Origin of the sequence: Pantoea cypripedii (genome assembly GCF_011395035.1) — a bacterium.
Taxonomy (GTDB): Bacteria; Pseudomonadota; Gammaproteobacteria; order Enterobacterales; family Enterobacteriaceae; genus Pantoea; species Pantoea cypripedii_A.
Window position 1 is genome coordinate 861,074 of sequence record NZ_CP024770.1, and the last position, 56,790, is coordinate 917,863.

General features: G+C 52.6%; 57 protein-coding genes (2 of these 57 only partly in view). 36 read left to right on the forward strand and 21 right to left on the reverse strand.

The features are described from left to right. From CUN67_RS27400 to CUN67_RS27420, 5 genes are all read left to right on the forward strand, one after another. Positions 1-201, forward strand: partial view of an efflux RND transporter periplasmic adaptor subunit gene (locus CUN67_RS27400; protein WP_208718606.1) — the 3' end only. It extends 873 nt beyond the left edge of the window; the window shows 201 of its 1,074 coding nt (coding positions 874-1,074); its start codon lies beyond the left edge, outside the window; it ends in the stop codon at positions 199-201. Continuing rightward, positions 194-3,343, forward strand: coding sequence for an efflux RND transporter permease subunit (locus tag CUN67_RS27405; RefSeq protein WP_208718607.1), 3,150 nt, complete (start codon positions 194-196; stop codon positions 3,341-3,343). The genes CUN67_RS27400 and CUN67_RS27405 overlap by 8 nt, the downstream gene beginning before the upstream one ends. Before the next feature lie 3 nt (positions 3,344-3,346). Continuing rightward, positions 3,347-4,078 carry a response regulator gene (locus CUN67_RS27410; protein WP_208718608.1) on the forward strand — a complete coding sequence of 244 codons (732 nt, stop codon included), beginning with the start codon at positions 3,347-3,349 and terminating at the stop codon, positions 4,076-4,078. Then, positions 4,075-5,400, forward strand: a complete 1,326-nt coding sequence (locus CUN67_RS27415; RefSeq protein ID WP_208718609.1) for an ATP-binding protein — start codon at positions 4,075-4,077, stop codon at positions 5,398-5,400. The genes CUN67_RS27410 and CUN67_RS27415 overlap by 4 nt, the downstream gene beginning before the upstream one ends. A 214-nt stretch (positions 5,401-5,614) precedes the next feature. Then, complete coding sequence (locus CUN67_RS27420) at positions 5,615-6,376, forward strand: hypothetical protein (RefSeq protein WP_208718610.1); 762 nt, start codon at positions 5,615-5,617, stop codon at positions 6,374-6,376. Between the two features lie 133 nt (positions 6,377-6,509). Here CUN67_RS27420 and CUN67_RS27425 read toward each other — a convergent pair whose 3' ends face one another. Together CUN67_RS27425 and fic are read right to left on the reverse strand one after the other, a co-directional pair. Beyond that, complete coding sequence (locus CUN67_RS27425) at positions 6,510-6,722, reverse strand: hypothetical protein (protein WP_208718611.1); 213 nt, start codon at positions 6,720-6,722, stop codon at positions 6,510-6,512. Between the two features lie 231 nt (positions 6,723-6,953). Then, positions 6,954-8,030 (reverse strand): protein adenylyltransferase Fic, encoded by a 1,077-nt coding sequence (fic, locus tag CUN67_RS27430; RefSeq protein WP_208718612.1) that lies wholly within the window; start codon positions 8,028-8,030, stop codon positions 6,954-6,956. Positions 8,031-8,326: 296 nt separating this feature from the next. Here fic and CUN67_RS27435 point away from each other — a divergent pair, with 296 nt between their 5' ends. Further along, positions 8,327-9,631 (forward strand): MFS transporter, encoded by a 1,305-nt coding sequence (locus tag CUN67_RS27435; protein WP_208718613.1) that lies wholly within the window; start codon positions 8,327-8,329, stop codon positions 9,629-9,631. Positions 9,632-9,664: 33 nt separating this feature from the next. Here the strand turns inward: CUN67_RS27435 and CUN67_RS27440 are convergent, their stop codons facing one another. The 4 genes from CUN67_RS27440 to CUN67_RS27455 all read right to left on the reverse strand — a co-directional run bounded on the left by CUN67_RS27440 (position 9,665) and on the right by CUN67_RS27455 (position 15,020). Then, on the reverse strand, positions 9,665-10,516 hold the full coding sequence (locus tag CUN67_RS27440; RefSeq protein WP_208718614.1) for a PRD domain-containing protein: 852 nt from the start codon (positions 10,514-10,516) through the stop codon (positions 9,665-9,667). Between the two features lie 3 nt (positions 10,517-10,519). Further along, positions 10,520-11,944, reverse strand: coding sequence for a glycoside hydrolase family 1 protein (locus CUN67_RS27445; RefSeq protein ID WP_208718615.1), 1,425 nt, complete (start codon positions 11,942-11,944; stop codon positions 10,520-10,522). After that, positions 11,941-13,809 (reverse strand): beta-glucoside-specific PTS transporter subunit IIABC, encoded by a 1,869-nt coding sequence (locus CUN67_RS27450; protein WP_208718616.1) that lies wholly within the window; start codon positions 13,807-13,809, stop codon positions 11,941-11,943. The genes CUN67_RS27445 and CUN67_RS27450 overlap by 4 nt, the downstream gene beginning before the upstream one ends. 392 nt (positions 13,810-14,201) lie before the next feature. Then, on the reverse strand, positions 14,202-15,020 hold the full coding sequence (locus CUN67_RS27455; RefSeq protein ID WP_208718617.1) for a shikimate 5-dehydrogenase: 819 nt from the start codon (positions 15,018-15,020) through the stop codon (positions 14,202-14,204). Positions 15,021-15,118: 98 nt separating this feature from the next. On the opposite strand from CUN67_RS27455, the gene sgrR reads away from it, so the two are divergent. From sgrR to CUN67_RS27525, 14 genes are all read left to right on the forward strand, one after another. Beyond that, positions 15,119-16,864 (forward strand): HTH-type transcriptional regulator SgrR, encoded by a 1,746-nt coding sequence (gene sgrR, locus CUN67_RS27460; protein WP_208718618.1) that lies wholly within the window; start codon positions 15,119-15,121, stop codon positions 16,862-16,864. Positions 16,865-16,934: 70 nt separating this feature from the next. Then, the gene (locus tag CUN67_RS27465) at positions 16,935-17,243 is read left to right on the forward strand and encodes a hypothetical protein (protein WP_208718619.1); all 309 of its coding nucleotides are present in this window, start codon (positions 16,935-16,937) and stop codon (positions 17,241-17,243) included. Positions 17,244-17,468: 225 nt separating this feature from the next. After that, positions 17,469-18,455: an ABC transporter substrate-binding protein gene (locus tag CUN67_RS27470; RefSeq protein WP_208718620.1), complete on the forward strand. Its 987-nt coding sequence runs from the start codon at positions 17,469-17,471 to the stop codon at positions 18,453-18,455. Positions 18,456-18,516: 61 nt separating this feature from the next. Then, complete coding sequence (locus CUN67_RS27475) at positions 18,517-19,362, forward strand: ABC transporter permease (protein WP_208718621.1); 846 nt, start codon at positions 18,517-18,519, stop codon at positions 19,360-19,362. Next, positions 19,362-20,123 (forward strand): ABC transporter ATP-binding protein, encoded by a 762-nt coding sequence (locus tag CUN67_RS27480; protein ID WP_208718622.1) that lies wholly within the window; start codon positions 19,362-19,364, stop codon positions 20,121-20,123. Before CUN67_RS27475 ends, CUN67_RS27480 begins: the two co-directional genes overlap by 1 nt. A 14-nt stretch (positions 20,124-20,137) precedes the next feature. Beyond that, on the forward strand, positions 20,138-21,466 hold the full coding sequence (hisD, locus tag CUN67_RS27485; RefSeq protein ID WP_208718623.1) for a histidinol dehydrogenase: 1,329 nt from the start codon (positions 20,138-20,140) through the stop codon (positions 21,464-21,466). Then, the gene (locus tag CUN67_RS27490) at positions 21,459-22,748 is read left to right on the forward strand and encodes a hypothetical protein (RefSeq protein ID WP_254711435.1); all 1,290 of its coding nucleotides are present in this window, start codon (positions 21,459-21,461) and stop codon (positions 22,746-22,748) included. Before hisD ends, CUN67_RS27490 begins: the two co-directional genes overlap by 8 nt. Positions 22,749-22,763: 15 nt before the next feature. Then, positions 22,764-23,525 carry an SDR family NAD(P)-dependent oxidoreductase gene (locus CUN67_RS27495; RefSeq protein ID WP_208718624.1) on the forward strand — a complete coding sequence of 254 codons (762 nt, stop codon included), beginning with the start codon at positions 22,764-22,766 and terminating at the stop codon, positions 23,523-23,525. 100 nt (positions 23,526-23,625) lie between these two features. Next, positions 23,626-23,871, forward strand: a complete 246-nt coding sequence (locus CUN67_RS27500; protein ID WP_208718625.1) for a YmjA family protein — start codon at positions 23,626-23,628, stop codon at positions 23,869-23,871. Positions 23,872-24,058: 187 nt separating this feature from the next. After that, positions 24,059-25,000: a hypothetical protein gene (locus CUN67_RS27505; protein WP_208718626.1), complete on the forward strand. Its 942-nt coding sequence runs from the start codon at positions 24,059-24,061 to the stop codon at positions 24,998-25,000. 91 nt (positions 25,001-25,091) lie between these two features. Then, a complete protein-coding gene (locus tag CUN67_RS27510) occupies positions 25,092-25,541 on the forward strand; it encodes an NUDIX hydrolase (protein ID WP_208718627.1) in 450 nt (149 codons plus the stop codon). A gap of 177 nt (positions 25,542-25,718) precedes the next feature. Continuing rightward, complete coding sequence (locus CUN67_RS27515; RefSeq protein WP_208718628.1) at positions 25,719-26,204, forward strand: cold-shock protein; 486 nt, start codon at positions 25,719-25,721, stop codon at positions 26,202-26,204. 590 nt (positions 26,205-26,794) lie between these two features. After that, a complete protein-coding gene (locus CUN67_RS27520) occupies positions 26,795-28,015 on the forward strand; it encodes an oligosaccharide flippase family protein (protein ID WP_254711436.1) in 1,221 nt (406 codons plus the stop codon). After that, positions 28,012-28,896 (forward strand): ATP-grasp fold amidoligase family protein, encoded by an 885-nt coding sequence (locus tag CUN67_RS27525; protein ID WP_208718630.1) that lies wholly within the window; start codon positions 28,012-28,014, stop codon positions 28,894-28,896. The genes CUN67_RS27520 and CUN67_RS27525 overlap by 4 nt, the downstream gene beginning before the upstream one ends. A 251-nt stretch (positions 28,897-29,147) precedes the next feature. Here CUN67_RS27525 and CUN67_RS27530 read toward each other — a convergent pair whose 3' ends face one another. Genes CUN67_RS27530 through CUN67_RS27540 form a run of 3 tightly spaced genes read right to left on the reverse strand, consistent with a single transcriptional unit; the run spans position 29,148 to position 30,345 of the window. After that, the gene (locus tag CUN67_RS27530; protein ID WP_208718631.1) at positions 29,148-29,651 is read right to left on the reverse strand and encodes a DUF4865 family protein; all 504 of its coding nucleotides are present in this window, start codon (positions 29,649-29,651) and stop codon (positions 29,148-29,150) included. After that, positions 29,648-30,037: a tautomerase family protein gene (locus CUN67_RS27535; RefSeq protein WP_208718632.1), complete on the reverse strand. Its 390-nt coding sequence runs from the start codon at positions 30,035-30,037 to the stop codon at positions 29,648-29,650. The genes CUN67_RS27530 and CUN67_RS27535 overlap by 4 nt, the downstream gene beginning before the upstream one ends. After that, complete coding sequence (locus CUN67_RS27540) at positions 30,037-30,345, reverse strand: carboxymuconolactone decarboxylase family protein (RefSeq protein ID WP_208718633.1); 309 nt, start codon at positions 30,343-30,345, stop codon at positions 30,037-30,039. The genes CUN67_RS27535 and CUN67_RS27540 overlap by 1 nt, the downstream gene beginning before the upstream one ends. Before the next feature lie 100 nt (positions 30,346-30,445). On the opposite strand from CUN67_RS27540, the gene CUN67_RS27545 reads away from it, so the two are divergent. Next, positions 30,446-31,330: a LysR substrate-binding domain-containing protein gene (locus CUN67_RS27545; RefSeq protein ID WP_208718634.1), complete on the forward strand. Its 885-nt coding sequence runs from the start codon at positions 30,446-30,448 to the stop codon at positions 31,328-31,330. 85 nt (positions 31,331-31,415) lie between these two features. Continuing rightward, positions 31,416-32,090 (forward strand): NAD(P)H-binding protein, encoded by a 675-nt coding sequence (locus CUN67_RS27550; protein ID WP_254711437.1) that lies wholly within the window; start codon positions 31,416-31,418, stop codon positions 32,088-32,090. Positions 32,091-32,114: 24 nt separating this feature from the next. On the opposite strand, the gene CUN67_RS27555 is transcribed toward CUN67_RS27550, so the two are convergent. The 5 genes from CUN67_RS27555 to CUN67_RS27575 all read right to left on the reverse strand — a co-directional run bounded on the left by CUN67_RS27555 (position 32,115) and on the right by CUN67_RS27575 (position 36,778). Further along, on the reverse strand, positions 32,115-33,143 hold the full coding sequence (locus CUN67_RS27555; protein ID WP_208718635.1) for a methionine synthase: 1,029 nt from the start codon (positions 33,141-33,143) through the stop codon (positions 32,115-32,117). A 27-nt stretch (positions 33,144-33,170) separates the two neighbouring features. Then, on the reverse strand, positions 33,171-34,154 hold the full coding sequence (locus CUN67_RS27560) for a DUF1852 domain-containing protein (RefSeq protein WP_208718636.1): 984 nt from the start codon (positions 34,152-34,154) through the stop codon (positions 33,171-33,173). Positions 34,155-34,505: 351 nt separating this feature from the next. After that, a complete protein-coding gene (locus tag CUN67_RS27565) occupies positions 34,506-34,817 on the reverse strand; it encodes a cupin (RefSeq protein ID WP_208718637.1) in 312 nt (103 codons plus the stop codon). 306 nt (positions 34,818-35,123) lie between these two features. After that, the gene (locus CUN67_RS27570) at positions 35,124-36,554 is read right to left on the reverse strand and encodes a sugar porter family MFS transporter (protein WP_208718638.1); all 1,431 of its coding nucleotides are present in this window, start codon (positions 36,552-36,554) and stop codon (positions 35,124-35,126) included. A 50-nt stretch (positions 36,555-36,604) separates the two neighbouring features. Then, the gene (locus tag CUN67_RS27575) at positions 36,605-36,778 is read right to left on the reverse strand and encodes a hypothetical protein (RefSeq protein ID WP_208718639.1); all 174 of its coding nucleotides are present in this window, start codon (positions 36,776-36,778) and stop codon (positions 36,605-36,607) included. A gap of 28 nt (positions 36,779-36,806) precedes the next feature. Between CUN67_RS27575 and CUN67_RS27580 the strand changes: the two genes are divergently transcribed. Both CUN67_RS27580 and iolE read left to right on the forward strand, forming a co-directional pair. Further along, the gene (locus CUN67_RS27580; protein ID WP_208718640.1) at positions 36,807-37,631 is read left to right on the forward strand and encodes a sugar phosphate isomerase/epimerase family protein; all 825 of its coding nucleotides are present in this window, start codon (positions 36,807-36,809) and stop codon (positions 37,629-37,631) included. A 68-nt stretch (positions 37,632-37,699) separates the two neighbouring features. Next, positions 37,700-38,602 (forward strand): myo-inosose-2 dehydratase, encoded by a 903-nt coding sequence (iolE, locus tag CUN67_RS27585; protein WP_208718641.1) that lies wholly within the window; start codon positions 37,700-37,702, stop codon positions 38,600-38,602. A 34-nt stretch (positions 38,603-38,636) separates the two neighbouring features. On the opposite strand, the gene CUN67_RS27590 is transcribed toward iolE, so the two are convergent. After that, on the reverse strand, positions 38,637-41,030 hold the full coding sequence (locus CUN67_RS27590; protein ID WP_208718642.1) for a membrane-bound PQQ-dependent dehydrogenase, glucose/quinate/shikimate family: 2,394 nt from the start codon (positions 41,028-41,030) through the stop codon (positions 38,637-38,639). Between the two features lie 261 nt (positions 41,031-41,291). Here CUN67_RS27590 and CUN67_RS27595 point away from each other — a divergent pair, with 261 nt between their 5' ends. Continuing rightward, complete coding sequence (locus CUN67_RS27595; protein WP_208718643.1) at positions 41,292-42,323, forward strand: LacI family DNA-binding transcriptional regulator; 1,032 nt, start codon at positions 41,292-41,294, stop codon at positions 42,321-42,323. 131 nt (positions 42,324-42,454) lie between these two features. After that, complete coding sequence (locus CUN67_RS27600) at positions 42,455-43,048, forward strand: hypothetical protein (RefSeq protein ID WP_254711438.1); 594 nt, start codon at positions 42,455-42,457, stop codon at positions 43,046-43,048. 9 nt (positions 43,049-43,057) lie between these two features. Here CUN67_RS27600 and CUN67_RS27605 read toward each other — a convergent pair whose 3' ends face one another. The 3 genes from CUN67_RS27605 to CUN67_RS27615 form a co-directional block, all read right to left on the reverse strand. After that, positions 43,058-43,624 carry a class I SAM-dependent methyltransferase gene (locus tag CUN67_RS27605; protein WP_208719556.1) on the reverse strand — a complete coding sequence of 189 codons (567 nt, stop codon included), beginning with the start codon at positions 43,622-43,624 and terminating at the stop codon, positions 43,058-43,060. A gap of 233 nt (positions 43,625-43,857) precedes the next feature. Next, positions 43,858-45,237: a diguanylate cyclase gene (locus CUN67_RS27610; protein WP_208719557.1), complete on the reverse strand. Its 1,380-nt coding sequence runs from the start codon at positions 45,235-45,237 to the stop codon at positions 43,858-43,860. Positions 45,238-45,391: 154 nt separating this feature from the next. Continuing rightward, positions 45,392-46,375 (reverse strand): helix-turn-helix domain-containing protein, encoded by a 984-nt coding sequence (locus CUN67_RS27615; RefSeq protein WP_208718644.1) that lies wholly within the window; start codon positions 46,373-46,375, stop codon positions 45,392-45,394. A 311-nt stretch (positions 46,376-46,686) separates the two neighbouring features. On the opposite strand from CUN67_RS27615, the gene oxdA reads away from it, so the two are divergent. From oxdA to CUN67_RS27655, 8 genes are all read left to right on the forward strand, one after another. Further along, entirely contained in the window at positions 46,687-47,733 is a 1,047-nt protein-coding gene (gene oxdA, locus CUN67_RS27620; RefSeq protein WP_208718645.1) for an aliphatic aldoxime dehydratase, read from the forward strand. 47 nt (positions 47,734-47,780) lie between these two features. Further along, positions 47,781-48,647: a transporter gene (locus CUN67_RS27625; protein WP_208718646.1), complete on the forward strand. Its 867-nt coding sequence runs from the start codon at positions 47,781-47,783 to the stop codon at positions 48,645-48,647. 125 nt (positions 48,648-48,772) lie between these two features. Continuing rightward, a complete protein-coding gene (gene nthA / locus CUN67_RS27630) occupies positions 48,773-49,381 on the forward strand; it encodes a nitrile hydratase subunit alpha (protein WP_208718647.1) in 609 nt (202 codons plus the stop codon). A 22-nt stretch (positions 49,382-49,403) separates the two neighbouring features. After that, positions 49,404-50,063: a nitrile hydratase subunit beta gene (gene nthB / locus CUN67_RS27635; protein WP_208718648.1), complete on the forward strand. Its 660-nt coding sequence runs from the start codon at positions 49,404-49,406 to the stop codon at positions 50,061-50,063. Further along, positions 50,060-50,482, forward strand: a complete 423-nt coding sequence (locus tag CUN67_RS27640; RefSeq protein ID WP_208718649.1) for a nitrile hydratase accessory protein — start codon at positions 50,060-50,062, stop codon at positions 50,480-50,482. Before nthB ends, CUN67_RS27640 begins: the two co-directional genes overlap by 4 nt. Positions 50,483-50,516: 34 nt before the next feature. Next, positions 50,517-50,726 (forward strand): CbtB domain-containing protein, encoded by a 210-nt coding sequence (locus CUN67_RS27645; protein WP_208718650.1) that lies wholly within the window; start codon positions 50,517-50,519, stop codon positions 50,724-50,726. A gap of 10 nt (positions 50,727-50,736) precedes the next feature. Continuing rightward, positions 50,737-51,501: a CbtA family protein gene (locus CUN67_RS27650; protein ID WP_208718651.1), complete on the forward strand. Its 765-nt coding sequence runs from the start codon at positions 50,737-50,739 to the stop codon at positions 51,499-51,501. Next, on the forward strand, positions 51,501-52,085 hold the full coding sequence (locus tag CUN67_RS27655) for a histidine phosphatase family protein (protein ID WP_208718652.1): 585 nt from the start codon (positions 51,501-51,503) through the stop codon (positions 52,083-52,085). Before CUN67_RS27650 ends, CUN67_RS27655 begins: the two co-directional genes overlap by 1 nt. On the opposite strand, the gene CUN67_RS27660 is transcribed toward CUN67_RS27655, so the two are convergent. The 3 genes from CUN67_RS27660 to CUN67_RS27670 are packed head-to-tail and all read right to left on the reverse strand — an operon-like array spanning position 52,050 to position 54,639. Further along, positions 52,050-52,862: a PfkB family carbohydrate kinase gene (locus tag CUN67_RS27660; protein ID WP_208718653.1), complete on the reverse strand. Its 813-nt coding sequence runs from the start codon at positions 52,860-52,862 to the stop codon at positions 52,050-52,052. The two genes, CUN67_RS27655 and CUN67_RS27660, sit on opposite strands and share 36 nt — an antisense overlap. A gap of 12 nt (positions 52,863-52,874) precedes the next feature. Beyond that, complete coding sequence (locus CUN67_RS27665) at positions 52,875-53,849, reverse strand: SIS domain-containing protein (RefSeq protein ID WP_208718654.1); 975 nt, start codon at positions 53,847-53,849, stop codon at positions 52,875-52,877. A gap of 4 nt (positions 53,850-53,853) precedes the next feature. After that, complete coding sequence (locus CUN67_RS27670; RefSeq protein ID WP_208718655.1) at positions 53,854-54,639, reverse strand: ABC transporter substrate-binding protein; 786 nt, start codon at positions 54,637-54,639, stop codon at positions 53,854-53,856. Between the two features lie 226 nt (positions 54,640-54,865). Here CUN67_RS27670 and CUN67_RS27675 point away from each other — a divergent pair, with 226 nt between their 5' ends. Then, entirely contained in the window at positions 54,866-55,630 is a 765-nt protein-coding gene (locus CUN67_RS27675) for a GntR family transcriptional regulator (RefSeq protein ID WP_208718656.1), read from the forward strand. Positions 55,631-55,840: 210 nt separating this feature from the next. Then, positions 55,841-56,790, forward strand: partial view of an autotransporter strand-loop-strand O-heptosyltransferase gene (locus CUN67_RS27680; RefSeq protein ID WP_254711439.1) — the 5' portion only. It continues 286 nt past the right edge of the window; 950 of the gene's 1,236 nt are visible here — the first part of the coding sequence; it begins with the start codon at positions 55,841-55,843; the stop codon falls past the right edge of the window.

Below are 56,790 nucleotides of genomic sequence, written 5' to 3' on the forward strand. Positions count from 1 at the left end.
CTACAGGGCGGCAATATTTTCCCGGTTTCTGCGGATGGCACCGTCAGCCGTCTCAGGGTTAAAACCGCTCCCGGCAGTGGTGAGTCTGTCATCCTGTCAGGCGCTATTGATGTGACGCAACGCGTCCTGACCTTTGCCCGTCCGGATCTGGTGGGGAGAAAGGTGAACGTCAGCAACGAGGCACAAAGCCAGCATGATTAAGTTCTTTCTCGACCGGCCGGTTTTCGCCAATGTGTTGTCATTAATCATCCTGATTCTCGGTGCTGTTGCCTTGTGGGCGTTGCCGGTGTCGCAGTATCCCCCCATCGCTCCGCCAACGGTGCAGGTGGTGACGCACTATCCCGGCGCCAACGCACAGACATTGCAGGATCAGGTGGCCTTCCCCATCGAGCAGCAGGTGAATGGCGTCGAGAATATGCTGTATATGAAATCGACCACCGGCAATGATGGCACCTATACCCTGAATATCACCTTCGCTATCGGCACTGACAGCGACCAGGCACAGATTCTGGTGCAAAACCGCGTGCAGGCGGCGCTTTCCCAACTGCCGGATGCGGTGCAGCAGCAGGGCGTGACGGTGCGAAAAAGATCCACGGCCATTTTGCAGTTGTACAGCCTGCAATCTTCTGACCCGGCGCAGGACACGTTGTTTTTAAGCAACTACGCCACCAACCACCTGCGCGACTCACTGGCGCGCATACCCGGCGTGGGGGATGTCACGGTGTTTGGCACCGGCAATTACAGCATGCGCATCTGGCTGGATGCGGCGCGCATGCAGCAATATGGCCTGGTGCCGGATGATGTGATCAACGCCATTAAAGCGCAAAACCGCAGCGTCAGCGCCGGGCAGCTGGGCGCTCCGCCTGTCAATAGCGGTCAGCAGATGCAGCTGACACTCAACGTCAATGGCCTGCTGACCGATACCAGTCAATTCAATCAGATCGTGATTAAAAGCAGCACCCAGGACGGCGGCAGGCTGGTGCGTTTACAGGATGTCGGCCATGCGGAGCTGGGTTCATCGAGCTATTCGCAGTTTTTCACCATGGACGGTAAGCCCGCGGCAGGTATTGCCATTTCACAGTTACCGGATGCCAATGCGCTGGACGTTGGCGCTGCAGTCGCTGCGGAGATGCAAAAATTATCCGCGCAACTGCCAGCAGGTATGCACTATTCACTGCCGTTCGATACCACCACCTTTATTAAGAGTTCAGTCGATGACGTCTACAGCACTTTGCTGATTGCCGGGCTGCTGGTTTTACTGGTGATTGTGGCATTTTTGCAAAACTGGCGCGCAGTGCTGGTGCCCGCCACCACGGTGCCGGTCACCATTATTGGCACGTTCGGGGCGATTTACCTGATGGGGTTTTCCATCAATTTACTGACGCTATTTGCCATCGTGCTGGCAATCGGCATCGTTGTTGATGATGCGATCGTGGTGGTCGAAGGGGTGAGTCATCATATTGAACAGGGATATGCGCCGCGCGAGGCGACGCTGCGCGCCATGCGTCAGTTGCTGCCACCGATCATCTCAATCACCCTGGTGTTGGTGGCGGTGTATATTCCGGCCAGTTTCTTACCTGGCCTCAGCGGCCAGATGTATCGTCAGTTTGCGCTGGTGATTGCTGTGACCGCCTTACTCAGTGCCCTCAATGCGCTGACGCTGAAACCGGTGCAAAGCGCACAGTGGTTGCGACCGGTGAAGGCGGGGGCCAAACCGTGGATTTACCGGAAATTCAACCAGGCTTTCGCCCGGCTGGAGAACGCTTATCTCAATGGTGTGCGCCGCTTAATCCGCCACAGCACAGCGGCGTTTAGCGGGGGTATGGTGGTGATCGTGCTGGCGTTAGCGGCCTTTATCAACATTCCGACCGGATTTATTCCGCTGGAAGACCAGGGTTATCTGCTGGTGTCGCTGCAATTGCCGGATGCCGCTTCGCTGGAGAAAACAGCCGACACTACCCAGCAGGTGGAAAAGGTACTGAGCCAGCAACCCGGCGTGGATCATACCGTGGTCATCGGTGGGCTTTCACCGCTCGACAACAATGCGTCCTTGTCCAACGCTGCGCTGATTTATATCACCCTGAAACCCTGGAATCAGCGGGGCAGGAACCAGGATCTGCGTTCGATTTATCTCAATCTGAATAAACAGCTGGCGAACATTCCCGATACCAATGCGCTGGTGATTGTGCCGCCGCCGATTCAGGGAGTGGGTAATGGTGGCGGTATGCAGATGGTCCTGAGTGAGAATGATGGGCAACGTGATTACCGGCATCTGCAGCAGGTGAGTGACAATTTTGCCCGGCAGGCGATGGCACTGCCGCAGGTGTCGCGGATGTTCAGCACCCTGCGTGCCGATGTGCCGCAGATTAATGTCACGCTGGACAGAAAGCGCGCGGCCGCGATGGGCGTTGCTCCCGGTGATGCTTTTGACGCGATGCAACAATATCTCGGTGCCAGTTATGTCAATCAAATCACGCGTGAAAACCATAGCGTGAAAGTTTATGTGCAGGCGCAGTCAGATCAGCGTCAGCTGCAACAGCAAATCTCCGCACTGACGGTGAAAAATGCCAGCGGCGAGCCGGTTTCACTGGCGACGCTGGTCAGTTTCACCCCGACACAAGGGCCAGCGGTGGCTTCTTTATATAATCTCAACCCGGCTGCCACGCTCACCGGAATGCCCGCGCCGGGTTATAGCACTGGCGCGGCAATGCAGGCGGTGGAGGCTCTGGCTAAAGCCACCCTGCCGCCGGATATCAGCCTGTCATGGACCGATATGTCGTATCAGGAAAAAGTCGCCGGAAACCGTATCTATATTGCCTTCGCCATGTCACTGCTGCTGGTTTATCTGGTGCTGGCGGCACAATACGAAAGCTACTGGTTGCCCATCAGTGTGATCCTCGGTGTCCCACTTGCCTTATCAGGTACGGCGATCACATTGTTAATGCTGAATATCGCTAACAATCTTTATACGCAGATTGGTGTGTTGCTGCTGGCCGGGCTTGCCGCGAAGAATGCCATTCTGATTGTCGAGTATGCCCGCCAGCAGCGACTGGCGGGTAGCAGCATCATTGACGCGGCGCTGACAGCCGCCAGAACGCGTTTCCGTCCAATTATCATGACGTCGCTGGCGTTTACCCTTGGCGTCTTGCCGCTGATATTTGGCAGCGGTGCCAGCGCCAGTGCCAGAAAATCACTGGGGGTTACCGTTTTTTCGGGGATGTTGTCCGCAACTTTGCTTGCCATCCTGTTAGTCCCTTGTTTTTATGTCGTTTTGCAACGTGCACAAGAGGCCTGGCAGGCGCGGCGTCAGCCCGCTCATCAGTCCTCCTTATCGGGTGAATGACCTATGAGTGACGCGAAAACCGAGCATAAGGCGAAGAAAATCCTCGTTCTTGATGATGAAAATGAACTGCGCAGCATGCTGCAACGCTATTTGAGCGATCAGGGATTTGAAGTCAGAACGGCGGAAAACAGCGCCCGACTCGACCGGTATTTGCAACGTGAGCCTTTTGATCTGCTGGTGCTGGATCTGATGATGGAACCGGAAGATGGTCTGTCCGTGTGCCGCCGTCTGCGTGCGGCGAAATACACGCTGCCTATCCTGATGCTCACCGCACGTGGCGACCCGATAGATCGGGTGATTGGACTGGAAACCGGTGCTGATGACTATCTTGCCAAACCTTTCCTGCCGCAGGAATTGGTGGCACGCATTAAAGCGATCTTCCGGCGGCAGGAGTTGCAACGGGGTGAAACGCCCACCGGCTCGGGAGAAGTCTGTTTTGGCCCTTATCGTCTGGATATCACCCGTCAAACGCTTTACCGCGAAGATCAGTTGCTGACGCTGAATTCTGCCGAAATGAATTTGCTGATTGCGCTAGCCACCACGCCCAACCGGCCAATCAGCCGAGAAAATCTGCTGAACCGCGCCAGAGGGCGTGAGTATGCCGCGCTGGACCGAAGCGTCGATGTACAGATGTTACGTCTGCGCCAGCAACTTGAAGTGCAACCTTCTGAGCCTCGCTGGCTGAAGACCGTCTGGGGCATGGGTTACATGCTGATTGTAGATAGTGAAACGTGAAAAAATTCTGGCCTCGCTCCTTACTGGCACGCAACAGTATCCTGCTGATATTGCTGGTGACATTGACGCAATTCACCACGCTGACGGTCTTCCTGGTTTTTATCCAGAAGCCCAGAGTCAACGACGCGGCTTCGCTGATTGCCTCGCAGGTCATCATGCTCGATAAGCTGCTGGCGACGGTACCGGCAACGGATCGTGATCGCTATGTCCAGGCGGTACAGGGCGTCGCGCAGCCACCGGCGCACTCAATAGAAATACCCACGCTGGGCCTGGCGGGGTTCTATCGTCGTTATTATCTGAAAGTCTTTCTGGATAGTTTGCATCAGCAACTTCCGGCAGGGATACAGCTGCGCTGGCAGCAGGCACCAGAAAAAAAATTATGGGTGGAGGTAAAAATCGCCGGGCAGCCATACTGGGTTGCGCTGGCAGTGGAACCGTCGAACCATCTTGCCAGCCTGATCAGCGCCATCTTGCTGTCAGTTGTGTTGTCTCTGATGGCGTTGCTGACGGCTTATGGCCTGCAACGGCGCATCAACCGCCCACTGACGTCACTGGCGCGCGCCGCCGCCGATGTGGGTAAGGGCGGATGGCCGCACCCCTTATCGCCCGAAGGGCCGACTGAAATCAAGACGGTCAGCCTGACGTTTAACCGCATGCTGGCGGGTCTGGCTGAGATGGAGAATACCCGGGCGCAGATGCTGGCCGGTATTTCTCACGATCTGCGAACGCCGCTCACCAAGCTACGCCTGGCACTGGCCATGAGCGGGCAGGGCAAATCCACCCAGGATGATTTTGGGCGTTATTTCGATGATGTTGATAACATTCTTCAGCAATTTATTGATTATGCCCGCGGCAGTACCGCAGAGCTAACTCAGCCCGGTGATATCAATCAGATGATTACCGAGCTGGCGCATGATTTTACCGGGCTGGGACAGAACTTTAATCTGAACCTTGCCCCTCTGCCGGTGTTCCTTTTCCGTCCCGTCAGCGTGATGCGCCTGCTGACAAACCTGATGCAAAACGCCGCCAAATATGGCCGGACTGAATTAGAGGTTGCCAGCTGGCGGGAGCATAATGTCGCTAAAATTGCGGTGCGCGATCGCGGTCCCGGCGTGACAGAGGAAGAATTATTGCTGATTACCAAACCTTTCCATCGCGGAGCTGGCACGGCTGCCCGACATAACGGCTCCGGGTTGGGGCTCGCCATCGCGCGCCAGATCGCCCAGCAGCATGGCGGGGATCTCAGCATCAGCCTGCGGGCAGGCGGCGGGCTGGAGGTGAGGGTAACGCTGCCTTTGGTGTCGGCCACTGCTATGCCGTAATCGCTCTACCGGACATAATATTCTGGAGGATAAAAAAGCCTCTGAATATAATATTGACCTCTCCATTTTGATATATTGTGCCCGATCAAAAAAATCACCTTTTAAGCTATGATTTCGTCTGGAAATGAATTATCAAATGGATGTCAGTTACCTTATGCTGATAACAGATATTTTTTATGATTATTTAATTTTAACCAGGGAAGAGTAATCCTGTATGACAACAATATCTTCAAATTCTGCCGTTAACTTTATAGCTACACAAGTTACAAATGAATCATCATCTCAAAAACCGAAATACTACGATCAAAATGCAGCAAAATTGTTAGAAAGTAGTCTGCCAACCCCGAACGAAACAACAAATGAAATTGATAATTTATTGTTGGGGGAGAATAAAGACATTCAAGATTTCTATTGCGTGACCTATATAGGTTATTCCGGGCTGGGTTACGATGACCCTGAAGGCGTAAAGGAAACAATGAAATCACAGCTGGAAGGATTTCTGCGCGATCATCCGGATAAACAGATAGTTGTGGTCTGTGGAGGAACCAGCGTGGGTATCGGCGCCGTTTATGATGTCGTGGCTGAGAATCCTACACTGAGGAAGAACATAAAATGCATTGGTATTGTTTCTGAATGTGCCTCCAAACAGGATTTGGTACAGAGTACGGAAGAGTTTAAAGTGGGTATCGTGCATGTTCCTGATCCTAAAAAATCATGGCAGACAAAATTGAGTGATGGTGATCAGGAACATCAGGCCATGATTTATCCTGCACAAAAATTTGGCGGAGTAATAATAGCGTTTGGCGCAGGCGGGATCGGTTATGACGAAATTAATGAAGCAAAAGATAAAGGGCTTGAGATAAAACTATTTCCGTCTCAACCGGACAATTCTAAGCTACAGGAAAGGCTTAAGAAAGACAAAGATTATTCTAAGGCCTGCCCCCTGCTATATCATGAGTTTGGGCATCGTCCTTAGGCATTAAATTATCTGCCCTATTTTAACAGTTTAATTGACCGGGAAAAACGTCGAGTGCCGGTCCTGTTTGCCCATAATCAGATCCGTTATGGGCATTTTTTATCGGTGTTCAGCATTTTCTGGGATATTGCGGTTATTCGTCTTCGATTCTGACTTTATCACCCGCCGCATCTTCGATCGCTTTGCGCAGTTTTTCCGCTGTGATTTCATCCAGATGGGTAACCTCTCCGGGTTCAATAGCCAGCTGTGCATCCTGTAATTGCCAGCCTTCAGAAGACATCACCGCAAAGATGGCTTTCGCGATGCCCGGTGGATTAGGGCGGCCGTTAAATACGACTTTTTTCATTTTTCACCTTTCCGTAAAAGCGAGTTGATTAGCCATTACCGGGGAAAACCCGGTTGGCGTTGCCGGTGCTCCGGGAGAAACTTCGCTGAATTTAACGAAAGGAGGTGACTGGAGAATGTGAAGAAAACGACACGTCGCTGAGAATGATCCAAATACTTAGCCAGTCAGTGCCGGTATAAACCGGGGGTTATTTCCCGGACTCAACGGCAAAGCCCGGGCATCATGCAGACTTTACTGATTCAATTCCTGGAGTAACCGGGTGTTGATATACAACTTCTCGCGGCCGACGTTCATTTCTTCCAGCACGCCGATTTCCACCAGCTGCTTGAGATAGGATGATGCCGTCTGACGTTTGGCGATGCCGTGTTCAACCAGATTTTCAATGCGGCAATAGGGTTGTGCAAACAGAACCTGAAGCAATTCATGGGTATAGATTTTAGGCAATTTTTCCCGGACATAGTCGGTGGCGTCCGCCAATAGCCCACGAACAATGGCGATTTTTTTGGTTGTCCATTGCGCGGTATTTTCCACGGCTTCCAGCATAAAGAGGATCCAGGCTTCCCAGTTACCCTCTGCGGTCACGCTGCGCAGCAAGGTGTAGTAATCATCACGCCTTTCGAGGATGAAACGGGAAAGGTAGAGGATCGGCAGCGACAGGAGTTCAGTCTGGATCAGGTACAGGATATTCAGGATACGGCCAGTACGCCCGTTCCCGTCGGGAAAGGGGTGAATGCATTCGAACTGGTAGTGAGAAATCGCCATTTTCACCAGCGGATCGATGTCGTCTTCGGCATGTATAAAACGCTCCCAGTTTGCCAGTAAGTCACGAATGGCGGTTTCACCCACTGGCGGCGTGTAAACCACATCATGGTTCTGGTCACGCAACACCGTACCCGGTGTTCTGCGGATATCGGTTTGCACAGCGCGCAACCGGGTACAAATCGATACTGCGGTGTTGGTACAGAGCGGATGCGTTGCCAGTTGGCTAAAACCCTCAAACAATGCGCTGCGATAGCGCAGGGCTTCCTTAGTGGCGGGATCGGCATGTTCGGCGCGGTCCGCAAACTGGAACAGCTGGTCGCTGGTTGTCACAATGTTCTCGATGCGGGAAGAGTCCTTTGCTTCCATGATGGGCAGGATGTTGATCAGTAACCCCTGATCGGGAATCAACTCTCCGGCGGTTTTCAGTTCGGCAATGGCCGCGCGCGCACTGATACAAGCTTTGAGCACTGCGCGTGTTTCAATGCGATCGACATTGGGGGGAAGTAAAGGAAGTTCATTGTAGGGGGTTTCTGGTTGCCAGCGCATATGTTTAAAAAAACCTATTTTATCGACATATCGCCATAATATGTCGATGCCATAAACATGTCACGGCCATATGTTTAAAAAAATGGATTTTATCGACATATCGTCAAAACGTGTCGATGGCATAAACATGTCACGGCGATATGTTTAAAAAAATCGATTTTATCGACATGTTCCCCCAGGATTCTGAATCAGCTCCTCCATCTGCAGGGATCAGCTATTCTTACCGGCTACAGCATCAAACGGTGCTGATGATGGAGAATGATCCCTTAGACGGTATAAGCATTACAGAGAGTTACATGAGAAAAGTTATTAACGCCTTTTTGCCACTTTATGCCACCACCCTGTTAATGTTGCTCGGTTCCGGCCTGCTGACCACCTACGTATCACTGCGCCTGGCGCATGAGCAGGTCAACGGCGCGCTGATTGGGGCGATCACCGCGGCGAACTATGTCGGGCTGGTGATTGGCGGCAAAGTCGGACACAACCTGATTGCCCGCGTCGGTCATATCCGCAGCTATGTCACCTGCGCCGGTATTATCACCGCCTCGGTGATTGCACACGGCCTGACTGACCTGATTCCGCTTTGGGTGTTTCTGCGCCTGATAATTGGTTTGTGTATGATGTGCCAGTACATGGTGCTGGAAAGCTGGCTCAATGATCAGGCCGAGTCCTCGCAGCGCGGCATGATTTTTGGTCTGTATATGGTGGCGACCTACCTGGGACTGAGCGGCGGGCAGGTGATTCTTGCCATGCAAAGCGGTTTTGGCATCAGCACGCTGCTGATTGTCGCGCTGTGCTTTGCGTTGTGTCTGGTGCCGATTGCCCTGACGACGCGCACCAACGCCAGGGCGATGTCGCCTGCGCCAATGGAGTTGGGGTATTTTATTCGCACCATTCCGCGCCTGCTGGCCACCACGGTCGTCAGTGGGATGGCGATCGGTGCGTTTTACGGGCTGGCACCGGTATATGCCAGCCGCCAGGGATTCAGCACGGAGCAAACCGGCTTATTTATGAGCCTGAGTATTTTCGCCGGGCTGGTGGCGCAGTTTCCGCTCAGCTGGCTGTCAGACCGTGTTGATCGCCAGCGCTTACTGTTTTTTATCGCGCTGTTGTATGGCGTGTCGGCGCTGGTGCTGGGTCTGCCGCTCAATCTGCCGTTTCAGTTCCTGCTCGGCATGGCTTTTTTTATCAGCATGATGCAGTTCGGGCTGTATCCTTTGCAGGTGGCGCTGGCGAATGATCAGGTCATGTCGGAGCGGCGCGTGTCGCTCACCGCATGTTTGCTGATGGCGTTTGGTATTGGGGCCAGTATCGGGCCGCTGGCTGTCGGCGCGTTGATGCAGCCGTTTGGCAGCCATGTGCTGTATCTGTCCTTCACGTTCTGCGCGCTGTTGATCGCGGTGATGAACCGTCCGGTTAAAGTGCTGCCCGTACCCACAACTGAAGTGCCACTGCCGCATGTGGTGATGCCGGATAGTCTCGCCACCTCACCGATTGGTGCAGCGTTGAACCCGGTGCTGGAAGAGGAGGCGATTCAGGCGACGATGGTGAATAGCGATGATGCCTCAGAGGAACAAACTGAAGCCGAGGCCACCCGGTGAACCAGGCGCGATGTATCGCGCTGTTTGAAAAAATTACGGTGAAGATAAATCAGGGGCTTCAGCAATCCGCACCAGATGGACGATCAGCCATAGCTGCTCATCGTCCGTCATCTCCACCTCAAGCATCTTTTTCACATAATCATTGATCGCCAGCGCGCAGCGATGCATGCGTGGATGTTGCTGAATAATTTGCGGTAGTAACGTGTTGCCCTGGCTGTGATTGAGCTGCCCGGCAAACATACGCTGAATGAAAAACTGCATATGGATCAGAAAGCGCGAGTAGTTGAGAGAACCGGTATCGATGGTGATATAGGCGTGGTACTGAATAATATTGAAGATATCTTTCAGCATGCGCATCGCCAGCAGGGTCTGGCTGGTATCACTGTGTTCTGACTGACCATTGACCAGATGAAACGCGATATTGCCTGCTTCCTCGGGGGGTAATTCGAGCTGAAACTGGCTGTTAAGGCGGGTCACCACCTGCTGCGCCAGCGTGAACTCGGCAGGCCAGAAGCGCTGGACCTCAAACAACACGCGGTTTTGCAGCATGATGCCTTTACGGCTGCGCTCCACGGCAAACATCAGGTGATCGGTCAGAGTAAAGAAGATTTGCGGACGCAGCGGGTTGCTTAGCCCCTGCTGCGCCATCTGCATCACCAGCGCCGTCATCTGGAAAATTTCTTCCGGCATGGCGGCGAAAGCATTGAGATATTCCGCGCCTGGCAGGTTTTCCTGCACCATAAACAGCTTCTCGACTTTCTCCCTGGGGATCATGTCGCCGACGCGGCTGCTGAAACCAATACCTTTGCCCATCACGATGGCTTCCTTGCCATCGCGATCTTCGGTCAGCACCAGGCTGTTGTTCAGGACTTTAACGACCTTCATTTGCTAACGGGTGTCCTGTAATTGTTGTCCGTTACTGGCGATAACCTGTTGATACCAGCCAAAACTGCGTTTAGGGATACGCCGCAGATCATGCAGCGACTGCTCATCGCGATTAACATAAATGAAACCATAGCGTTTCGCATAGCCCTGATGGGTGCTGACCACATCAATCGCAGACCAGGGGAAGTAACCGATCACGTCGACGCCATCGGCCAGCGCCAGTTGGATTTGCTCAATATGCTGGCGCAGGAAATCGATACGGTAACCATCATCCACCGTACCATCCGCCGCCAGGGTGTCGGGCGCACCAATGCCATTCTCGGTGATCATCACCGGCAGGTTATAGCGTTCACAAACTTTGCGCAGGGTTAAACGCAGCCCAACGGGATCGATGACCCAGCCATAAGGCGTTTTCGCGGTATACGGATTCTCCTCGGGCCGGTACACGCCAGGCTCCCCCAGCATGATTTGCTGATCGCCCGCGCGGGGAGCCACGTCCGAGGCATCCCCCCGGCTGGCGGCAATGGTGGCGGTGGAGTAGTAGTTAATGGCGACGAAATCAGGACGCGCCGCGGCAAGCACAGCGTTATCTTGCGGCAGCATCTGCGGTGCCAGTCCGCGATCCTGCAAATAACGCAGGGCAAGGGCGTTGTAGCGACCCTGCACCGCGACATCGAGAAAGCTCCAGCAACGCAGGGTTTCCCAGTTATGTGCGGCAATGGCATCTTCCGGGCGGCAGGTGGCGGCGTACATCGACGTGGTGTTGATCGCCGGGCCAATTTTCGCACCGGGCAGCAGTGCGTGGCACCGCTGCATCACCTGTGCCTGGGCCACCAGCATATGGTGGCTTTGCTGGTAGAGCGATTTTTTATCCGGCAGCTCGCGGCCGGGCGGCGTGCCAATCGCGCCCGGATGCAGGATCATGGTGTTCTGTTCATTGATGGTCAGCCAGTAACGCACCTGGTCACCCAATTCCCGGAACAGCAAATCGGCATAACGCACAAAAGCCGCAATGGTGTGGCGATTCAGCCAGCCACCTTGTTGCTCCAGCGCCCACGGCAGGTCGAAATGGTACAGGGTGACGATAGGTTCAATGCCGTGCCTGCGCAGGGTGGTCACCAGCCGCCGATAAAAATCCAGCCCGGCAGGATTGACCGCACCATCGCCGTCGGGGATGACCCGCGACCACGCTACCGAGAAACGATAGGCTTTCAGACCGAGTTGCGCGAATAACGCCACATCGGCTTCCATCTGCTGATAATGGTCGCTGGCTACCGTGAAATCGGCTTTGCCCGCTGGATGGCTCAGCATATCGACCACCGAAGGGCCTTTCCCGTCGCTGTACCAGGCCCCTTCGACCTGGTAAGCCGAGGTCGAAGCCCCCCAGAGAAAGCCGGTTGGAAAGGGGGCGGATTGTTGATAGATCATGCTGCCTGCTCCCTGAGACTGAGTTCCATAATCGGCTGACCAAAATCAACCGGCGCATCCGCCGCAATGGCGATGGCAAACTCATCGCTGTTGATCACCACCACCGGCGTGATCAGGTCATAACCCGCGGCGGCAATCGCCTGAAGATCGAAGCGAACCAGTTCATCGCCCGCCTGCACCTCATCGCCCACCTGCAAAGATGAACTGAAGTGCTGACCGCCCAGCGCCACCGTATCCAGACCGATATGCACCAGCACCTCCATCCCATCGTCGCTCATCAGGCCAACGGCATGGCAGGAAGGGAGGAAGGTCATCACTTTGCCGCTTACCGGGGCGCGCAGGATGCCTTCCTGTGGGCGGATCGCCACGCCCTGGCCGAGCAAGCCATTGGAGAACACATCATCATTCACTTCGCTTAACGCCACCATCTCGCCACGCAACGGGCTGACGATAGTTCCGGGCTTCAGGTTAACCGGCGCGGGTACGACTGTTGGCGTTTGCTTATCCGTTTCAGGGATATCCTCAAAGCCCAGTAGCCAGGTCAGGGCGAAGGTGACCACCATGGCGATGGCACAGGTTATCAACGCGTGCACGATGTTCATCGGATTGGCACCGATAAACGCTGGCAGGGCGGCCAGGCCTGGAGAGACAAAGGCATAACGCACCAGGCCACTTAACCCGGCATAGATACCGGCGCAACCGCCGCCAATCATGGCCGCAATCAGCGGACGTTTTAATTTCAGCGTCACGCCATACAGCGAGGGTTCGGTAATCCCTAATAACGCGGTGAAACCGGCAGAAGAAGCGAGCTGGCGCAGGTTTTTGTTGCGGGTTTTCAGCGCGACGCACAGGGTCGCCGCACCCTGGGCGATGTTGGACGCCAGCATGCCTGGGCCGTTGATCATCTCAAAGCCATTTTTGCTCAGCTGCCCGGTGGCAATCGGGGTCATCGCCCAGGCGGTGCCGGTGATCACCAGGAAGGGTTGTAACCCGCCCATCAGCATTGGGATTAACCAGCTGGCATGGCGATCGATAATCACCGCGCCGGAGGCGACAATATCGTTCAGCCAGATACCGAGCGGACCGACGACAACCAGCGCCAGCGGGGCGGTAACCAGCAGGATAATCATCGGCTTAACAAAGAATTTGATAATCGATGGGGAATAGCGCTCGGCAAAACGCTCGATCCACGACATCAGCCAGACGGTAAGGATAATCGGCAGTACCGATCCGGCATAATCCGCCAGCTGGAAGGGCAGACCGAGAAAATCCACCGGTTTGCCACTGGCGAGCATTTTGCCGATTTCCGGGTGCAACATCGCTCCGGCAATGGTCATGGCCAGAATGGCGTTACATTCAAATTTCAGCGCCGCGCCATACGCCAGCAGCACCGGCAGGAAGAAAAAGGCCGCATCCGAAATGATGTTAAGCAACTGCCAGGTCGGGCTGCTCTCGTTCATCACGCCGGTGAGTTTGCAGATAGCGAGCAGCGCCTTGATCATCCCGGCCCCGGTAATCGCCGGGATCACCGGGGTGAAGGTGGTTGAGATAACGCTAATTATCTGCGAAACAATGCCGCTGCGCTCTTTGGCGGCTTGTGGCACCGCCTTAGCGTTGTTGCCGCTGGTGGCTTTTTCAAGTATGCGAAACACCCGCTGTACATCGTTGCCGACCACAATCTGGAACTGCCCGCCGCGTTCGACGACGCTGATCACCCCCGGCAACTTTTCAATCTGCGCGCTATCCACCGCATCGCGATCGTTAAATTCCATACGCAGCCGGGTGGCGCAATGGGTCAGGGTACGGATATTCCCGCCCCCTTGCACCAGCCGTAAAATCTCGTCCGCTAACTCGTTATGACTCATAGTTTTCCCTTTCGTTAAGGCAAAAAAAAAGACCAAAACAAAAATGCACGCCGGAAAAATAACCGGAGCTGACATTTTCATTTTGGTCTTGCCTGCCTAAGCAGTAGCACGCCGCAATAAAACGTATGGAGATGTTGCGTGGGGGAGTATCTTTACGCCCCGCAACATTGGCAATAACTAATAATAAAAACTGTGAAGTAACGCAATCATTTCCCGCTGTTCACTGCCCGAACCCCTGGCTGAAAGCGCGCAATAACATAGGAAAATATGATGTTGAAGACAGGATAACCCGCAGCAACCGCGATTGCCGCCGAAAATCAACGCGGACAATCGCCGTCGGTAATAGGAAAATCGTTGGGATTAAAACACCGCGTTAAGACGCTGCCGGTTAATTACTGCCGTGCAAATGCCGCGGCTTGTCTGAAAAGTTCGTCTGAGGGACGTACCCCGGTATATAAGTAGAATTGTTCCACCGCCTGAATAGCGAAAACTTCAGCGCCACTGATCACCGGTTTATGTTTCTCCTGCGCATAGCGAATCAGCGGTGTTTGTTCTGGTAAAGCCACCACATCAAACACCCTCTCAGCCGTGCCGACTTCATCGGTGGAAAAGGACAGGCTATCGGCTTCGGGGCCACCAGCCATGCCGACCGGCGTGGCATTGATCAGCAATGCCGGGGATAAACCTGCCATCGAGGGACGATATTCATACTGGTAAGCCTCAGCCAGTTCTCTGCCACCTGGTTCATCTCTGGCAATAATATACCCCTGATTAAATCCGAGATTTTTTAATGCACAGGCAACCGCTTTTGCCATCCCGCCACTGCCTTTAAGCGCAAATGTCAGTTCATTTGGAACCTGATATTTCTGCAGCAGGGTGGTGATGGCAATATAATCGGTATTATATCCCTTCAAATAACCGTCGCTATTCACGATGGTGTTCACCGCGTTTATTACCCTTGCAGAATCATCCAGCTCGTCAATAAGCGGAATAACGGCCTGCTTAAAGGGCATCGAAATTGCGCAACCACGGATACCCAATGCCTTCACTCCGGCAATCGCCCCCGCCAGATCGGTGGTGGTAAAGGCTTTATAGAGATAATCCAGATCCAGCGCATCGTACAAATAATTATGGAAGCGAGTGCCGAAATTGGTTGGCCGTGCGGCAAGAGACATGCAAATTTTCGTGTCTTTATTGATCATTCTGGTCATGACATTTTTCCCTTCAGTGTGATTGCCTGCGGGGAAATATTGCTTTAAAAAGGTGAAATGAAAAACTGATGTGTTTTGCTGCACAGAGTTCATCTTTTATGAGCACACAACGGCTGGAACGGCATTATCAGAAGCTGCTGGAACTGTTTCCGCAGCGTGAGGCACTGACCACGCTGCAAACGCTGGCGGATGCGCTCTATTGCAGTAAGCGGCATATGCGCACACTGATCATTCAGATGCAATCTCACGGTTGGCTGGCGTGGGATGCCACCCCTGGCCGGGGGCATCTGGCAACCCTGGTGCTGCATTATTCACAGCAGCAACTGATGCTGGCGCATGCGCAACGTTTATTAGATCTCAATGATATGCGCGGCGCGCTGAAATTATTAGGTAACGAGAAGCATCACCTTGCGACGCTGCTGCGGGGCAGGCTCGGTCATCGCATTGACGATGAGCAGCAAACCCTGCGTATTCCCTATTATCGTTCGATGCCAAACCTCTATCCGGGAACCGCACTGCGGCGCTCTGAAGTGCATATCATCAAACAGGTGTTTAGTGGGCTGACGCGCATCGATGAAAACAGCGGCCAGGTGGCGAAGGATGTAGCCCATCACTGGCGTCGGCTGGATGATTTGCACTGGCGTTTCTTTCTGCGTCCCGGGGTACAGTTTCATGATGGCACGCTGCTCACCAGCAAAGATGTGGTGGTTTCCCTGCTGCGCAGCGCCCGATTGCCGTTGTTTTCCCATCTCAGCAATATCGAAGCTGAGGGAAATCTCAGCGTGATGATTACGCTGAGCCAGCCGGATGAATTGCTGCCGCAATTGCTGACCGATGTCGCGGCGTTGATATTACCGGCGGACCATCAGCAACGGGAGAATTTTGCTGCGCGGCCTGTTGGAACCGGCCCCTATAAGGTTGCCGATAATAATGAGTGGCATTTAACACTGCGGGCGTTTGATGGCTATTTTGGTTTTCGCAGTTTGCTGGACGAAATAGAAATTATTACCTGCCTGGAGTCCCCAACAGCAAACGAATTACATGGCCCGCTGGCGTTACTGAGTTCCAGCATGAGCGATCTGGCTTATGTATCCAGCCAGCTTAGCCATTTTGATCGTCTTACTGCCGATGAAATTGAACTGGAAACCGGCGGGTATTTTTTGCTGTGCGACAGTCGTTCACCGTTCTGGCAAAAAATGGCCCACCGGCGCTGGATACGCGAGCAGATAGACCCGCAGATCATTATTCAGAATTTTGTCGCCGAGATTCGCCCGCTGTGGATGGCGGCTGCCAGTATCCTGCCTGGCTGGTCGCATCATATTGAAGCCGGGGAAAGCGTCAGTCCCTGGGAAGGTTGTCCCCTGCCACAATGCTTGCGACTGGCTTACCACCATCAGCACTGGGAGTTCCCGATGGTGATTGCCGAATTTAAAAAACGTCTGGCGGCCAGCGGCGTCAGCTTAGAGGTGACGGAATTAAGCTATGAAGCCTGGGCGTCAGGCGAAGGGGCGTTTGATTTATGGCTGGGAACGGTGAATTTTACCGCTCCGGAAGCGTGGAATGTCGGAGCCTGGCTAACCGGGATGCCGTTATTAACCCGCTCGGTTGCCGGTGGCGATCAGGCTTTGTTCGAAAACTGGCAGCAGCAGTGGCGCAGTGGCGGGCTGTCTTCACAGCAACTGGCTGAAATCATTATCCAGCGCGGTTGGTTACAGCCATTATTCCATCACTGGATGCGTCTGCAGGGACCCGAACAGGCCAGAGGCGTTCATTTTAATAATCTGGGATGGTTTGACTTTACCTCCACCTGGATTGAACCGGAAAACCCGCCATCAGAATGCTGATCTTGTCGCAGGACCGACACCGGGAATGCGATACACTCGACGCAGTGCCTCCACCATTGGACGAGAAGTTATGAATGACAAAAAAATGATATCCATCGATCAATTCAACGCAGATGAACGACTTGCGGTTGATGAAGCATTCCACGCATTGATGCAGAAGTATCGCCAGCGCACCGGGAGAGAACCGGACGCGAAAAAAGAAAAAGAATTTACCGCCGAGGCCAGGCAGCAAATCATGGCGGTGAAGCAGGCCAAAGAGAAAGCGCTGGCGGAGAAAGCGAAGAAAAAACCGCTGCGTAAGAAAAAGCCTGAATCGCTGGCCGCGAGCGAAGTCAGTGATTTCAACTGGTCAGCTTCGGTGACCAAAGGCCGCAGATAATTATATTGTCGTTACGTAGCGGCGCGATTTATCGCGCAATGTTCATTTTCCTTATCGCTGCGCTGGTGCGCTGCACCAGCGCCACGCCCCAGGCTGGGGCAGCACTTCGGGCACTAAATGAATATTGGGGACTGAACGCCTGGCATCGCTCTTGCATTTTTCTTGTATATACATGCCCGGATGACCTCCGGCTTCTAACCATAACGACAACTGAAGGAAATAGTTATGCTTTCTCGCTATGCATTGAAAAGATCGTTTAGCACCGTTTTTTGTGCAGGGATGCTGTCAGTTACGGTCCACTCTGTTTACGCCGCGGAAACTGAACAGGTGAAAATGGGGATTGAACCCTGGCTGGGTTATGGTCAGTGGCATATCGCCTCTGCCAAAAACCTGTTTGAGAAAGCAGGGTTAAAGAAAGTCGAGGTCATCAATTTCGCCGAGGATAAAGACATCAATGCCGCGCTGGCGAGTGGGCAGATTGACGTCGCCAATATCGCGACTCATACCGCGATGGGGATGATCTCCGCTGGCCTGCCGGTGAAGATTGTGCTGCTGCTCGACCAGAGCAACACCGCCGATGCGATCCTGGCAAGCTCCGGCATAACCAGTATTAAGGATCTCAAAGGTAAGCAGGTTGCCTACGAAGAGGGCACCACCAGCGACATTCTGCTGCGCAGCGCCGTGGCCGCAGCGGGCCTGTCCTTTAGCGATATTAAACCGGTGCCGATGCCCGCTGCATCAGCGGGCAGCGCCATTATTGCCGGACGGGTGCCGGTGGCCGTCACTTATGAGCCCTACCTTACGGTGGCAAAAAAAGGCGATCCCAGCCTGAAAATGATTTATAGCGGTTCTTCCGATCCGGGGCTGATCAGCGATGTGCTGGTGGTGCGTGATGACTTTATCAAAGACCATCCAGATGCCATCAAAGCGCTGATTAAAACCTGGGGTCAGGCGCTGGATGACTACAACGCCAATCAGACCGAAGGGCGCGCCATTATCGCCAAAGCGGTCGGCGCGACACCGGAAGATCTCAGCACTGCGTTTGATGGTGTGAAGTATTTCACCCTGAGCGACAATAAAGCGCTGCTGTCACATGACTTCACTACCAAAACCTTCCCGCACATTCTTCAGGCCGCGACTGCGGCAGGTATCGTCACGCAGCCGGTTACCCCGGCGCAGACCATCGATGCCAGCTTTGCCGACGCGCAATAAGCGCGGTTAAAACTTCTCCGCCGGTGCTGCCAGCGGAGAAGACCTGCCACACGGAGGAATTATGAGTTCTATCGACGTTCGGCGCGTCAATCGTCAGGCCAAAAAGAAACGGCGGCGCTCGAATTTATTAACCATCGGCAAAGAGCCAACCCGAGCGCAATTTCTCACCATCTCTGTCGCCGTGTTCGCGGTGTTGTTGCTGGCATGGTGGCTGGCAACCTCAACGGGCACGATAAAACCGATATTCCTGCCGGGGATAGAGCGCGTCTGGCATCAGATGGTCACTCTGGCGCAGAACGGGACGTTACAAAGCGACATCGCCAGCAGCCTGTATCGTATGGTTATTGCCTTCGCCATTTCCTCAGTGATGGCGATTGTGATTGGGGTGCTGGCCGGGTGTTATGGGTTGTTCAAAGCGATTGTTGAACCGCTGGTTGATTTTATCCGCTATATGCCGGTGGTGGCGTTCGTGCCGCTCACCATCCTGTGGACCGGCACCGACGATATTCAGAAATTTCTCGTCATCTGGATTGGCACCTTTTTCCAGCAGGTACTGATGATGATCGACGCCATCAAACGCGTGCCGACGGATTTTGTCGGGCTGGGCAGAACGCTGGGGATGTCCGATCGCCGCATTCTGCTGCGTATTGTGATCCCTTCCGCGTTACCGTCGATCTGGGATGCGTTGCGTATCAGTCTTGGCTGGGCATGGACATGGCTGGTGCTGGCCGAACTGGTGGCGTCGACCTCCGGTCTCGGCTATCGCATTGTGGTTTCCCAGCGTTATTTCCAGACTGACACCATCATTGGCTACATCCTGCTGCTCGGTTTCCTCGGGCTAATCACCGATCAAATCATGCGCGCGGCTGAACGTGTGCTGTTCCGTTACAACCGGAGAGGTTCCTGATGGCGACGCTGACGCTAAATAAACTGGAAAAAAGTTTCCCGATGGGCAAAACCCGCCGCCGGGTGCTGCATGGCATCGATCTGACGCTCAACGACAACGAATTTGTGTCGATTGTCGGGGCCTCGGGCTGTGGCAAAAGTACTGTGCTCTCCATCGCCGCCGGTCTGGAAGAGAACGACAGCGGTGATGTGCTGGTGGATGGCGCGCCCATCGCAGGACCGGGACTCGATCGTGGCGTGGTGTTTCAGTCCTACACGCTGCTGCCGTGGCTGACCGCGCGCGGCAACATTGAGTTTGCATTAAAAGCCGCAGGCACTCCGGCCAAAGAATGTCGCGACATCGCGCAGCAGCATCTCGAACTGGTGAAGCTGGGCAATGCGGCCGACCGCTGGCCTGGCGAGCTTTCTGGCGGGATGAAGCAACGTGTCGCCATTGCCCGTGCGCTGTCTTACCGTCCCAAAATCCTGCTAATGGATGAGCCCTTTGGTGCGCTGGACGCCATGACGCGTCACCAGATGCAGCAATTGTTGATCGAAATCTGGGAAAAGCACCGCCTCACGGTGATGTTTGTCACCCACGACATTGAAGAAGCGGTGTGGCTCTCGGATCGCATCGTGGTGATGGGGCAGGGATATATCGACTCCACGTTTCCGGTGGGGCTACCGCGACCGCGCCTGGAGGGAGTTAACCGCACCCCGGAATTTCTTGAACTCCAGCATGAAGTGCTGAATCGCATTCAACAACACGCATTAACCCATTGAAAAAGGGAATCAATATGTCTGTTACATTTCATGACCTGACCGATTCTGACGTCTTACCCGAGCATCTGTTTAAACGCACCGAGTCTGACCTGTCATTTTTCATCGAGAAAGTAAAACCGATCATTGAGGCGGTAAGAACCGAAGGCGACGAGGCGTTGATCCGCTTCGCCCGCGAGTTTGACGGTGTGCAGCCAGAGACCTTTTCCATCAAAGCAGAAGAACAGGAATTTGCAGACGCTTTCGCCCGGGTCGATGCGGATGTGATTGAATCGATTCGTTTCTCGGTCGAAAACGTGCGCGCCTTTCATGAAGCGCAAAAGCCGGAAGAAATGTGGTGGAAGGAGATGCGTCCGGGGGCATTCGCTGGCGATCGCCATGTGCCGATTGATGCGGTGGCCTGCTACGTCCCGCGCGGGAAAGGGTCATTCCCCAGCGTGCTGATCATGACCACGGTTCCGGCGGTGGTGGCCGGTGTGCCCCTGCCGATAGTGATCACCCCGCCAGGACCAGACGGCAAAGTCGATGACGCAACCTTGATTGCCGCACGCCTGGTGGGCATCAAAGATGTCTATAAATGTGGCGGCGCGCAGGGGGTGGCAGCGGTGGCTTACGGCACGGCATCGGTGCCGAAATGCCTGAAAATCGTCGGCCCGGGCAGCCCATGGGTAGTGGCGGCGAAACGCCAGTTATCCAACCTGATTGATCCCGGCATCCCGGCAGGACCGAGCGAAAGCCTGATTCTGACGGATGATTCGGTGAATGGGGCGCTGGCGGCGCTGGACCTGCTGATCGAGTCGGAACACGGCCCGGATTCCTCGGCATATCTGGTGACCTCCAGCCGTCGTGTCGCGGAAGAAGCCATTGCCGCGCTGCCTGGTTACTGGGACAAAATTGGCGAGCAACGGGCCGGGTTCTCACAGAAGGTGCTGTGCGGCACCCACGGTGGCGTGGTGCTGACAAAGGATTTTGCGACGGCGATTGAGTTTGTGAACCAGTATGCCCCGGAGCACCTTGAGGTGCTGGCGCATGAACCGATGGATGTGATGATGAAGATTCGTAACGCCGGTGAAATCTTACTGGGCGAGCATTCACCGATTGTGCTGGGCAACTTTGTGCTGGGTCCGAATGCGGTGCTGCCGACCAACAGCGCCGCCAAAACCAACGGCCCACTTTCGGTGTTTGATTACATGAAGCGGGTCTCCATTGCCTATGTCACCAGCCGGGGTTATCAGGAACTGGCACCGAAAGCGAAACGCTTTGCTGAATACGAAGGCTTCCCCGGTCATGCGCTGGCCGTTTCTGATATCCGTCAGACGCTGCTGAAGGGGAGCAAAAATGAGTGAATCCTCCCGCCCGCCGTTAGCGGCTGAGGCCCGCCGCCTGACACACCTTGGTCAGTGGGAACAGGCGCGTGAGAAACTCAGTCAATTGATCGCCGAGGTGACGGGGGTGAACACCGCCGCGCTTGAGATCAACCGGGATCAGTACAGCCTGAACTCGCTGAATGGACGTGTCTCTTTGGTGGATGGCCGCACGCTGTTTTTCAAATATCACCATGAAGAAGGGGAAGAACAGACTATTCAGGAATACTATCGGGCCGAGCTGTTACGTGACCACGGTTTTGAGGTCGATGTCCCCGTTTACGCCTGCGGTGAACCCGGACGGCAGATCCTGTTGTATCCGCTGCGTGATGACCAACGGCTGGCGGATGTCTGCCGTGCGATTGAGACCGACTCCGCATGGCAGCAGATCGAGCCTGTCGTTGCGGCGCAGCGTCGTGCCGATCAGGCGATTATTGCCCATACGCTGCCGACGTTGCGGATGGGTACCACCGCCGAAGTGGAGGCCGAATCCATCCATCAGCTGTTCTGGAACCGGCTGGTCTCCCCCGGCCATGATATTGGTCTGGGTGGTCGTGTCGCCAGCTTTTATGTCGATCAGACCTTCACCCTCGGTGAGATGCAGCTGGACTGGTCGACCCTGAGTCGGCTGCACTGGCGGGTCAATGGAGTTTCGTATCAGCAAAGTCTGCGCGATCTGTTCCTGGCGGCGGGCCGTGTGCTGGCTCCTGCGGCGCTGGCCCGGCACGGTGTGGTGGTGGCGCATGGCGATGCGCACAATGCCAACGTCTGGTATGAAACCCATCACGCCCAGCCGAAGCTGGTCAGTTTTGATCCGGCTTTTGCGGGGAGCAGCATTCCGGCGTTGCTGGCGGAGATTAAAGCCACCTTCCACAACATTTTTGCCCATCCCTGCTGGCTGTATGAACCGGCTGATGCGGCCGATCGTTACCAGGTCAGCGTGCGGCGTGATGGCGATACGCTGGAGGTCAATCATAACTGGGATCTGTCGCCGCTACGTGCCGCCTTCCTGCAAAGTAAAGGGGAACTCTACTGGCAACCTTTGCTGGCCGAGCTGAAGAAGAAAGGTTGGCTGCCTGCCAACTGGCAACAGATTATGCGTCTGGCATTGTTCTGCTGTCCGACGCTGGTGATGAACCTGCGCGCCGGTTCTGCGAGCAATCACAATCCCACCAGCTCGGCGATCGGTTTCTCGATCGCCATGATGCTGGGCTGTGGTGGGGATGATGACTTCAGCCAATGGCTGGATGGCCTGCTGACTTAAAACGGTGATCAAACTATGAATGTGTTATCCACCTTTTCCCTCGCAGGCAAACGTGCGCTGGTGACGGGGGCCACGCGCGGCATTGGTTTTGCGCTCGCCAGGGCTTTGCTGCAAGCCGGGGCCAGCGTGATCATTACCGGACGCCAGCAGAGCACCCTGACTCAGGCGGTGAGTTTATTGCGCGAGGAAAGTGACAATGTCACCGGATTACTACTGGATGTCACCCAAACGCCGCAGATTGCGCAGTCGATCGCCGCGGTCGGCAACATTGATATCCTGGTCAACAACGCGGGTACTGAACAGGTTTGCCCGTCACTTGAGGCTGACGAAGCGCTGTGGGATACCATCGTTGGCACCAACCTGAAAGGGGCATTTTTCTGTGCTCAGGCGGCAGCAAAAGGGATGGCTGCCTCGGGTGCCGGCGGGGTGATTATCAATCTTTGCTCGTTAACCAGCTGTGTGGGTGTACCGGGCGCAGCAGCCTATGGCAGCTCCAAGTCCGGGCTGGTGGGGCTGACCCGTACCCTCAGCACCGAGTGGGCAGGGCATAATATCCGCGTAAATGGTATTGGTCCGGGCTATTTCGCAACCGACATGACGCAGGTGTTCTATCAGGATGAGCAATGGCGTAACGCCATGCAGCAAAAAATCCCCCTTGGACGCTTTGGTGAACTGGATGACCTCGCCGGCAGCGTGGTGTTCCTCAGTTCAGATGCCGCTCGCTACATTACCGGGCAGATTCTGTATGTTGATGGCGGGTATCTTGCGGCGATTTAAGGGCAGCGTGCCTGAATGACAGAAAAACGGAGTAAGGATGTTATTATTCAGGCCAGACGTTGCAGGTAGCAACGGACACAGACCTTAATGGGGATGACCTATGAACCAGGAAGTACCACTGAAATTTTATGACATCGTTGATGAGTATGCGACGGAAACAGCAAAGCCGGTAAGCGAGTCCGAACATGATGCTCTGGCGCGCTATTTTCAGCTGCTGATTACCCGCTTAACCAATAACGAAGAAATCAGTGAAGATGCCCAAAGAGAGATGGCCAGTGAAGCGGGGATCGACCCGCTGCGTATTGATGACATCGCTGAGTTTCTGAATCAATGGGGCAATGAATAACGCCTGTTGAAACGGTTATGTCCGCTTCTGGCTCATTGCCATAAGCGGACGTTGCGCCTGTCCCGGCCAACAGATAGAAATTGCCTTGCAAAAGATAACAACTGGAAATGAACTTCTGTTTTCACTCTGTGCCGGGACATGTGATTTTAGGTTGTATTATGTTGCCTGGAATCCGCTAAGGTAAAAAATGGAAAAACCATTTTTTCGCGCAAATCTGTTCTCGCTCGTTATCGGTACGGTGAGCGTCATTTATTTTGTCGAAAGCCATCAGCCTGATTTGTTTAAAGCCACGGCAAAACCGACGCCTCAAAGCCAGCAAATTACGGTCAGCGCGGCGACAGACGGCACTGTTGAGCAGATCCCTGTGATCAAGGGCGAACATGTCACGTTAAACACGCCACTCGTGTTGTTCTCTAACGAAAACAGCCAGGCCCTGAAAGGGACTCAGCTCGTCAGCGAACAGTTAAAACTCGAACAAACCAGCCTGCTTCAGGACATTCAACATACCCAACAGATTGCCCTTCAGCAGGCCAGCGACAACCGCTTCGAGAAAATCATGCTTAACGGACAGCTGGAACAACTTTTAGAGCAAACTAAAATCGAGTCGTCGCAAATCAGCATGGCGCAGAATCTGGTGAACAAGTGGCGTCCCTTGCTGGCAAAGGGATATGTCTCAACGCTCCAGTTTGAGCAGGAACAGTCGATCGTGTGGGGCTATGAGAGTCAGTACCGGTCATTACTGCAACAACAGTATGGCACCCGGCAGCAGCTCATCGAGTTGAATGACCAACAGCTTCAGTTACCTCTGGCAACAGCCGTTAAAATCAACGTACTGCGGCGGCAGCTGGCGCAGGTAAATGAAAACCTCGAACAAAATGAAAACACGCCACAGCGGGCGGTGTATACACTTTCCGCCGGTACGGTAACCTCCGTTCTTGCCAAAGCGGGTGATGCTATGACCATCGGGCAACCGCTATTGACTATCGAACCGGATCACCAACAGGGCATTGTCACTGGCCAGATAACGCAGAGAAACAGTGACGTTGCGCCGCGTTATCAGAAAATAAACGACCAGACAGGCAATACCTCAAACATCCCACATCACAAAGTTTCAGCTCATAAAGTGTAATCTGCTGTCACGCAATCATGATTTGAGTGTGCTATGCATAAGGTTTTCTCCCCCCCTGATAACCCCTTACCTGACTGCCAGAGGAGTCAACTTGAGCTACGTCACTGAGATGCGCAACATGATTGGTCATCGTATGCTTTTGCTCGCGGGTGCCAATGTCATCATTGTCCGTAACGACGGACATATCTTGCTTCAGCAGCGTAAAGACGGTAGCTGGGGGCTGCCGGGTGGTTTGCTTGAGGTCGGGGAATCACTGGAACAAACCGCCATTCGGGAAGTGAAAGAAGAGACCAACCTCGACATTAAGTCACTCAATTTTCTAAAGGTTTTTTCCGGGCAGGACTACTGCTTCATTCTGCATAACAAAGATGAAATTAATGTCATCACCGCGTTGTATTTTACTGAGCAATGGACAGGTGAATTAATTAACGATCCCACAGAAGGTCTGGCACTGGAATTTTTCCCCCTCAGCCAGTTACCTTCGCCAATGAATGAAGAATATGTCACGTACATCAGATTTTTCAGTCATCGTAAAACCTGATCGCCTGCGCCACGGAGAGTGCTTTTGCGCCAGTCTCAGGGCGGAAGCAGCAGACCGGCCATTCGCACAGTAGAAATTTATCGTCCAGACTTACCCCAAAGACGTAGTTTGTGCAGGCATTGTGCTTTACACTGCGCGCTGCAAAATCTGAGTAGATAAACAATTAAGTAGGCGGTAATGGCGATGAAAGGCACGATCACAACCTGGTTTCAGGATAAAGGTTTTGGGTTTATCAAAGATGAAAATGGTGAGAACCGCTATTTTCATGTGATTAAGGTCGCCAACCCTGATTTGATTAAGAAAAATGCAGCGGTGACTTTTGAGCCAACCACCAATAACAAGGGCTTGTCAGCCTATGCGGTGAAAGTCGTACCGGAAAGCAAGTACATCTTTATTGCGGGCGAGCGCATTAAGCTCACGTCGATCAAGTCTTACCTGGTTTACAGCGAAGAAGTCCCTGCCGACACCCGCATTGATAAAGAAAATGCTTTGTTGTCTGTGGGGGTACTGATGAAGAGTATCCGGCCGAAATCATCCGCTGAACCGGGTGAGATGCGCTCACAGAAGAAACTGGCGATCACCACTTTCCAGGGAACGACGTTAATCTTTTCGGAAGATGAGATAGATGTGGAAGCTACGGTAAAAATGCTCAAGCTGAAATAATCCTGACCGAGCCGGTGCCGGGACCCTGCGTGATTTGTCGCGTGGTTTCGGCCTCAATGAGTCGATATAGCAGGCCTTTCCCTCAGCGTTAACCCCTCCAGCATGATGTTGTCCACCACATGCCCGCCAGCCGTCGCCCGGTTGTAAACCGACACGTAACAGGGCCAGCGTATTCTATCATCGCGTAAACTTATACCTTCTGCGTCCGGCCTGGTTAATTACGGCTACTTTTAGTGACAAGCCCGGTACATGAACCTGTCAGGAGGTTGATAAGGGGAGGGCATGCAGACATTACCTGATACAAAATCGAAGGTCATCATTTTTTTTATCATAAAACACGACGAATAAGTGGACTCATTACCAGAAAATGTCTGCTACTAATCTGATTTATGGAAAATAACCTTCACTATCCTTATATAAAGGGCCACACTACCAACCAAATAAAAAGAAGTGTGCCAAAGAATGTGAAGTTAAGCAGCTTTTTAGCTAAACAAAAACCATCCAGTCAATATACCTGTTACTCATAAAGAAACAATAAAAATAACTATGTATATGTGGGAAATAAAATGTACTCTAACGCGATATGGATCATGCTGGAAAAGTCAGTCAACATTATTGGCCTGCTATTTATCAATTCACTTATGGCAAAATATGTTGGCCCTGATAATTTTGGCAAAATAAACATTTCAACATCACTTTTTATATTCGTGCAGACATTATCATGGTTTGGTGGTCAGAATATTCTCTTTAAACGCATGAGCGAAAACACAAAGTCCGGAATCGCATTGGCTATGAATACTCAGAACCAACGGCGAATTTTGTTTCTTCTGTCTTCAGCTGCAATTTTGATTTATTTGTATTTCTTTACTGACTCAATTGTATTTCTGTTTGGCGTAGCAAACTGCATTGCCACATACTATATTGTGATGGATTTCTTTTCCATCTATAACAACACCCAGTTGAAATCAAAAATAAACACCATAACAAATATACTGGGGTTATCATTAGCGTTGTTGATTAGATTTAATATCTCATACTTCAAAATGCCAGTTTATTACTTTACCATACCCATTGTTATCATCCCGCTAGTCCCTTACATCATGCGGCTCATGTATTTTAAATACACCACCAAAGTAAAAGAAAACAGCAAGGGTGCGGGGGTATATAACCGATATATGCTGTACACTGGCGGGACGTTAATTTTATCAAGCTTATCTGTAGATATTTATACTCAGATATCGAGTATTTTTTTAACGAAAATACTTTCATACTCAAATTTGGGGATTTATAGCGTAGCATTATCAATGGGAAGCGCATGGTCATTTATTGTGCTGTCATTAATAACCAGCTTCTTCTCAAGGATATATAGTGAGAAAGATCAAATAACCGTCGAGAAGTTACTGATAAAAATAAATCGGATTGTAATCCTGGTTTCCCTGGTTGCTTTGAGTGGTTTCTATCTTGTTGGTGATTATTTTATACATTTATTATATGGGGATAATTATATGTCCTCAGTGAATATCATCCCCATAATAATACTTGCCACTATGTTCTCTGCATTAGGAACAATTTGTTATAGATATATAATAAAAGAAGCGGGCTATAGTTACCTGGCTAAAAAAATGTTTTTATGTTGTATATTAACAGTACCATTATCATGGGTGATGATCAGTGCATTTGGAATTAATGGTGCGGCGTATTGCTTTTTGATCGTGGAGATTTTGTCCTGCACTTTACTTAATTACTTCTTCAGAAATAAAACAATCATTAAGATGCATCTTAATATTTTCAATCCGAGGGTATTTAAATGAGAATGATAAAACAAACAGTTAAGTCAGCCTTAAAACTGAGTGCTAACACTTTCCCGGAATTTTATGCTAAAACTCACTACTTCATCAGGTTCAAGAAAAAATTAAACCTAAGAAACCCAACCAGTTTTAATGAGAAAATACAATGGCTTAAGTTCAATGAACTCAATGGTGACATTTACACGTTGTGCGCTGATAAATATAAGGTCAGGGAGTATGTTTCCGCTAAAGGGTGCGGTGAAATCCTTAATGTCCTCTACGGTGTGTATGATAACCCACAAGCTATAGATTATGATGCGTTACCGGAAAGATTTGCACTTAAATGCAATCATGGAGCAGGCTATAACATAATATGTGATAATAAATCATCCATGGACATTGAAAAAACAAACAGAAAATTGAATGAATGGTTGAAGCAGGATTACTCGGCAAATTTTGTTGAGCCGCAGTATAAGAAAATCGAAAGAAAAATCTTATGTGAAAAATACATTGAAAATGAACGCGGTGGTTTTCCTGATGATTATAAATTTTATTGTTTCAATGGTAAACCCTACGCGGTAATGGTTTGCATAGGGCGAGAAAAAGGAAAACCTAAGTTTTATTACTTTGATATGAACTGGAATCCGCTTCCTTTCGAAGATACTATCGAATTAATAAATGAAAACCATTATCCAGAGATGCCCGATGGCTTTAATAAAATGAAAGAGTATGCTGTTAAATTATCCTCTGATTTTAAATTTGTCCGGGTTGATCTCTATCTCCTGAATGATGAGGTTATTTTTGGTGAACTAACATTTACCCCTTCCGCGGGACTGGATGTAGCCTTACAGGAAGCAGATGTGATTTTAGGCAGCCAACTTAACTTAGAGAGTAAAAAACGATAAGCAGACTTACTTTTGCTATAAAGAACCGCATCACCCTTTGTCTGGCAGATCACAATAAATCCAGGTAATAAGCAACGATTAGTGATAATACTCACAAATTGACATTACCACCATCACTGATAAGTAGATGACCGGGTGGTCAGGTTGATAGTCACAAGTCGGCAATTTAGCGGTATGCCGCCTTGGTTAAAAAATTAAAAATTTGACTTAGCGCGATATAGTGCAATGGCGAAATTTTCATCAGACTAGCATTACCACGCCTCACTTGCCATGTAACTAATGCGGTAATTTTCCCTGTCCGTGTGCGGCGCATCACTAAAATCGACCTGCAATAGCTGCCAGCGGCTAATATCCCAGGCGCTGAGATGCCCATCCAGCGTCAGTAAAGAAAGGTCGCTGTGTGCGGGAATGTTCTGTTTGATTATTGAAAGCCAGCTAGCGCTTCTTATCTCATCAATGCAGGGAAGGTGTAGCGCTATCCAGGTATCAATCTGCGGCCAACCAAAATCCTGCGTTAATTTTTTAAAGGCTGGGCTCTGTAAAAACAGGGTCATTGCTGCGGCATTATTCCAGACATAGAACGGGGCATAACGGTTTTCATGGCTATATTCATCATCGCATTTGGCAACGAGGTATGCTTTAAACAACAAACCTGAAAAGCCGTTTAACTTTGCACCATTCTCCGCAATACGTCTCTCAATGATGGTCATGTCGTAATTAGCGGGCAAGGTAAAACGATATTGCATCACAATCATAATTCCTCCTCAGAAAGTAATTGTCCATTGCTGAAACTCCATTCATCGGCAGTATTAAACTGAATCATCACCATCACATCATTCGGATTAATATTAAGGGCCGTATGTAGTTGCTCGCATAGTGTGCGGCAAAGATTCTTCTTCTGCTCGAAAGAGCGAGGCTTACCGGCTATGACGTGAAACTGAATGAAATCGTCGCTGCGGCCACCACTTTTATAGTGGTAGTCAAACACACGCTGGCTGGCAGCGAGTGTTTCGAAAACCTGAAATCGGTCATGGGGAGGAACGGCAAATTCCTTCTCAAGGCATTTTTGCAAGATGTCGGAAATTTGCATAATTTGCTCGTTGCTATAGCCCTGACGCAGAGTGATTCGGGTGAAGGGCATCAGCGTTTATCCTCTTCCCAGCATTCGAAGGCAGAAACTGCCGCAGGCCAGCCAGCGTAAAATGCCAGATGTGTGAAAACTTCAACGATTTCCTCATGAGTCAGGCCATTTTGTTGTGCGAAGCGGATATGCCATGGCAACTGCTGCACGCGGCCAAGAGCCGTCAGAGCACCAAGTGTCACTAAGCTACGTTCGCGCGGGGAAAGGGCTTCACGTTTCCAGATGTCATTGAAAAGTAAATCCTGACTCAGTTCGGCCAGCTTCGGTGCGACACGGGCCAGGGTTTCGCGATCAAGGGATTTCGCCATCGTTGTTACTCCGTATTGACAGTGGAGACATTCTGGCGTGATATCTTGATCCTGAAAATTGAATTAATTGAGACTTACCGTCCCGAATTTCAGGATCATCATGAATAAACTCCCTTTGACGCTCGATCTGGATGCACTGCGCAGTTTTGTAACCGGCATTGAGTGTGGCAGTTTTGCCCAGGCAGCAAATCGCCTCTGCCGTTCAACCTCGGCTGTGAGTGCACAGCTTAAGAAACTGGAACAGCAATGCGGTGCTGAACTGGTGGTCAGAAATGGTCGCCATCTGGCGTTGACCCATAATGGAGAGATTATTATGGGATATGCCCGCCGACTGTTAGCGCTGAATGATGAAGCGCTGCTGGCCCTGAATGGCAAGCTAATGCAGGGGGAAATACGTATTGGTATGCAGGAGGATTTTGGCGAGTCACTCATGCCAGGCATCCTTGGTGAGTTCAAACGTCACCACCCAGCAATGCGCATTCTGGCCCGCGTCGATCGCAACCGGGGATTGCTTAATGCGATCAATGATAGCGAGCTGGATATGGCGCTGTTATGGCAACCGGAGCAGGTGCAACGCACAGGAAAACTGGTCGGTCACTGCCAGCTGGAGTGGATAACACATCCAAATCTGGATATCAGTACGCTGCTGGCGCAAGGCATGCCATTGCCGCTGGTGATGCTTGAAAGCCCGTGCCTGATGCGTTCCCGTGCCATCGAATGTCTGGACCGGGCGAACATCGCCTGGCAGGTGGTATTTGTCAGCCAGAGCCTGAGCGGTATTTGGGCGGCATTGCAGGCAGGGCTGGGTATTACCGTGCGAACACGTATAGGGATGCCCGATACCTTACGTGTCGCGGGAAGTATTTTGCCCTCGCCGGGCAATCTTGGTATCACGCTGGAGCAGGGGGTGGGAAACGAAGCCACTCACGGAGCACGGGCGATGCTGGGGCAGCTTATGGAAGAAGCGCTGTTAAGGGTGATGTGAGCATTATTCCGTCTTTAAGCCAGCCATCGGTTTTGCCGCCGCGGATGCTCTTCGGCCATTTTTGTTGGTGAAAGAAGGAGTGTGTATGACGATGCCAGAAACAAAACGTGTTGTGCTGCTTGCGGGTGCCACCGGTCTGGTGGGTGGTCAGCTGCTGCAAATTCTGCTGAACGATGCGGATATTGCCAGCGTTCATGCGCTAAGCCGTAAGCCGCTCAGAATCAGCCATCCGAAGTTGACCGTCCACCAGGTCGATTTTACTGCTTTGCCACAACTTCCCCATGCGGATGAAGCCTACCTGGCGCTGGGTACAACGATTAAAGTCGCGGGGAGCAGGGAAGCGTTCCGGGCAGTGGATTTTGATGCCAATATGGCGGTCGCCCAGGCGGCTCTTGCTGCAGGCGTAAGCCGGTTGGGACTGGTCAGTGCGGGCGGCGCCAATGCGAAATCATCCCTGTTTTACACCCGCGTGAAGGGTGAACTCGAAGAGGCGCTCAGAGCCATGCCTTTCACCGCTCTGGTGATTGCGAGGCCTTCTTTGCTGCTTGATTCTCGCGATGGGTTAGGGCAGCCCGTCCGCCTGGGCGAACGCATTTCCATCCCTGTCGCGAAGCTGTTATCTCCCATTCTGCCCGGTGCTTACCAACCCGTGCGGGCTTTGGCTGTAGCCCGGGCACTGACGCAGCGGGTCCCTGCGGCAAAGGGCCTGGTTGTGCTGGCTTCTGATCAGATAATCAAACTGGGGAAACTCCCGAACTGAGTTTCCTTCAGATGGCCAACAATTTTAACCCAGCAGTTCTCTGCGCACGATTTCTGCGCCAGCACTTAACGCATGTAGCTTGCCTCTTGCGACCTGGCGAGATAAAGGTGTCATGCCACAGTTAGTCGAAGGATAGAGTTTGTCGGCGTCGACAAACTGCAGTGCTTTGCGTAAAGTTTCGGCAACCTGCTCAGGGGTCTCAATGGTATTGGTTGCCACATCAATGGCGCCAACCATCACTTTTTTACCGCGAATGAGTTCAATAAGATCCATTGGCACACGCGAGTTGTGACATTCCAGTGAGATGATATCGATATCGGATTTTTGCAGTTTGGGGAAAACCTCTTCATATTGACGCCACTCGGTCCCCAGCGTTTTTTTCCAGTCGGTATTGGCTTTAATGCCATAGCCATAGCAAATATGCACAGCCGTTTCACATTTAAGTCCTTCAATGGCTTTTTCTAAGGCGGCAATGCCCCAGTCGTTCACCTCATCAAAGAAAACATTAAATGCCGGTTCGTCGAACTGGATAATATCGACGCCCGCTGCCTCTAATTCTCTGGCTTCCTGATTAAGGATTTTGGCGAATTCCCAGGCGAGTTTTTCACGGCTTTTATAATGGCCATCATAGAGCGTATCAATCATCGTCATGGGGCCTGGCAGCGCCCATTTAATCGGCTGAGTGGTTTGCTGACGTAAAAATTTGGCATCTTCCACAAACACCGGCTTCTGGCGTGCCACTTCACCCACCACACTCGGTACACTCGCATCATAGCGATTACGAATTTTAACGATCTCACGCTTTTCAAAATCAACACCACTGAGGTGTTCGATAAAAGTGGTGACAAAATGCTGACGTGTTTGCTCGCCATCGCTGACAATATCAATACCCGCCTTGAGTTGATCTTCCAGACATAAACGCAGAGCATCCTGTTTGCCGTCAATTAATTCCTGATCCTGTAATTTCCAGGGTGACCACAGTGTTTCTGGCTGTGCCAGCCAGGAAGGCTTAGGTAAACTACCGGCAGTGGAAGTAGGTAATAACTTTTTCATAATGGGTGACCTTGTATTTTAGGTTAATCAAAGAACGGCAGTCGCAGACCATTGCTCAAGAACAGTTTGATATGGTTTGATGAAGTTCTCTTCAGTAAACTTGCCCTGTTCAACAGCCAGTTGGCTACGTTCTTCTCGATCATAAACAATTCGGGTTAAAGAGTAATCCGGGTGCTTCAGATTGGGCTGATAGCATTGTCCTGCTGGCGAATTTGCATTGTAAATCTCAGGACGGTAGATCTTTTGAAAAGTCTCCATCGTGCTGATGGTACTGATCAGTTCAAGATTGGTGTAATCACTGAGTAAATCGCCAGAAAAATAGAACGCCAATGGCGCAACACTATTCGGCGGCATGAAATAACGCGCCTGCAACCCCATTTTTGCGAAATAATGGTCAGTCAGAGAAAGTTCATCTTGCTGGTATTCGATACCCAATACCGGATGTTGATTTCCCGTCTGATAATAGATGTTTTTACTGGATACACTCAGGCAAATTACCGGGGGTTTATTAAAGTTCTCTTTGTAAGCGTCTGAATTAACGAAATGCTTAAAGATATTGCCATGCAGATCGCCAAAATTTTCTGGCGTGGCGAATCCGGATTGGTTTTTATTGTGCTCTGGCAGTACGACGCTAAAATCATAATCACGCACGTAGGAAGAGAAGTTATTCCCCACAATCCCTTCAATGCGTTCGTTGGTTTTTTTATCAACGATATGGGTTTTCAGTACTTCAATCACCGGGAAGGTGTTGCCATTACCTTCAAAATTAATATTCAATTCGGCGGAAATGATTTCAAGCTCGACAGCATAACGATCGCCATTGGGGTTATCCCAATGCGCCAGAGAATTGAAGCGATTATCAATCATCACCAGAGTGTTGCGCAGGTTTTCCTGGCGCTTACTTCCCCTCGCCAGATTAGCAAAGTTGGTGGTGATACGCGTATTTTGCGAGGGGTTATAATTTTCGTCGAAACGAAGGCTTTTAACCGTAAATGAAAAATGTTTATTCATGGTGTTCTGGCATCCTGAATTCCGCTATAAAGCCTGATTTTTGGTCTTTTAACTGTTACCCGATTTTTTTGTGGGTGTTCTCAATCAGTTGTCTTTATATTGTTTAGAAGTTAATAATGCATCTTTTATGCCAGAAGAGTGGTATGAGGAAAAGTGATTAAATTTCAATGGAACATGAGTCATCTTCATGTTCTGGCGGCGCGGGTATGAGCGATGTTGTTACAGAAGGACCTGTCCCACAGGATTCACCGCTCGAATTCATGGGCGGTCCCAAACGTTTCAGCCTGTTTCGTCGACCATTGACGCCCGTTTGCGACGTCAAGTGGCATTCCGGTCAGTGACTAAATCTCCCTAGACAGATCCCTCTTTTTCGATAACCAGCACGCGGGCAACCCCTTGAGGGTGAGCGACGTGCTCTGTTCCTTCACTTGCATAGAAAATATCACCGGTATGCAATGTCTTACTTTTGACCTCACCATTTTCTTTGTAGAGCATCTCTACGCAGCCATCCATAACCGCAAAAACCTCTTGTCCATCGTTGATATGCCACTTATAAGGCTGATCAGTCCAGTGAAGCTTCACCGTGGTATTATCAAAGCGAGCAACAGGTAAAGATTCCCAGGCTGTTGCGCCAGTAAATTCCTTGCTGCAATAAAACTTCATGTATTCCTCTGACATCAAAGTGGCTGAATTTCATCAATGCCAGTCATACCAGACGGAACGTCTGGATTCTATAACGTTAACCTCTCTTGTCCGGATTTGGCCCTGCTACGGCCCAACCGGGTACGAGCCAGACGGCAACCCGCACCCGGTTTAAGTTTTTAATGCACCCCCACATCATTCCCGGTCATCAGACCCACTATCCTGTTCTCGTCAACGAAAGGCCGCTGATGGCGGAGCCCATTGTCATAATGAAAGGCGGGATCCGTAGCGGCGCGATTTATCGCGCAGTTTGGTGCACGGTGCCAGTTAACGCACAATGTCAGAAACGGCAGCATGGCGACTGCTTTTGCGCATCTTCGCACTGGCAATTTTTTCAATATATTCCAGCGCAACACCTTTGGTTTCCGGGACAAACTTCACCAGGAACAGATAGCAGATCACATTGAAGCCAACAAAGATCCACATCGAAAACGCCCCGTTAAAGTGAGTTTGCAGCCAGGCATTATCATTGACGACGGGGAACAGCAGCGTGATGACGAAATTTGCTACCCACATCAGACTCACCGCCAGACTCATGCCGATGTTGCGGATTTTTTCCGGGAAGATCTCAGCAATCAGTACCCAGGCACCGGCACCCCAGCCCATCGCAAACGACATCATAAATAACAGAATGCCGAACACGGTTAAGTAGCCGGTGTCATGGCTGTATAAACCCCACGAAGCGATAAGCAGGCCGAGTGTGGCACCGGTGGTACCGATTTTCATGATCGGCAGTCGGCCATAGCGATCAAACAAATTCATGCCGATAAAACCGCCGACACCATTGGCCACGGCGATGAAAATGGTCTGGAACAACACCGCATCTTTACCGGAGGAACCCTGCTCCAGTACCAGCGGCGCGTAGTAGTTCATCACATTTATGCCGGTGAACTGCTGAAGCACGGCAATCATCACGCCCACTGCCAGAATAAATTTGAGCACCGGGGTGTCAGGCAGGCTGCCTTTGATTTTAGCGCCGGTGTTCCTGGCCTGCTGCGTGGCAAAAATTTGCTGCGCTTCCACGCTGTTGAACTGCGGATAGATGCGGCTATACAAGGTAATCGCTCTGGCGCTGTGGTTATGACGCAGGTTCCACTGCGGTGACTCGGGCATCATCACACTGAGTACCAGCATGATCACTGAAGGCACCAGTTGCGAACCCATCATCCAGCGCCACCCCTCATTCTGCATCCACGCATCATCCATGCCACGGGCAATGGAGTAATTCACAATGAAGACCCCCAGCACGCCGATCACCATTGCCAGGTTAAACAGGCCCGAACACCTGGCCCTGATGGATGTCGGTGCCACTTCCGACATGTACATTGGGGCAATCGTACCGGCGACACCGACAGCGAATCCGCACAGGATGCGTCCTGACCAGAACATCTCAAACGAATCCGCAAGAGAACAAAGCAGTGACGTGGCGATAAATATCAGTGAAGAGAGGAACAGCGAGGGTCTCCGTCCCAGCCTTTCGGCAATGGTTCCGGCCAGCAACGCGCCAACAGTGGCTCCGGCGATAATGCTGGAGACCGCCCAACCCACCTCGGCGGGCGACAGCGCGAAATGCATTTTAACCGGTGAAATGGCGCCAGAGATGACGGCGGTAGAATAGCCGAACATCAGGCCCCCGAGGGAAGCGCAGCAGCATATGAGATACACATAACCGGCATTAAATTTTTGTTCGTAAGACATCGCATAACCTCTGAGCTATCAATGATGCATTAGTGATCATCTTTAATGTCTCAATTCGCAACTAAAATGATCACATTTGTATCAATTTTATGATCGCTCTCACAGGAATGAAATGAAAATGCCATTCGTGTGTTTTTTAAAATATTCATTTGGGTAGTATCAGGTTGAGCTTCTCCACTTTTTAGGCCGTGCGCAGGTATCATGCCCGGCCTGAAAGTTTTCATTCAGTCTCCGGGATTCAGAGGAAATAAAATGATTACGTCACTGCATGGCATTTCGACAATGCACGGAAATTTGATCAGCGATATCCGCTTAGCCAAAGAGGCAGGATTTAATTCCCTGGAAGTTTTCTATCCGAAATTTGTCCGTTATCTGGAAAATGGCGGAACCATTGAAGCGTTAAAAAAACAAATCCATGACGCGGGTCTGACGGTGTCTTTTCTCAGCGCCCTTGATCATATCGAACGTTTTGAAAAAGACGATCGTGCCGCGCTGCTGGCCGAAGCTGAGAAAATTACCCAGCAAGCGGTTCAGTTAGGCACGGACACGGTGATGGTCCTGCCGAGAAACGGTATCGACCATTTTACTGATGAAAAGATCATGACCATTATGACGGAGAACATCGCCGCAATAGCCAGTATTGGCGAGCGTTATGGTGTGCGTTATATGATTGAATTACCAGCGTTTACTAAATTCAGGACGCTGCAGCAAGGCCTTGAAGTGATTGAGCGCGTGGGTAAGAACAATGTCGGCATCGTCGTCGACTTCTGGCATTTCTATGCGGCGGGCTGTACGCCGGAGGAAGTCAGCCGTATGAATAAAGATCATATTTTCGGCGTCCATTTTTGCGATGGATACGTACCAAAAAAAGAAGGTGACAGCTGGGATGAAACTATTCTTCGTTCCTGTATGCCAGGCGAAGGTGAGATTGATTTGCAGCAATGGTCTGATGCGGTTAAAGCAACCGGCTATGATGGTGCCTGGTCAGTTGAATTAATCAGTCCCTCCATCTGGGAGAAAGATCCGGTTATTACCACTAAGACGCTGTGTAATTCCCTGAAGCAATACGCCGCTTAATAATTATTATTTCTGTTATCGTACATCCGGGATTTTATATTCCGGATGTGTGCCTGTTGATGAGGACAATGATGACTCACGCTAAAAACAATCCCCTGTTAGTCGCTATCAGCCCGTTATCCTGGGCCAATGAAGTGATTGAGGAATTTGGTCAGGATGCCACGGCTGAAAGGTGTCTCAGCGGTGCGAACGTTACGGGTTACGACGGTGTTGAAATGAGCCGTTTATTTCCCGGCACGGCACCGGAGCTGTCTGCCTTGTTGCAGCAGTACCAGCTAAAACACGCCTCCGGCTGGCACAGCGGATTCCTGACCGAACGCAGTGTAGATGAAGAACTGATCGCCGTTGCGCCTTTTGCCACCCTGTTACGTGACACCGGTGCTGGCGTCATGGTGTACGGTGAATGCGGTAACATGCCTGATAATGCCCTCGATATTGCCATGAGCGGGCGACTTACCCTGACAGCCGCGCAGTTTGTCGCTTATGGCGACCGACTCACGACGTTTGCCAGCGAGCTAAGGTCCCGTTATGGCCTCGGGCTGGCTTATCATCATCATCTGATGATGGTGGCGGAGCGGTTGGATGAGGTCAGAGCCGTGATGGCGGCAACCGGCCCTGAAGTAGGATTATTGCTGGATACCGGCCATGCTTTCTCCGCGGGTTTTGATTACCAAATTCTGCTGAGTGAGTTTGGTGAGCGCATCAATCATATCCACCTGAAGGATATCCGCGCCGACATTTTGCAGCAGGTGCGCCAGTACGATCTGAGTTTTAACGATGCGGTGAGAAAGGGGATGTTTGCCGTGCCGGGAGATGGTGTGATTGATTTCTCCCCGCTCGCGCAGTTTATTCGCGCCACCGGCTATCAGGGCTGGATGGTCGTCGAGGCAGAGCAGGACCCCTCACTTGAAGCCCCGGAAATCACCGTTGCCAGAGCACGTCAGTTTATCCGCGACACCTTTGCGTTATAAAAAATGCCCGGCATTGCCGGGCATCCCATTAACATCATGGCAATGCATAGGCCATGACGTAGTCTCCGCGATTTTTGTTGGTGCCGGTGCGGGTCGCACCGCCGTCAACCACCACCACGTACTGTTTACCGTCCTTGCCAATGTAGGTCATGGGGACACCCTGGCCACCTACTGGCAGGCGCGAGCTCCACAGTTCCTTACCGGTATCGTTATCCAGCGCACGAATATAGTAATCGAGCGTACCGTGGAAGAAGATCAGGCCGCCGCCGGTGACTAACGGGCCACCCAGGGTTGGCATCCCAATCGGAATATAAACGTGTGGCACCACGCCTTCACCCGGGAAAATGCCGTGAATCGGGGCATCCTGGATGCTGCCCATCGGCACCTGCCATTTCGTCTTGCCGCTCGCCAGATCGATGGCGGTCATGCTACCGAAAGGCGGTTTGAAGCACGGCGTGCCCAGCGGTGACAGGAACATAGAACGTTCCACACCCCAGGGGGTGCCTTTTTGTTCGGAATACTCACCTTCCGTTGAGGGAACCAGACCGTGATGCGCCGCTTCTTCGCGCTTAATGAACTGTCCCCACATCGCCATGCGGATATCATTGACAAGTAAGGTGCCGGTGGCGGCATCCAGAGCACCACCCCCCCAGTTAAAGCCACCGTAATAACCCGGCCAGATCAGGGTACGTTGTTTATCCGAAAGCGGAGTCCATTCGCCTTCCCAGCGCATTTTCTTAAACTCGATGCGGCAATAAAGCTGATCGAAAAGCGTGGCACCCCAGGTATCGGCTTCTTTCAGCGGTTCAACACCGACGGAAATCGCCGAATAGGGTTGGGTTGCGGCGGCTTTCATTCCCGGCATAACATCGGTCGGTACTTTGCGATACTCCACGGGTGCCACCGGTTTACCGTCGCGACGATCCAGTACAAATACCTGACCACGCTTAGTCAGCTGGATTACCACTGGTGTCGTGCTGCCGTCTTTATTCGGCAGATCGTAGAGAATCGGTTGTGAAGAGACGTCATAGTCAAACTGGTCGTTATTGGCCGTGCGGAAGTGCCAGCGCAGTTTGCCGGTTTTCAGTTCGATAGCGACGATAGAGTCGTTAAACTCATCCGAGTAGGGGTGACGATTGCCATTCCAGAAGTCAGGCGTCTGGTTGCCGGTAGGGAAATAGGCCAGACCCAGTTTCGGGTCATAAGAGGCGGTGCCCCAGAAGTTTGGCGATTCCGGTGCATAATGCTGGCCGGGCGGCAGCGGGGTGCTGTCGTCAGGACGCGCCGGGTCGAAGGCCCACAACAATTTACCGCTGCGCACATCAAAGCCGCGTACCACGCCGGAAGGCTCGCCGGTCGACATATTGTCGTTCAGTTTGCCGCCCACCATGATCACACCATCAGCCACCAGCGGGGCGGACGTCAGGTAATACGACCCCTCTTCCGGGCTGGAGCCAATGTCAGCTGTCAGATCGACATAGCCTTTGTCACCAAAATCTTCACAAAGCTTGCCCGTTTCCGCATCCAGTTCAAACAGGCGGCCATCGTTGGTGTTGCTGACGATACGCTTGCGGCAGGTTGCCAGCGGGGCAGCATCAGGGGTGGGTGCTGGCATGGCTGACAGATCGGCATAACTGACGCCACGGCAACGTTTCCAGCCTTTATTACTGGCGGTCTCCTTCATGTTCGGATCGAAACGCCAGCGTTCCTTGCCCGTGGTGGGATCCAGTGCAATCACCTTATTCAGCGGGGTGCACAGATACATCGTATCTTCAATCTTCAGCGGCGTGACCTGATATTCGGAACCATCAATCGCCAGATCGCCGGTGCGATAAGTCCAGGCCAGCTTTAAATCTTTGACGTTGGTCTTGTTGATTTGATCAAACTGCGCATATTTGTCGCCGCCCAGATTGCGCCCCCAGGCTGGCCAGTCTTTGCCATCTGCTTTCCCGGCCTCAGGATGAATCACTTTGGCGCTTTCGCCAGAAACTTCCACCTCAGCATGGGGGACAAACATCCCGGCAATTAACGCCACAAAACTCACGGCATACACACCGGCAACCGCGAAAGGGGCTGTTGCGCTGACCGGCTGGCTGCCATCTTTGCGATGCAAATGAGGCACGCAGACTGAGACAAGTACACCAAAAACCACAAAAATGATGACGCGGGGCAGGAACTGCCAAAAGTCAGTGCCTGTTTCCCACAACGCCCATATCACACCCACCAGCGTCATCGCCAGCGTCAGCGGCCAGGCAATAAATTGCCTGCGGACCAGCGTCCAGCCCGTCAGCAGCCAGATAATCCCGGTGAAAAGATAAAACCAGGAGCCGCCCAGTATCGCAAGATACCCACCACCTGCACCCAGCACGAGTCCTGCCAGAGCAATCAGGACGCCGATCAGGGGAGGTAACCATCCCATTTTTCTCATTTTAAATATGCCCAGTTAACGATAATGATGGAGGCTAAACATCAGCCAGATAACCCGTTCGCCTTTGAGAATCATTCTCACATGGGGCGAAGATGCGATTCTAGATCATAATGAGAACAAAATGATACAAATATGTCTCATATTAATAACAAAATGAGACAATAAAAGAGTCGTCATGAATCATTGGGTTTTCCGGAGACTTCCGGGCAACAGATGGGTTAACATCGGCTGGAATGGACCACTGAAGGCAGGCTATTGTTTATGAACCGTAAACCCACCATGAAAGAGCTGGTTGCTGCAACGCAACTGAGCCGGGCGACTATCGATCGCGTCCTCAATAATCGGCCTGGCGTCAACCCGAAAACGGTTGAAGCTGTTCAGCGTGCTTATTCCTCATTGCTGGTCCAGGCGGCGGGTGGTGTGCAACTTGCCTCAGTGACACAACAAGGCAACTTCTCGGTAGTGGTGCAGGCCAGCGAGGAGTACAACGAATCGGTGATCGCCACGGCGAAGAAGATCAAAAATCAGCTGGATGCGCGCAATGTCAGCCTTGATATTTCCAGCTGTTCTGATGTGCAGGACGACGAGGTGGTGCGTCTGTTGTATCAGCAGGCGGAACATGCGGACGGCATTGCCGTGGTGGCAAAAAACACGCCGATCATCAATGCAGCGGTACAAAAACTCCGGCAGCAGGGGAAGCATATTGTTGCGCTGGTGAGCGATATCGATCCTGATGCCAGAGACGCCTATGTCGGCATCAATAATCGCGCGGCGGGGCAGGCGGCGGGCTTTATCCTTGGCAGGCATTTACAGCATTGCGTCAATGCCAGCGTGGCGGTGATTGTCGGTACGCTTTCCTACAGTTGCCACGATGACCGGGAAATCGGTTTCCGCGCACAGATCAGGAAAACCCTGCCGTCAGTGAGCGTGGCTGAGGTGATTTCCGGCAACGATAACACCCAGCAAACTTACGATGCTGCGGTTCAACTGTTGCGTAACGATCCCAATCTGCGCGCTGTCTACAATGTTGCGGGAGGAAACGCCGGGCTGGCTGCGGCACTCGACGAATGCCCGAGTGCTATCCGGCCGATTGTGATCACTCATGAAGTGAATAAGGTGACGGAAAACCTGATCCTTGCCGAGAAAATTGATTACATTCTCTCTCAGGATATCGCCAGGCTGTTACTTGAAACCGTAGATAAGCTCACCGCGATAAAAAATAACCAGGCTTTTGCTTCCCATAGCTTTCTGCCGATAGAGATCCTCACCCGCTTTACGCTACCGACGTTGTGATGCGCGACGGCAGAGGATGGCTTTTTCCTCTCTCTGCCGTTTCAACCACTCTCCAATAATTAACCTGTTTTAAGGGTGTTTTAAGTTTACCTCGTCATCATAGCGGCAATACGCAGATGGGGAGTTTCATCATGACTGACACATTAAACGAACTGAAAACCAAAGTTCCGCAGGTTACCCTGTTGTTTTGGGTACTAAAAATGATGTCGACAACGGTAGGGGAAACCGGAGCAGACTGGATTAATTTTGGCTTAGGCTTTGGACTGACCCATACCTCAATTATTGCCGCGGGACTGTTTATCGTTACGCTGTTGTTCCAGTTGAAATCAGAACGTTATATTCCCTGGCTTTACTGGCTTACGGTTTTACTCGTCAGCATCACCGGTACGTTAATTACCGACTATTTAACCGATCAACTTCAGGTGCCGTTGCTTTATTCCGTCGCCATGTTTGGCTCGGCATTGGTGATGGTGTTGATGTTCTGGCATCGCACAGAAGGCACGCTGGAATTCGCGACCATTAATACCACGGGCCGGGAGTTGTATTACTGGCTAGCCATTATGATCACCTTTGCCTTTGGTACGGCGCTCGGGGATGCACTGGCGGAAAAACTGGGGCTGGGGCTGGCTGCCGCAGCACCGGTTGCCACCATGAACAGCATGAGCAAGCTGTATGAGATCAGCAATGCGCTGACACGCCCTGGTGCGCGTAAAAACAAATCGTAGTGAAGGAACTCAGGCAGCGCAGACACCGACGCTCTGGCAGCGATAGACCAGCGCCGGGGGCAGGTTACGCATCACTCTGGAGCGTGTCCAGTTGAAGTAGCCGGAAAGCAACGGCTCTGACAGCGTAGTGTACTGGAACTGAATAAATACCCCGCCGGGATTGAGGCAGGTGACCACACGTTGCAGGATGCGGTGGCGCAGCGGTTCTGGCAGCGAGAGCAGCGGTAAGCAGGAAAAAATGGCATCGCATCCCTGTTCGACGCGTTCGGCTGAATCGGTGAACACGGTCAGGCGGTTATCGTTGAGCGCGGAGAGTTTCAACGCCAGCCGGGGATTGATTTCATAAGCCGACAGCGTGGCGCTGGCATGCATACGGTTTAATAAATGGCGAGTCAGCACGCCGTCTCCAGCCCCCAGTTCTGCGATGTGCTGCGCCTGCGCCCAATCCACCGCATCCGACATCCGGCGACAAAGGGTGAGAGAGGAAGGGGCAATCGAGCCAAAGGCTCGGGGGTTAGCAATAAACGCCTGCATATAACGGGTCTTTTCTTTGAGCAATGAAAAAGTGGTTAATATCACGATTATCACCTCCGGGTGTATCGCCTGAGTTTAACCATGCATTTCTTAAGGAAAACTTAAAGGGACCAGTTTTAACAGTGAATCCGGCCAACATGACGTGATTGTCATGTTGCGGTAATGATTGTCGTCATTATTCGTAGCGGCGCGATTCATCGCGCGTCTTTTGATCGCGGCACCCCAGTAACAGCGCGATAAATCGCGCCGCTACCAATGCGTGCAAATATGTCGGTTTATTGCTGCACAATACGGTTTCTGCCACTGCGTTTGGCTTCATATAACGCGGCGTCGGCCTTATTCAGTAAAAGATTATAATCCGGGTGACCGTTATGTAACGTATATCCAATGCTGACAGTGAGGGTGATGTTCTTACCGGATACGGTTTCAAAAGGTGTATTGCTGACAATGCGTCGAACCCGCTCTAATAACGTGTAGGTTTCCGACTGGCCAGCCTCAACCAGGACAATCAAAAACTCTTCACCACCGTAACGGAATAAATAGTCGCTGGCGCGAATATTATCACTTAACAGGTTGGCGGTATGCGTTAACGCACGATCGCCCACCGAATGTCCCCACTCATCATTGACCTTTTTAAAGAAGTCTACATCAATAATGGCCACGCTCAGCGGTAAACGGTTTTCCATTGCCAGGCTGACTTCGTGTTTTAAAATAATTGGCAGGTAACGTTTGTTGAGTAAATTAGTCAGCGCATCTTTACCATCCTGCATATGAGAGACGTCGTTAAATAACATCTCCATATAGGTATTAATTTTCTGGCAGTTAGCATGGATGACGCGCAATAATTCCTGCAGTTTTTCTACCGGAATGGGGGTGGTTACATCAATACCCGCCATGGTTGCATCGATCTTCGCCATCAGTTGGCGCATCTGTTGAATCTGGGTGTTTTCACCAAACTGGCGGACACATTTATGGCGGAACCACAGGCCAAAGTTAGATTCGGAAATATTCAGCAGATGTTCTGTTTGCGGTACGCCACTCACCAGATTATAGATAACCGAGTTTTCCCAGCTGGAAAGGGCGGATTGCTGCTTACCTTGTTCCTGCCAGGCATTATTCATCAATACATGCATGCGATAAGCTTCTTCATTACGCGTGGCCCGATAATGGGACATCGCATAGGCATGGCTCATCATTTCGATGGCAATATCGATTGCCATCGCCGCATAGTGCATGACCTGTAAGCTGATGGGGTAAGGTATATCATGCTGGGCAACGTAAGCAAAAATACCGTATTTTAGCTGTCGGGCACCGCGCTGAACAAATTCAACCGGAATACCAATACGGGCATGAACACCACCAACGTGGTATTGCAGCTGCGCCAGGTTTTCAAATTGGCTTTCATCTTCGGTCAGAATGGCTTTAACCCACTTAGACAGAGAGCTGCTCAGTCGTTCCTCGACAAGTTCATAAGACAAATGCCTGGAAATAGCCGGATCTTTGAGCAACGTTTCATAAAAGCGGTGAGCAAGATTATCGGATTGTGTATCCGCTATTTGTCGCAAAATAGCGATAACTTCCTGTGGAAGTGCTGCACGTAATGGACGCCATTCCTGCAGAATGACTGCGATATATTGTTCTATTTCTTCCTGCATCATTAAACAAACCAAATGTTAGCTGAATATCCCGATGAAAAAATATCGTACCACACCTGCCGTAATGTGCCTTTGTTTTAACAATAGCATGACAATAAGAGCTAAAAATAAGGCGAATAACCGCAGCGGAACACCTTCATTCCGCTGAACAACATCATGGTTTGTCCTGCCGGGTGATAAAAACCTGCACATTTTGCTTCAGAACCGAGTTGGGTGTGACGCCAAAGGCTTTACGGAACGCATGGCTGAAGTGAGAAAAATCAGAGAATCCATAGTCCAGTGCCGCCTGAGAGACACTGGTTACCCGGCCCTGCTCAAGGGCATCGCGGCTGGCCTGCAAGCGTTCCTGCCAGATAACGGCGGCGGGCGTCTTCTGTTTGCGGGCAAACGTCCGGGCCACAGTGCGCATGGAAACGTGATGTGCCAGCGCGATACTTTCGACGCTGAGTTCAGGGTTGGTGAGGTTGCGGCTGATGTAGTTGCGCATTCTGGCGTATAAATCGCGCTCGGATGCCGCGTTGGCGTGATCCTGCAGCTCAAGACTGAGCACCAGCAGATCCAGCAGGGTCTGAGAAAAGCGTCCAGCCACATCGGGGTTATGCATCAGAACCGGCGTCTGAACGGTCTGATAAATCATCTCCCGCAACGGAATAATACCGGGACGGGTATCATCAAGGATGGTGGCAGTAAAACCAACGCTTGCAGGCACCTTCCCGGTCAGCAGATGGCGCGGGATGCGAATCAGGTGGTTATTTCTGCCGCCAATGCTGAAACGAAAGGTCTGTGCAGCATCGTACAGCACCAGATTCCCTGCCGCGAGGCTGGCTTTACGTCCGCCTTGTTCCAGCTGACCATAGCCACCCTGGATATAACCGAGCCACAGGTCGTCTTCCGGCCCGGTGCGCAGATGCTGTGACTTGCGTTCCCAGTAATGCAGTGTCGAGGTGAGGGTGCAGACATCGATCAGCCCCACTTCCCGCACCGCGAGTTCGCCCGCAAAACGCCCCTCCGCCAGTGGCTTACCATCGGAAGGAATGCAGTGACGCAGGATGACATCATTCCAGTATTCAAAGCGCTGAGGCACGGCAACATGTTCGGTGGAATAGCGGATATCCCTCGGTGTGGAATGACTGTTCACAGCGACACCTCATATGAAAACTGCTCATCAGGATTGATGGTTGCAAACTGAAAGCAATATTTGCGCCATGACGATTGCGATATGAATTGGCGGGATAATTTGACTATTCCGTGGCGCTGGCGCGGGGCATACGCACTATTGCCGGGCAGCGCTGCACCGTTTCATTTCATCATGACCAGCATGTTTTCACTGACATCAGGGTTGTCCTTTCCAGCCAGGTGATTGTCCGACTAAGCCAGGTAGCCAGAAAATTTCTCCTTAGTATCAGGGGTGAATTACCCATCGCTGAAACTATTTACCTGGGAGCCGTTATGGAATCTGCCATTGATAAACACCTGAAATGTCCACGCACGCTGTCCCGTCGGGTTCATGACGAGTATCAACCGCCTTTCCCGATGTTTGTTGGCCGGGCCGATGCCAGCCTGACCCAGGTGGTGATGGCATATCTGGGCGTGCAGTTTAGCGACGATCAGCGGGAAAAGGCGGTCAGTGCCATGCAGCACATTGTCGCCAGCTTCAGCCTGGATAACGGCCCTGGCAACCATGACATCACCTTCCATGTTGATAACCAGGGGTTCGGGAATTTTATCGTCGTAGGCTACTGGCGCGATCCGGCGGCGTATTGCCGCTGGATCCGTCAGCCAGAAATCGACCAGTGGTGGTCGGCGGATGAACGTTTGCATGAAGGCCTCGGTTATTTCCGCGAGATTATCGCGCCACGCGCTGAACAGTTTGAAACCCTGTATGCCTTTAAAGAGGATCTGCCTGGCGTCGGTGCGGTGATGGATAACCTCAGCGGCGAGATTCAGGAACATGGTTACTGGGGATCGGTACGCGATCGTATTCCGGCATCGCAAAATGACTGGCTGCAACCTGACGGGGAACTGCGGGTGATTGCCGGTGATCCCGCCATCGGTGGCCGGGTGGTGGTGCAGGGCCATGACAACATCACGCTGATCCGCTCCGGCCAGGACTGGGTGGACGCCGATGAACAGGAGCGCCAGCTCTACTTCAGCGAAATGCTGCCGCCTTTACAGGCAGGCATGGATTTTCTGCGCGACGAAGGGCAGCCACTCGGTTGTTACAGCAACCGCTTTGTGCGCAACGTGGATAAAGACGGCAACCTGCTGGATATTGCCTATGACATTGGTTTCTGGCGTTCACTGGACCGGCTTGAACGCTGGGCGGAATCTCATCCCACTCATCTGCGTATCTTCACCACCTTTTTCCGCGTGGTGACCGGCCTGCAAAAACTGCGGCTCTACCACGAAGTTTCGGTCTCCGACGCGCGTTTTCAAACTTTTGAATATATCAACTGCCATCCCCAGACCGGGATGATGCGTGACGCATTGCGCTGAAAATACGACGAAAACCAATCCATCGATCACTTTCTGGGGTTTACCTTATGCACGCATTACGCTTTTTTCTGCCTGCCACACTGCTTGCTGCTTTGCCTGCGTTCGCCGTGGAAGTCGCACCCGGTGATTACAGCCAGTTTCCTGACGGCACCACGGTGGGGCTGCTTTATTACCAGCACGCCTCAACCGGCTCCGCTCATGCGCGCGGTGACAAAGTCAGCTCCGATTACAACCTGACTTCCGACATCGGCATGCTGCGTCTGCTGCATACCGTGCAGATCAGCGAGTCAGCTACCCTCGATCCGCAGTTCCTGTTGCCGTTTGGCCGCATCTCCGGTGGTGGTGATGCCGTGGCTCTCGGCTCCGCCAATGGCACCGGCGACTTAATTCTGACCGTGCCCTTAAAGGTAAAACTCAGCGCAGGTGGCGATGTGTTTGGTTTCGCCCCTTATCTCTACGTTCCCACCGGCAACTATGACCATAACGATGCCCTCAATCTGGGAGAGAACCGCTGGAAGGTGGATTTACAGGCCGCCTGGGTGAAGTTCTTTACCGAAAAATGGGCGCTGGATGTGGTCGGCGACGCCATCTGGTACGGCAACAATAACGACTACGGCACTGACTCGTCCCGTTTGCAGCAGGACAACGCCTGGGCAGCACAGATTATGGGGCGTTACATGCCTGATCCGACGCTGGCGCTCGGACTGGGGGTCGGTCAGACCTGGGGCGGCGAGACCACGGTTGACGGCGAAAAGCAGGATAACCCGGCGCAGACCACCAATGTGCGCATCACCGCCACCAAATTTGTCACCCCGCGCGATCAGTTCCAGATTCAGCTGGGTCGCGACCTGCGCGTGGAGAATGGTGCGGCAGAGGATTTCCGTCTGAATCTGCGCTATGCCCGCGTTTTCTGAGGCTGTCCTTCCTGACCAGGTGACTGTCCTTCTCAACCAGGTAGCGGTTGTGCAGTCGCGTTATGTTCACAACAGCGGCAGACCACACCGCTTCGTAAAAACGTTTAACTTCCCGGAGAAACACCATGGAACATGATCACGACCATACCGAACCGCCTGCGGAAATCGCACTGCGCGTGAAGGCACTGGAGTCGTTGCTGACGGAGAAAGGGCTGATCGATCCCGTCGCGCTGGACGAACTTATCGATACCTACGAACACCGCATTGGCCCACGGAATGGTGCGCGGGTGGTGGCGAAAGCCTGGAGTGATCCTGATTACAAGACCCGTCTGCTGGAACATGGCACCGAGGCCATTGCTGAGCTGGGTTTTTCCGGGGTGCAGGGGGAAGACATGATGGTGGTGGAGAACACTGCGGATGTTCACAACGTCACGGTTTGCACCCTGTGTTCCTGCTACCCCTGGCCGACGCTGGGACTGCCACCCGCCTGGTACAAATCCGCACCTTATCGCTCGCGCATCGTGATTGAGCCGCGAAGTGTGCTGGCTGAGTTTGGCCTGCACATCAGTGAAGAACGGGAGATCCGCGTCTGGGATAGCAGCGCCGAACTGCGTTATCTGGTGCTGCCAGAAAGACCGGCTGGCACTGAAGGCTGGAGTGAAGAACAGCTGGCCGATCTGGTGACGCGCGATGCGATGATCGGTACTGGCGTGGCGCTGCAACCGGGTAACTAAACCCTTCTTTTCAGGAGACGCTATGAACGGGATACATGATCTGGGCGGTATGCATGGTATGGGTGCCGTCATTACTGAAGAAAACGAACCTCCTTTTCATCATGAGTGGGAGCGCCGCGCCTTTTCTTTGTTTGCCTCGCTGTTTGTCGGTGGTCACTTCAATGTTGATATGTTCCGCCATGCGATTGAGCGCATGAACCCGGCGCACTATCTCGAAGAAAGCTACTACGAACACTGGATGCATGCTTTCGAGACGCTGCTGCTGGAGAAGGGGGTGATCAGCCTGGATGAGTTGTCCGGGGCGGTGAAACCCGTCACGGCAGCAGCGGAAACAGCGGTGCTACGCCAGGAGATGGTGCAGGCGGTGGTCACCACCGGCGCGTCGGCGCGGGTTGATGTTGCTGTACCTGCCAGCTTTAGTGTTGGTGACCGCGTCCGGGCGAAAAACATCAACCCCGGCGGACATACCCGCCTGCCACGCTATGTGCGCGGCAAAATCGGCACCATCGTGATTGATCACGGGGTGTTTGTGACACCGGACACCGTTGCCCACGGCCTGGGTGAACATCCGCAGCATGTGTACAGCGTCAGTTTTGCCGCTACCGAGCTGTGGGGAGAGAACGCGCCGTCGAAAGACACGGTGCGTATCGATCTGTGGGACGACTATCTGGAGGCGTTATGAGTACATCGTTTACTGGCCCTGATGCGGAAAACGCGCCGTTCGAGCATCCGTGGCAAGCGCAGGTATTTTCCCTGATCGTCAGCCTGCATCAGGCCGGAAAGTTCAGCTGGGAAGAGTGGGTTGATGTTTTTAGCAGGGAAATCAAAGCCCATCCGATGCAGGAACATGAAAGCGTCAATGATGCTTATTACCGCCAGTGGGTCGCTGCCACCGAGCACATGCTGCTGTCGCTGCAATTGACCGGGCAGGCAGATATTGCCCGCCGCACCGATGAATGGCGGCAGGCCTATCTTAATACCCCGCATGGTATGCCGGTGACGTTATCCAGCGCGGTCTGCCCGCCCGCGCATGATCATCACCACCCGGTCCTGCGTGTTCCGGTGGCGGTCAGCCCGGCAGTAGCGCGCGCCAATCCCTGAATTGATGATTATCAGCCAGATATGAGGAAGAAAAATGGAACGTACCGTTAATGATATTGATGCAGGTCATGCCCCGATCCCGTTCAATGCTGTCTTACCCTGGGCCGCTTTTATTACGCTGATGGTGTTGCTGGCGGTGTATTTTATCGGCGCTGAGCAGGGGGCCACTGCGGTATTCTCCGGCAATCAGATCCATGAGTATTTCCATGATGCGCGGCATCTGCTGGGTTTCCCCTGCCACTAAGGACACCACCATGACTGGAAAACTTCTGTTAAACGGGATGATGGCCGGGATCCTCGCTGGCATCATCGCCTTTAGTTTTGCCCATTTCTTTGGTGAGCCGCAGGTTGATCGGGCGATTTCATTCGAAGAAACCCTTGCCGCACAGCACAGTAACGCTGGCGGGGAGCATCACCATGATCATGATTCCGATGGCGAAGTTTTCAGTCGCGCCACGCAGTCTGGCGCAGGTCTGCTGAGCGGGATGATCCTGTTCAGTGCGGCGATGGGGGGCGCGCTGGCACTGGTCTGGTCGTTATGCTGGCAGCGCACCGGTCCGGCCGGGGCGAGATCACTGGCTCTGGTGCTGTCGCTGGGGGGATTTCTGATCATGAGCCTGATGCCGGGGCTTAAATATCCGCCTAACCCGCCTGCGGTGGGGGATGCGGCCACCATCGGCTACCGGACCTTGCTCTACTTCGTGATGTTGCTGGTCTCCGCAGTGATTGTGGTCACTGCCGCCTGGAGCGCGCATCAACTGCGGGCGCGGCTGGGAAGCTGGAATGCGGCGTTGTGGGGTCTGCTGGCCGCACTGGCGATGCTGATCGTGGCCTGCCTGCTGATGCCGGCGATAAATGAGGTCCCGCAGGGCTTCTCTGCCGATGTGCTCTGGCGTTTCCGCCTGAGTTCGTTCGGCACGCAGCTGACCATGTGGTGTGCCACCGGGCTGCTGTTTGGCGTGTTTGCCGAAAAGACCGTGCAGAATCCTCGCCACCGCTTCGCGACGGCAGGATACTGATGGCCGCTGTACTGCAACTGATTTGCCAGGGGGAGACCCTGGCAAATCGCCACTCACGTTTTCCCGCCAATGATGCTCTGAGCGACGCCTCCCGGCTGGCGGCGCACAGGATGCAGGGTTGCATTGAAGCCGACAGTAAAATATGGCTGGCACCGGCGTTAGCGGCGCAACAAACGGCACAGGCGCTGGGGGTTGCGGGGCATAGCGCGACAGCACTGGCGGAACCAGCCTGTGGGCTTTGGGCGGGGATGCCGATCAAAGCGGTGATGACGCAGCATGGCGAAGATTTTCAGCGCTGGTTAGCCGGTGAGGCCGCACCTGGCGGGGAAGGGGTGGCGCAACTGGTGCTGCGCACGGGTGAATGGTTGTCCGGTCGTGTCGCCGAGCGTCAACCGCAGTGTGCCATCGTCTCCGCTGCGGTTATCCGCGCGGTGGTTATTGGTTTGCTGGGGGCACCGGTCAGTGCTTTCCGGTTGATTGATATCGCCCCGCTGAGTATCACGACCCTGCGGGGCGACGGCAAACGCTGGCATCTCACCAGCATTAACTCAGTAAGATTCGCCTTCGCCGAAGGCTCCCTCTAACAGGCAAATTTTCGCGGCGAAATGCGCCCCGGCCTGTAACGCTGCGGGGATATTTCCCTCAGCGCGCAGGTTCAGCAGAAATGCGGTGATAAACGCATCACCGGCACCTAACGTATCCACCGGCGTGACCGCTTCCGGTTGCTGCTGATACTCCGTTTCTCCGTCGAACAGCATGGCACCCTCTGCACCGCGCGTGGCAACGGCATAGCGACTGCCCGCCTGCACCGCCTGCGTCAGCAGCTCACGCGTGGCAGCCAGCGACCATCCGGCACAGGAAAAAAAGGCCACGTCGAGCCAGCGGCATAATGGCAACGCCTGATCGATGACAAAGTCATCGGAGAAATCATAGGTCAGCCAGCCCGGAAGCTTTGCCAGCTCAGGCAGCTGCGCATCGATATAGCTGTAGCTGCTGGTGTGGATCAGCGCAAAATCCGCCAGCCAGTCACGATGTTGCAGCACAAAATCCATCGATTCGGTCTGGCGCACCCCGCCAAGGTTAGAATCGAGAAACACCCGTTCGCCTTGTTCGAGGGTCAGGCGCGCATAGCCATTTTCGCCCTCCGCCTGACGGCAATAACGCGTATCGATACCGCGTTTTGCCAGCGTGCGCATCACATGGTCTGCCGCCGCATCGTTGCCGAAGATACCCAGATAGGCCGCTGAGGCATCCAGCATCGCGGCATACACGCTGAAATTCAGCGCGTTGCCACCCGGATAGCGCACGCGGCGGTGCTCATATTTATCGACAACGTTGTCGCCTACGCCAATCACTTTCATTGCCCGCGGTCCTTAGTATTCCACTACGCCCATATAGCGACGGGTTGAGAGCGGATGCTGGCGGATTTCAGCCAGCGCCGCACGGTAGTCGCACATGATGCTGTAAAACAGCACGGGGTTAAAGTAGTCAACCACTGACACCGGCAGGGCATCCAGACCCAGCTCGCGGGCATCCACCACCACGGTTTTGTCGTTGTAACGATTGAGGAATCCCAGCACACGCTGATCCAGACCACGGGTGCGGCCTTCATTCATTAACAGAATAAACGGGACGTGATTGTCGGTGACTTCAAACGGACCATGAAAGAATTCCCCGCTATGAATCGAGGCGGCATCGAGACGCTGCATTTCCATCAGAGAACAGATGGCAAAGCCATAGGCGTGTCCGTATGAGGCGCCACTGGAGAGCACATAAAACAGCGATTCATGCTGATATTGCTGCGCGAAGTCGGCGCAGCGGGCGGCCACCTGGGTGCGGGCCTGGCGGATCACCTGATCGATCTGACCAAAGCTCTGCTGGAAATCATGCCATCCGGCGTAATCTTCCACCTGGCGCAGCACATCAACGCACAGGCTGAGGATCAGCGCCATTGGGTTTTCAGTGACCAGCGTGTCATCACCCCATTGGTACAGCAGGTTATGGTCGGCCCATTGCAGCAGTTGCGCTTCGGCATTGTGGGTCAGGGTGATGGTGGCGGCTCCCCGGGTTTTCGCCAGCTGGGCGGCGGCGACAGATTCCGGCGTATTACCACCATGTGAACAGACGATAACGATTGACGACTCACCTAACGCATGGGGTGTGGCATAGACAAATTCATTGGCTGTCATCATCCACGAGCGCAGGTTTTCACCCTGCTCATTCAGGAAATAGTGCGCCGGGTACATATCTACCAGCGAACCCCCACAGGCCACAAGGAACACCTGACGCACCGGTTTATGCTGAAAATGGCCGCTCATCAGGGAGGAAATAATGGATTGGGTCTGCATGGAGTTATTCACCGTAAATATTGAAATCAAAGTATTTTTTAGCTAAACGATCGTAGGTGCCGTTGGCGCGAATGGTGGCGATGGCTTGGTTAAAACGGGCCTGTAACGCGGTGTCGCTCTGACGCAAGCCGATACCGGTACCCGGTCCAAAGATCTCGTCATCCTTAACCTGCGGCTGGATCATCGTGAAGTTTTTGCCCTGGGGTTTGCTTAGCAGGGCTTCGGTGATCACCACCGCATCATCCAGCGTGCCATCGAGGCGACCATTGGTCAGATCGGCATACACCGATTCCGCATCCGGATAGGCAATCACTTCCACACCCGCATTACGCCAGTATTTGTTGGCATAGTTTTCAAACACCGAACCCTGCTGCACGCCGATACGCTTACCTTTCAGCGACTGTGCTGAAGGCGTCAGTCCACTGCCTTTGGCGGTAATCAGGAAGGCGGGGGTGTTGAACAGTTTGTCGCTGAAAGCGATGGCTTTTTTGCGTTCGTCAGTGATCGACAGAGAAGAAAGGATGGCATCAAATTTTTTCGCTTGTAGTGCCGGAATCAGCCCGTCAAAGCTGTTCTGCACCCACGAGCATTGCACCTTCATTTCCGCGCAAATCGCATTGCCCAGGTCAATGTCGAAACCGACAAGTTGACCGCTGGCATTTTTCGATTCAAAAGGCGGGAAAGTGGGGTCGATGCCAAAACGCAGTGGATCTGCGGCCATCGCCGTGTGGACACAACCAAAAATTGTTAACGCTGCGGCCATCACGGTGATGGTTTTTTTTATTTTCATTATTGTTTCCCTGGTGTTGTATTTATACCTAAAAACAGACCATATAGATTGATTTACACGCAATCTGATGGTTATAGCAACAAAAATTCGCAGGGATGGCGTAAAAAAATCAGCGTGGTATGTTAAGCTTATTTACCAAATTACAAGCTTATCAATCATTTTTATTTTTTAAATCAAATGATTGGTTTTTAAATTCTTTTTAAATGACACCAGAACAAAACAGACCATGAACAATCCAGAAAAGCAGACCAGAAGGCCGCGCAGAAGTTATCTTGATGCGCGCAAACGCTTAGTTGAAATACTCAATTCGCCCGATTTCAACAGCGGCGATCAGATTCCGGCAGAACGCGAGTTGGGCGAGATGCTGGGTATCAGCCGGATGACGGTGCGCAAGTTGCTGGCGGAATTAATTGATGAAGGCTTGCTGGAACGGCGCGGGAATCAGGGGACATGGCTGGTCGATACCGCCATTGAACGTCCGCTGCAACCGGCGCTGGGGATCAGTAAAATTCTTGAACTCAATGGCGCGGTGCCCAGCAGCCAGTTGATTTTCTTTCACATTTCTTCAGCCAGCGCGCGTATTGCACGGTTGCTGCACATTGAAGAAGGGGATGACTTAGTGATGATTAAACGTCTGCGTCTGGCGGATGGTCATCCTTTCTGCATTGAAACCAGCTATTTACCACGATCGCGTGTGCCCGATTTAAGCGCAGAGATGCTGGAAAAAGAAGGCTCCCTCTATCGCCTGCTGGCGGAACGCTACGCCATTCATGATGTTTATGATGAAGGGACCCTCCGTGCCGCTGCGATGAGTGAAGAGGAACATCTGTTGTTGCAGGCGAAACCAGAAAGTCCGGCACTGGTGTACCGGGGGGTGATTTATGACAGCCAGCGTCAGCCAATTGAATATCTGGTTTCAGTGAACCATCCGCAACGGGTCGCTTTCCGCATCAATGGCGGATTGAATGCCGTGGATATCACCGCGCCGTGAATTGAGAAAAGCCGCCTGTCACGCGGCTTAAACTATTTTTACTGAACACCTCTACTGAAAACCCCAATCCCTCCGATAACCCCTCCATGTTGGTTTCAAATTAAGAATGTTCTTATTTTAAGAGCATCATGGAGTGTGTGTGAGAGAAATGATTTTCCGGTCAGAGTGGCAGGTTCGCTGGTTACAGGTTAAACACAGCGGCGGTCTGCCATGACTGAAATTATCCCGGTTGTTGGCATCCCTGCATCTGCGCCTGGCAACGCCGCTGCATCCGTCGCTTATCCATTCGTTCTTCCGCCAGAACGCCCCTCCATCAAGGGACCGGCTGGCATCTTCTACGACTTTAATGATGGTGCCCGGCTACTGTTGCCGGCGGGGCGCTGGCGCGTTGCCTTACTGGACGATGATTCAGGCAACGTCCTGTTCAGCTGTGAATCCGGCGCTGGCTGGGTCACGTCCGCCAAAAAGTATTTTGTACGTTTTCGTATACAGGTCTGGCGCGGCGATGAAGTGACGCCCTTGCTGGATGAAACCCTGTCGCTGCAAGACCGGGACGTGCTGATTTCCTTCCCCACCGGCACGCTGGGCGACCTGCTGGGCTGGTTCCACTACGCGGAACGCTTCCGTCTGCTGCACGGTTGCCGCCTTGAGTGTGCGATGGCACCCAACATTATTCGCCTGCTGGAAGGTCAGTATCCGCACATCCGCTTCTCCGCCACGGATGCGGTTGTGCAGCGCGCACCTTACGCCACTTACCGCATTGGTCTGTTTTTCGGCGGCAACGACACGCACCAACCGATCGACTTCCGCCAGGCGGGTTTTCATCGTATTGCCGGACACATCCTTGGCGTTGACCCCCGGGAGGAGGCTCCGCGCCTGAATCTGAGCGCGCCGCGCACCATTACCGAGCCTTACGTCTGCATCGCTGTTCAGTCCACGGCTCAGGCCAAGTTCTGGAATAACGGACACGGCTGGGCGGAGGTGGTGGCACACCTGAAGGCGCTGGGCTACCGGGTGCTGTGTATCGACCGTGAGGCCCGTACCGGCCGCGGTTTTGTCTGGAACCACATCCCCTACGGCGCTGAAGACTTCACCGGCAATCTCCCCCTGCAGGAGCGGGTGGACCTGCTGCGTCACGCCAGCTTTTTTATCGGCCTGGC

Bases quoted from the DNA above. Each gene is read 5' to 3' on its own strand.
- CUN67_RS27405 (WP_208718607.1), top strand. From the start codon at position 194: ATGATTAAGTTCTTTCTCGACCGGCCGGTTTTCGCCAATGTGTTGTCA.
- CUN67_RS27410 (WP_208718608.1), top strand. From the start codon at position 3,347: ATGAGTGACGCGAAAACCGAGCATAAGGCGAAGAAAATCCTCGTTCTT.
- CUN67_RS27420 (WP_208718610.1), top strand. From the start codon at position 5,615: ATGACAACAATATCTTCAAATTCTGCCGTTAACTTTATAGCTACACAA.
- CUN67_RS27425 (WP_208718611.1), bottom strand. From the start codon at position 6,722: ATGAAAAAAGTCGTATTTAACGGCCGCCCTAATCCACCGGGCATCGCG.
- fic (WP_208718612.1), bottom strand. From the start codon at position 8,030: ATGCGCTGGCAACCAGAAACCCCCTACAATGAACTTCCTTTACTTCCC.
- CUN67_RS27435 (WP_208718613.1), top strand. From the start codon at position 8,327: ATGAGAAAAGTTATTAACGCCTTTTTGCCACTTTATGCCACCACCCTG.
- CUN67_RS27440 (WP_208718614.1), bottom strand. From the start codon at position 10,516: ATGAAGGTCGTTAAAGTCCTGAACAACAGCCTGGTGCTGACCGAAGAT.
- CUN67_RS27445 (WP_208718615.1), bottom strand. From the start codon at position 11,944: ATGATCTATCAACAATCCGCCCCCTTTCCAACCGGCTTTCTCTGGGGG.
- CUN67_RS27450 (WP_208718616.1), bottom strand. From the start codon at position 13,809: ATGAGTCATAACGAGTTAGCGGACGAGATTTTACGGCTGGTGCAAGGG.
- CUN67_RS27455 (WP_208718617.1), bottom strand. From the start codon at position 15,020: ATGACCAGAATGATCAATAAAGACACGAAAATTTGCATGTCTCTTGCC.
- sgrR (WP_208718618.1), top strand. From the start codon at position 15,119: ATGAGCACACAACGGCTGGAACGGCATTATCAGAAGCTGCTGGAACTG.
- CUN67_RS27465 (WP_208718619.1), top strand. From the start codon at position 16,935: ATGAATGACAAAAAAATGATATCCATCGATCAATTCAACGCAGATGAA.
- CUN67_RS27470 (WP_208718620.1), top strand. From the start codon at position 17,469: ATGCTTTCTCGCTATGCATTGAAAAGATCGTTTAGCACCGTTTTTTGT.
- CUN67_RS27475 (WP_208718621.1), top strand. From the start codon at position 18,517: ATGAGTTCTATCGACGTTCGGCGCGTCAATCGTCAGGCCAAAAAGAAA.
- CUN67_RS27480 (WP_208718622.1), top strand. From the start codon at position 19,362: ATGGCGACGCTGACGCTAAATAAACTGGAAAAAAGTTTCCCGATGGGC.
- hisD (WP_208718623.1), top strand. From the start codon at position 20,138: ATGTCTGTTACATTTCATGACCTGACCGATTCTGACGTCTTACCCGAG.
- CUN67_RS27490 (WP_254711435.1), top strand. From the start codon at position 21,459: ATGAGTGAATCCTCCCGCCCGCCGTTAGCGGCTGAGGCCCGCCGCCTG.
- CUN67_RS27495 (WP_208718624.1), top strand. From the start codon at position 22,764: ATGAATGTGTTATCCACCTTTTCCCTCGCAGGCAAACGTGCGCTGGTG.
- CUN67_RS27500 (WP_208718625.1), top strand. From the start codon at position 23,626: ATGAACCAGGAAGTACCACTGAAATTTTATGACATCGTTGATGAGTAT.
- CUN67_RS27505 (WP_208718626.1), top strand. From the start codon at position 24,059: ATGGAAAAACCATTTTTTCGCGCAAATCTGTTCTCGCTCGTTATCGGT.
- CUN67_RS27515 (WP_208718628.1), top strand. From the start codon at position 25,719: ATGGCGATGAAAGGCACGATCACAACCTGGTTTCAGGATAAAGGTTTT.
- CUN67_RS27520 (WP_254711436.1), top strand. From the start codon at position 26,795: ATGCTGGAAAAGTCAGTCAACATTATTGGCCTGCTATTTATCAATTCA.
- CUN67_RS27525 (WP_208718630.1), top strand. From the start codon at position 28,012: ATGAGAATGATAAAACAAACAGTTAAGTCAGCCTTAAAACTGAGTGCT.
- CUN67_RS27530 (WP_208718631.1), bottom strand. From the start codon at position 29,651: ATGATTGTGATGCAATATCGTTTTACCTTGCCCGCTAATTACGACATG.
- CUN67_RS27535 (WP_208718632.1), bottom strand. From the start codon at position 30,037: ATGCCCTTCACCCGAATCACTCTGCGTCAGGGCTATAGCAACGAGCAA.
- CUN67_RS27540 (WP_208718633.1), bottom strand. From the start codon at position 30,345: ATGGCGAAATCCCTTGATCGCGAAACCCTGGCCCGTGTCGCACCGAAG.
- CUN67_RS27545 (WP_208718634.1), top strand. From the start codon at position 30,446: ATGAATAAACTCCCTTTGACGCTCGATCTGGATGCACTGCGCAGTTTT.
- CUN67_RS27550 (WP_254711437.1), top strand. From the start codon at position 31,416: ATGACGATGCCAGAAACAAAACGTGTTGTGCTGCTTGCGGGTGCCACC.
- CUN67_RS27555 (WP_208718635.1), bottom strand. From the start codon at position 33,143: ATGAAAAAGTTATTACCTACTTCCACTGCCGGTAGTTTACCTAAGCCT.
- CUN67_RS27560 (WP_208718636.1), bottom strand. From the start codon at position 34,154: ATGAATAAACATTTTTCATTTACGGTTAAAAGCCTTCGTTTCGACGAA.
- CUN67_RS27565 (WP_208718637.1), bottom strand. From the start codon at position 34,817: ATGAAGTTTTATTGCAGCAAGGAATTTACTGGCGCAACAGCCTGGGAA.
- CUN67_RS27570 (WP_208718638.1), bottom strand. From the start codon at position 36,554: ATGTCTTACGAACAAAAATTTAATGCCGGTTATGTGTATCTCATATGC.
- CUN67_RS27575 (WP_208718639.1), bottom strand. From the start codon at position 36,778: ATGAAAACTTTCAGGCCGGGCATGATACCTGCGCACGGCCTAAAAAGT.
- CUN67_RS27580 (WP_208718640.1), top strand. From the start codon at position 36,807: ATGATTACGTCACTGCATGGCATTTCGACAATGCACGGAAATTTGATC.
- iolE (WP_208718641.1), top strand. From the start codon at position 37,700: ATGATGACTCACGCTAAAAACAATCCCCTGTTAGTCGCTATCAGCCCG.
- CUN67_RS27590 (WP_208718642.1), bottom strand. From the start codon at position 41,030: ATGAGAAAAATGGGATGGTTACCTCCCCTGATCGGCGTCCTGATTGCT.
- CUN67_RS27595 (WP_208718643.1), top strand. From the start codon at position 41,292: ATGAACCGTAAACCCACCATGAAAGAGCTGGTTGCTGCAACGCAACTG.
- CUN67_RS27600 (WP_254711438.1), top strand. From the start codon at position 42,455: ATGACTGACACATTAAACGAACTGAAAACCAAAGTTCCGCAGGTTACC.
- CUN67_RS27610 (WP_208719557.1), bottom strand. From the start codon at position 45,237: ATGCAGGAAGAAATAGAACAATATATCGCAGTCATTCTGCAGGAATGG.
- oxdA (WP_208718645.1), top strand. From the start codon at position 46,687: ATGGAATCTGCCATTGATAAACACCTGAAATGTCCACGCACGCTGTCC.
- CUN67_RS27625 (WP_208718646.1), top strand. From the start codon at position 47,781: ATGCACGCATTACGCTTTTTTCTGCCTGCCACACTGCTTGCTGCTTTG.
- nthA (WP_208718647.1), top strand. From the start codon at position 48,773: ATGGAACATGATCACGACCATACCGAACCGCCTGCGGAAATCGCACTG.
- nthB (WP_208718648.1), top strand. From the start codon at position 49,404: ATGAACGGGATACATGATCTGGGCGGTATGCATGGTATGGGTGCCGTC.
- CUN67_RS27640 (WP_208718649.1), top strand. From the start codon at position 50,060: ATGAGTACATCGTTTACTGGCCCTGATGCGGAAAACGCGCCGTTCGAG.
- CUN67_RS27645 (WP_208718650.1), top strand. From the start codon at position 50,517: ATGGAACGTACCGTTAATGATATTGATGCAGGTCATGCCCCGATCCCG.
- CUN67_RS27650 (WP_208718651.1), top strand. From the start codon at position 50,737: ATGACTGGAAAACTTCTGTTAAACGGGATGATGGCCGGGATCCTCGCT.
- CUN67_RS27655 (WP_208718652.1), top strand. From the start codon at position 51,501: ATGGCCGCTGTACTGCAACTGATTTGCCAGGGGGAGACCCTGGCAAAT.
- CUN67_RS27660 (WP_208718653.1), bottom strand. From the start codon at position 52,862: ATGAAAGTGATTGGCGTAGGCGACAACGTTGTCGATAAATATGAGCAC.
- CUN67_RS27665 (WP_208718654.1), bottom strand. From the start codon at position 53,849: ATGCAGACCCAATCCATTATTTCCTCCCTGATGAGCGGCCATTTTCAG.
- CUN67_RS27670 (WP_208718655.1), bottom strand. From the start codon at position 54,639: ATGAAAATAAAAAAAACCATCACCGTGATGGCCGCAGCGTTAACAATT.
- CUN67_RS27675 (WP_208718656.1), top strand. From the start codon at position 54,866: ATGAACAATCCAGAAAAGCAGACCAGAAGGCCGCGCAGAAGTTATCTT.